This is a genomic window from Gracilibacillus pellucidus (assembly GCF_033949965.1).
Lineage (GTDB): Bacteria > Bacillota > Bacilli > Bacillales > Amphibacillaceae > Gracilibacillus > Gracilibacillus pellucidus.
On record NZ_JAWZSR010000004.1, the window covers coordinates 1 to 57671 of the forward strand.

Annotated in this window: 62 protein-coding genes, 1 pseudogene, 1 riboswitch and 1 other annotated feature (1 of these 65 running past the window's edge); of the genes and pseudogenes, 47 read left to right on the forward strand and 16 right to left on the reverse strand. The window is 35.4% G+C overall.

Going from position 1 to position 57671, the window contains the following annotated elements:
• Positions 1-282 precede the first annotated feature (282 nt).
• From SH601_RS07710 to greA, 12 genes are all read left to right on the forward strand, one after another.
• Positions 283-948, forward strand: a complete 666-nt coding sequence (locus SH601_RS07710) for a tetratricopeptide repeat protein (protein WP_319957716.1) — start codon at positions 283-285, stop codon at positions 946-948.
• An 18-nt stretch (positions 949-966) separates the two neighbouring features.
• Positions 967-3354: an SF1B family DNA helicase RecD2 gene (gene recD2 / locus SH601_RS07715; RefSeq protein WP_319957717.1), complete on the forward strand. Its 2388-nt coding sequence runs from the start codon at positions 967-969 to the stop codon at positions 3352-3354.
• A 270-nt stretch (positions 3355-3624) separates the two neighbouring features.
• Positions 3625-3813, forward strand: coding sequence for a hypothetical protein (locus SH601_RS07720; RefSeq protein ID WP_319958139.1), 189 nt, complete (start codon positions 3625-3627; stop codon positions 3811-3813).
• A 29-nt stretch (positions 3814-3842) separates the two neighbouring features.
• Positions 3843-4886 (forward strand): AI-2E family transporter, encoded by a 1044-nt coding sequence (locus SH601_RS07725; RefSeq protein ID WP_319957718.1) that lies wholly within the window; start codon positions 3843-3845, stop codon positions 4884-4886.
• Between the two features lie 36 nt (positions 4887-4922).
• Positions 4923-5131 (forward strand) — a binding site (T-box leader).
• 63 nt (positions 5132-5194) lie between these two features.
• Positions 5195-7828 (forward strand): alanine--tRNA ligase, encoded by a 2634-nt coding sequence (gene alaS / locus SH601_RS07730; RefSeq protein WP_319957719.1) that lies wholly within the window; start codon positions 5195-5197, stop codon positions 7826-7828.
• Positions 7829-7905: 77 nt separating this feature from the next.
• Entirely contained in the window at positions 7906-8172 is a 267-nt protein-coding gene (locus SH601_RS07735) for an IreB family regulatory phosphoprotein (protein WP_319957721.1), read from the forward strand.
• A complete protein-coding gene (ruvX, locus tag SH601_RS07740) occupies positions 8169-8588 on the forward strand; it encodes a Holliday junction resolvase RuvX (protein WP_319957722.1) in 420 nt (139 codons plus the stop codon). Before SH601_RS07735 ends, ruvX begins: the two co-directional genes overlap by 4 nt.
• Before the next feature lie 14 nt (positions 8589-8602).
• On the forward strand, positions 8603-8890 hold the full coding sequence (locus tag SH601_RS07745) for a DUF1292 domain-containing protein (protein ID WP_319957723.1): 288 nt from the start codon (positions 8603-8605) through the stop codon (positions 8888-8890).
• Positions 8891-9667: 777 nt separating this feature from the next.
• Positions 9668-10816: an endolytic transglycosylase MltG gene (gene mltG / locus SH601_RS07750; protein ID WP_319957724.1), complete on the forward strand. Its 1149-nt coding sequence runs from the start codon at positions 9668-9670 to the stop codon at positions 10814-10816.
• Between the two features lie 49 nt (positions 10817-10865).
• Complete coding sequence (locus SH601_RS07755; RefSeq protein ID WP_319957725.1) at positions 10866-11513, forward strand: O-methyltransferase; 648 nt, start codon at positions 10866-10868, stop codon at positions 11511-11513.
• Between the two features lie 17 nt (positions 11514-11530).
• Positions 11531-12160, forward strand: coding sequence for a uridine kinase (gene udk / locus SH601_RS07760; RefSeq protein WP_319957726.1), 630 nt, complete (start codon positions 11531-11533; stop codon positions 12158-12160).
• Between the two features lie 211 nt (positions 12161-12371).
• Positions 12372-12848 (forward strand): transcription elongation factor GreA, encoded by a 477-nt coding sequence (gene greA, locus SH601_RS07765; protein ID WP_319957727.1) that lies wholly within the window; start codon positions 12372-12374, stop codon positions 12846-12848.
• Positions 12849-12884: 36 nt separating this feature from the next.
• On the opposite strand, the gene SH601_RS07770 is transcribed toward greA, so the two are convergent.
• The gene (locus SH601_RS07770) at positions 12885-13103 is read right to left on the reverse strand and encodes a KTSC domain-containing protein (protein WP_319957728.1); all 219 of its coding nucleotides are present in this window, start codon (positions 13101-13103) and stop codon (positions 12885-12887) included.
• Positions 13104-13272: 169 nt separating this feature from the next.
• Here SH601_RS07770 and SH601_RS07775 point away from each other — a divergent pair, with 169 nt between their 5' ends.
• Positions 13273-13908, forward strand: coding sequence for a YrrS family protein (locus SH601_RS07775; RefSeq protein ID WP_319957729.1), 636 nt, complete (start codon positions 13273-13275; stop codon positions 13906-13908).
• Between the two features lie 23 nt (positions 13909-13931).
• Positions 13932-14627, forward strand: a complete 696-nt coding sequence (mtnN, locus tag SH601_RS07780; protein ID WP_319957730.1) for a 5'-methylthioadenosine/S-adenosylhomocysteine nucleosidase — start codon at positions 13932-13934, stop codon at positions 14625-14627.
• Between the two features lie 29 nt (positions 14628-14656).
• On the opposite strand, the gene sigK is transcribed toward mtnN, so the two are convergent.
• From sigK to sda, 8 genes are all read right to left on the reverse strand, one after another.
• On the reverse strand, positions 14657-15358 hold the full coding sequence (sigK, locus tag SH601_RS07785) for an RNA polymerase sporulation sigma factor SigK (protein WP_319957731.1): 702 nt from the start codon (positions 15356-15358) through the stop codon (positions 14657-14659).
• A 455-nt stretch (positions 15359-15813) separates the two neighbouring features.
• Positions 15814-16185: a monovalent cation/H(+) antiporter subunit G gene (mnhG, locus tag SH601_RS07790; protein ID WP_319957732.1), complete on the reverse strand. Its 372-nt coding sequence runs from the start codon at positions 16183-16185 to the stop codon at positions 15814-15816.
• Positions 16166-16456 carry a Na(+)/H(+) antiporter subunit F1 gene (locus SH601_RS07795; protein WP_319957733.1) on the reverse strand — a complete coding sequence of 97 codons (291 nt, stop codon included), beginning with the start codon at positions 16454-16456 and terminating at the stop codon, positions 16166-16168. The genes mnhG and SH601_RS07795 overlap by 20 nt, the downstream gene beginning before the upstream one ends.
• Complete coding sequence (locus SH601_RS07800; protein WP_319957734.1) at positions 16453-16929, reverse strand: Na+/H+ antiporter subunit E; 477 nt, start codon at positions 16927-16929, stop codon at positions 16453-16455. The genes SH601_RS07795 and SH601_RS07800 overlap by 4 nt, the downstream gene beginning before the upstream one ends.
• Positions 16930-16935: 6 nt before the next feature.
• Positions 16936-18417, reverse strand: a complete 1482-nt coding sequence (locus SH601_RS07805) for a Na+/H+ antiporter subunit D (RefSeq protein ID WP_319958124.1) — start codon at positions 18415-18417, stop codon at positions 16936-16938.
• Positions 18413-18751: a Na(+)/H(+) antiporter subunit C gene (locus tag SH601_RS07810; RefSeq protein ID WP_319957735.1), complete on the reverse strand. Its 339-nt coding sequence runs from the start codon at positions 18749-18751 to the stop codon at positions 18413-18415. The genes SH601_RS07805 and SH601_RS07810 overlap by 5 nt, the downstream gene beginning before the upstream one ends.
• Positions 18752-21088, reverse strand: a complete 2337-nt coding sequence (locus SH601_RS07815; RefSeq protein ID WP_319957736.1) for a Na+/H+ antiporter subunit A — start codon at positions 21086-21088, stop codon at positions 18752-18754. It lies immediately after the preceding gene.
• Between the two features lie 573 nt (positions 21089-21661).
• Positions 21662-21811, reverse strand: a complete 150-nt coding sequence (sda, locus tag SH601_RS07820) for a sporulation histidine kinase inhibitor Sda (RefSeq protein WP_319958125.1) — start codon at positions 21809-21811, stop codon at positions 21662-21664.
• Positions 21812-22182: 371 nt separating this feature from the next.
• Here sda and SH601_RS07825 point away from each other — a divergent pair, with 371 nt between their 5' ends.
• The 9 genes from SH601_RS07825 to SH601_RS07865 all read left to right on the forward strand — a co-directional run bounded on the left by SH601_RS07825 (position 22183) and on the right by SH601_RS07865 (position 28025).
• Positions 22183-22701: a YqeG family HAD IIIA-type phosphatase gene (locus tag SH601_RS07825; RefSeq protein ID WP_319957737.1), complete on the forward strand. Its 519-nt coding sequence runs from the start codon at positions 22183-22185 to the stop codon at positions 22699-22701.
• Entirely contained in the window at positions 22701-23801 is a 1101-nt protein-coding gene (gene yqeH / locus SH601_RS07830) for a ribosome biogenesis GTPase YqeH (RefSeq protein WP_319957738.1), read from the forward strand. The genes SH601_RS07825 and yqeH overlap by 1 nt, the downstream gene beginning before the upstream one ends.
• 37 nt (positions 23802-23838) lie before the next feature.
• Positions 23839-24678 carry a shikimate dehydrogenase gene (aroE, locus tag SH601_RS07835; protein WP_319957739.1) on the forward strand — a complete coding sequence of 280 codons (840 nt, stop codon included), beginning with the start codon at positions 23839-23841 and terminating at the stop codon, positions 24676-24678.
• 1 nt (position 24679) lies between these two features.
• Positions 24680-24973 carry a ribosome assembly RNA-binding protein YhbY gene (yhbY, locus tag SH601_RS07840; RefSeq protein WP_319957740.1) on the forward strand — a complete coding sequence of 98 codons (294 nt, stop codon included), beginning with the start codon at positions 24680-24682 and terminating at the stop codon, positions 24971-24973.
• A 17-nt stretch (positions 24974-24990) separates the two neighbouring features.
• Entirely contained in the window at positions 24991-25557 is a 567-nt protein-coding gene (locus SH601_RS07845) for a nicotinate-nucleotide adenylyltransferase (protein ID WP_319957741.1), read from the forward strand.
• 43 nt (positions 25558-25600) lie between these two features.
• On the forward strand, positions 25601-26173 hold the full coding sequence (yqeK, locus tag SH601_RS07850) for a bis(5'-nucleosyl)-tetraphosphatase (symmetrical) YqeK (RefSeq protein WP_319957742.1): 573 nt from the start codon (positions 25601-25603) through the stop codon (positions 26171-26173).
• Positions 26163-26507 carry a ribosome silencing factor gene (rsfS, locus tag SH601_RS07855; RefSeq protein WP_319957743.1) on the forward strand — a complete coding sequence of 115 codons (345 nt, stop codon included), beginning with the start codon at positions 26163-26165 and terminating at the stop codon, positions 26505-26507. Before yqeK ends, rsfS begins: the two co-directional genes overlap by 11 nt.
• Before the next feature lie 3 nt (positions 26508-26510).
• Positions 26511-27233, forward strand: coding sequence for a class I SAM-dependent DNA methyltransferase (locus SH601_RS07860; RefSeq protein WP_319957744.1), 723 nt, complete (start codon positions 26511-26513; stop codon positions 27231-27233).
• Positions 27234-27368: 135 nt separating this feature from the next.
• A complete protein-coding gene (locus tag SH601_RS07865) occupies positions 27369-28025 on the forward strand; it encodes a type 1 glutamine amidotransferase domain-containing protein (protein WP_319957745.1) in 657 nt (218 codons plus the stop codon).
• A gap of 49 nt (positions 28026-28074) precedes the next feature.
• Here the strand turns inward: SH601_RS07865 and SH601_RS07870 are convergent, their stop codons facing one another.
• Positions 28075-29166 carry a YheC/YheD family protein gene (locus SH601_RS07870; protein WP_319957746.1) on the reverse strand — a complete coding sequence of 364 codons (1092 nt, stop codon included), beginning with the start codon at positions 29164-29166 and terminating at the stop codon, positions 28075-28077.
• Between the two features lie 322 nt (positions 29167-29488).
• Between SH601_RS07870 and SH601_RS07875 the strand changes: the two genes are divergently transcribed.
• On the forward strand, positions 29489-29818 hold the full coding sequence (locus SH601_RS07875) for a hypothetical protein (protein WP_319957747.1): 330 nt from the start codon (positions 29489-29491) through the stop codon (positions 29816-29818).
• 401 nt (positions 29819-30219) lie between these two features.
• Here SH601_RS07875 and SH601_RS07880 read toward each other — a convergent pair whose 3' ends face one another.
• Both SH601_RS07880 and SH601_RS07885 read right to left on the reverse strand, forming a co-directional pair.
• A complete protein-coding gene (locus SH601_RS07880) occupies positions 30220-30312 on the reverse strand; it encodes a YjcZ family sporulation protein (protein WP_319957748.1) in 93 nt (30 codons plus the stop codon).
• A 238-nt stretch (positions 30313-30550) separates the two neighbouring features.
• Positions 30551-31708 carry an MFS transporter gene (locus tag SH601_RS07885; RefSeq protein ID WP_319957749.1) on the reverse strand — a complete coding sequence of 386 codons (1158 nt, stop codon included), beginning with the start codon at positions 31706-31708 and terminating at the stop codon, positions 30551-30553.
• A gap of 377 nt (positions 31709-32085) precedes the next feature.
• Between SH601_RS07885 and SH601_RS07890 the strand changes: the two genes are divergently transcribed.
• On the forward strand, positions 32086-32934 hold the full coding sequence (locus SH601_RS07890) for a patatin-like phospholipase family protein (RefSeq protein WP_319957750.1): 849 nt from the start codon (positions 32086-32088) through the stop codon (positions 32932-32934).
• A gap of 41 nt (positions 32935-32975) precedes the next feature.
• Here SH601_RS07890 and SH601_RS07895 read toward each other — a convergent pair whose 3' ends face one another.
• Entirely contained in the window at positions 32976-34028 is a 1053-nt protein-coding gene (locus SH601_RS07895; protein WP_319957751.1) for a DUF2515 family protein, read from the reverse strand.
• Positions 34029-34570: 542 nt separating this feature from the next.
• Here SH601_RS07895 and SH601_RS07900 point away from each other — a divergent pair.
• The 10 genes from SH601_RS07900 (at position 34571) to SH601_RS07945 (ending at position 40807) form a co-directional block, all read left to right on the forward strand.
• On the forward strand, positions 34571-35461 hold the full coding sequence (locus SH601_RS07900; RefSeq protein WP_319957752.1) for a type II toxin-antitoxin system SpoIISA family toxin: 891 nt from the start codon (positions 34571-34573) through the stop codon (positions 35459-35461).
• A gap of 100 nt (positions 35462-35561) precedes the next feature.
• Entirely contained in the window at positions 35562-35771 is a 210-nt protein-coding gene (locus tag SH601_RS07905) for a hypothetical protein (RefSeq protein ID WP_319957753.1), read from the forward strand.
• A gap of 121 nt (positions 35772-35892) precedes the next feature.
• Positions 35893-36048 (forward strand): hypothetical protein, encoded by a 156-nt coding sequence (locus tag SH601_RS07910; RefSeq protein ID WP_319957754.1) that lies wholly within the window; start codon positions 35893-35895, stop codon positions 36046-36048.
• A gap of 193 nt (positions 36049-36241) precedes the next feature.
• Positions 36242-36331, forward strand: a riboswitch (SAM riboswitch).
• A 101-nt stretch (positions 36332-36432) separates the two neighbouring features.
• A complete protein-coding gene (locus tag SH601_RS07915; RefSeq protein ID WP_319957755.1) occupies positions 36433-37539 on the forward strand; it encodes a 5-methyltetrahydropteroyltriglutamate--homocysteine S-methyltransferase in 1107 nt (368 codons plus the stop codon).
• Positions 37540-37733: 194 nt separating this feature from the next.
• A complete protein-coding gene (locus SH601_RS07920) occupies positions 37734-37946 on the forward strand; it encodes a mechanosensitive ion channel family protein (RefSeq protein ID WP_319958126.1) in 213 nt (70 codons plus the stop codon).
• Between the two features lie 16 nt (positions 37947-37962).
• A complete protein-coding gene (locus SH601_RS07925) occupies positions 37963-38502 on the forward strand; it encodes a mechanosensitive ion channel family protein (RefSeq protein ID WP_319957756.1) in 540 nt (179 codons plus the stop codon).
• A 311-nt stretch (positions 38503-38813) separates the two neighbouring features.
• Entirely contained in the window at positions 38814-39644 is an 831-nt protein-coding gene (locus tag SH601_RS07930) for a metallophosphoesterase (protein WP_319957757.1), read from the forward strand.
• Positions 39641-40300, forward strand: a complete 660-nt coding sequence (locus tag SH601_RS07935; RefSeq protein WP_319957758.1) for a CPBP family intramembrane glutamic endopeptidase — start codon at positions 39641-39643, stop codon at positions 40298-40300. Before SH601_RS07930 ends, SH601_RS07935 begins: the two co-directional genes overlap by 4 nt.
• A gap of 113 nt (positions 40301-40413) precedes the next feature.
• Entirely contained in the window at positions 40414-40572 is a 159-nt protein-coding gene (locus SH601_RS07940; protein ID WP_319957759.1) for a hypothetical protein, read from the forward strand.
• A gap of 55 nt (positions 40573-40627) precedes the next feature.
• The gene (locus SH601_RS07945) at positions 40628-40807 is read left to right on the forward strand and encodes an H-type small acid-soluble spore protein (protein WP_319957760.1); all 180 of its coding nucleotides are present in this window, start codon (positions 40628-40630) and stop codon (positions 40805-40807) included.
• A 227-nt stretch (positions 40808-41034) separates the two neighbouring features.
• Here SH601_RS07945 and comER read toward each other — a convergent pair whose 3' ends face one another.
• Entirely contained in the window at positions 41035-41856 is an 822-nt protein-coding gene (gene comER / locus SH601_RS07950) for a late competence protein ComER (protein ID WP_319957761.1), read from the reverse strand.
• 77 nt (positions 41857-41933) lie between these two features.
• Here comER and SH601_RS07955 point away from each other — a divergent pair, with 77 nt between their 5' ends.
• The 3 genes and pseudogenes from SH601_RS07955 (at position 41934) to SH601_RS07965 (ending at position 45500) form a co-directional block, all read left to right on the forward strand.
• Complete coding sequence (locus SH601_RS07955; protein WP_319957762.1) at positions 41934-42515, forward strand: helix-hairpin-helix domain-containing protein; 582 nt, start codon at positions 41934-41936, stop codon at positions 42513-42515.
• Positions 42516-42718: 203 nt separating this feature from the next.
• Positions 42719-43165, forward strand: a pseudogene (locus SH601_RS07960) (ComE operon protein 2); the annotation flags it as partial.
• A 37-nt stretch (positions 43166-43202) separates the two neighbouring features.
• Complete coding sequence (locus SH601_RS07965; RefSeq protein WP_319957764.1) at positions 43203-45500, forward strand: DNA internalization-related competence protein ComEC/Rec2; 2298 nt, start codon at positions 43203-43205, stop codon at positions 45498-45500.
• Between the two features lie 177 nt (positions 45501-45677).
• On the opposite strand, the gene SH601_RS07970 is transcribed toward SH601_RS07965, so the two are convergent.
• Positions 45678-45812, reverse strand: coding sequence for a YqzM family protein (locus SH601_RS07970; RefSeq protein WP_319957765.1), 135 nt, complete (start codon positions 45810-45812; stop codon positions 45678-45680).
• Positions 45813-46175: 363 nt separating this feature from the next.
• Between SH601_RS07970 and holA the strand changes: the two genes are divergently transcribed.
• On the forward strand, positions 46176-47213 hold the full coding sequence (gene holA, locus SH601_RS07975) for a DNA polymerase III subunit delta (RefSeq protein ID WP_319957766.1): 1038 nt from the start codon (positions 46176-46178) through the stop codon (positions 47211-47213).
• A 39-nt stretch (positions 47214-47252) separates the two neighbouring features.
• Here the strand turns inward: holA and rpsT are convergent, their stop codons facing one another.
• Positions 47253-47519 (reverse strand): 30S ribosomal protein S20, encoded by a 267-nt coding sequence (gene rpsT / locus SH601_RS07980; RefSeq protein ID WP_319957767.1) that lies wholly within the window; start codon positions 47517-47519, stop codon positions 47253-47255.
• An 816-nt stretch (positions 47520-48335) separates the two neighbouring features.
• Here rpsT and gpr point away from each other — a divergent pair.
• The 8 genes from gpr to dnaK form a co-directional block, all read left to right on the forward strand.
• Complete coding sequence (gene gpr / locus SH601_RS07985; protein ID WP_319957768.1) at positions 48336-49427, forward strand: GPR endopeptidase; 1092 nt, start codon at positions 48336-48338, stop codon at positions 49425-49427.
• A gap of 74 nt (positions 49428-49501) precedes the next feature.
• Complete coding sequence (gene spoIIP / locus SH601_RS07990; RefSeq protein WP_319957769.1) at positions 49502-50701, forward strand: stage II sporulation protein P; 1200 nt, start codon at positions 49502-49504, stop codon at positions 50699-50701.
• A 1-nt stretch (position 50702) separates the two neighbouring features.
• Positions 50703-51005: a hypothetical protein gene (locus tag SH601_RS07995; RefSeq protein WP_319957770.1), complete on the forward strand. Its 303-nt coding sequence runs from the start codon at positions 50703-50705 to the stop codon at positions 51003-51005.
• A gap of 99 nt (positions 51006-51104) precedes the next feature.
• Positions 51105-52919: a translation elongation factor 4 gene (lepA, locus tag SH601_RS08000; RefSeq protein WP_319957771.1), complete on the forward strand. Its 1815-nt coding sequence runs from the start codon at positions 51105-51107 to the stop codon at positions 52917-52919.
• 651 nt (positions 52920-53570) lie between these two features.
• Positions 53571-54713, forward strand: coding sequence for a radical SAM family heme chaperone HemW (hemW, locus tag SH601_RS08005; protein WP_319957772.1), 1143 nt, complete (start codon positions 53571-53573; stop codon positions 54711-54713).
• Between the two features lie 116 nt (positions 54714-54829).
• Positions 54830-55852 carry a heat-inducible transcriptional repressor HrcA gene (hrcA, locus tag SH601_RS08010; protein ID WP_319957773.1) on the forward strand — a complete coding sequence of 341 codons (1023 nt, stop codon included), beginning with the start codon at positions 54830-54832 and terminating at the stop codon, positions 55850-55852.
• 111 nt (positions 55853-55963) lie between these two features.
• A complete protein-coding gene (gene grpE / locus SH601_RS08015) occupies positions 55964-56521 on the forward strand; it encodes a nucleotide exchange factor GrpE (RefSeq protein WP_319957774.1) in 558 nt (185 codons plus the stop codon).
• Positions 56522-56551: 30 nt separating this feature from the next.
• Positions 56552-57671 carry the 5' portion of a molecular chaperone DnaK gene (gene dnaK, locus SH601_RS08020; RefSeq protein ID WP_319957775.1) on the forward strand. It continues 716 nt past the right edge of the window, so the window shows 1120 of its 1836 coding nt (coding positions 1-1120); the start codon lies at positions 56552-56554; its stop codon lies beyond the right edge, outside the window.

The window sequence follows — 57671 nt, forward strand, 5'->3', positions numbered from 1 at the left end:
CAAACTGCAGAACACATCATATAGCGGAGACAAAACACGAAGACTCCTTAGGGAACAGTACGAGCTGAAGATCCATTTTCATGAAGCGGTCTTCTTCATGAAAATTAGCTGAAGCCGTACCCTAGGAAAGCGAAGTGTTTTGTCGGAGCTTATGCCAGCACTCATCATCAATAGAATGGGAGAAAGTTTAGCCCACAGGAGACTCTCGCTTTTAGACAGTGACACTAGGGCTTGCAGAGTAATTCTCATTTACGCTAAAATAACCATATTGGAGGTTTTATGATGACAGAAATAGATCAAGGAATTCAGTATATGAAAGAAGGGAAGCTTGAGGAAGCGGCGAAGTATTTTACAGAAGCTATCGAGAAACACCCTCAAGATCCTGTTCACTATATTAATTTTGGTAATCTGCTTTTACATATGAAAGATGATGAGCGTGCGGAACGTTTTTATCAAAAAGCAATAGAGTTAGACGAAAAAGCAGCAACAGCTTATTATGGATTAGGTAATATCCACTTTGAACAAGAAAAATTTGATACGGCGAGACAACATTTTCAACAAGCAATAAATCTTGGTCTAGAAGAAGCAGACCCATATTTTATGTTAGGGATGACATTTTTATATGATGAAAAATTCAAACTCTCTCTCCCTTATTTACAAAGAGCAAGTGAATTAAGTCCAGATGATGTTGATGTACAGTTTCAATATGGTTTGGCATTAGCGCAGACAGAACAGTTAACGACGGCAAAATCTATCTTTGAGAACGTATTAGAGCTAGATAAAGAGCATAGTGATGCACATTACAATTTAGGTGTCATTGCCTTATTTGATGAAAATATCGATCTTGCATTACAACATTTTGATCAAGCGCTGCAAATACAGCCCGATCATTTACTAGCAGGGAATGGAAAACAGCAAATTGAAAATATGTTGGAACAGAACGAATAAAGAAAGGAGGTCTTTGTAATGGAAGATAGCCATGTAGTAGAACAGAAGAATTTTATTAAAGGTGAAATGATTCATACTATTTTTGAGAATAAAGAAGAGCATTTTTCCATTGCAAAGATCAAAATTCTTGAAACGAATCAAAAATTTGATGAAACGGAAGTAGTTGTAAAAGGGTACTTCAGACGTTTAGACCCTGGTGAAACCTATGAATTTTATGGACGTGTTGTGGATCACCAACGTTTTGGGCGCCAATTCCAAGTGGAAAGCTATCAACGTTTCTTGCCGGAGTCTAAAGAAGGAGTCATCGCCTATTTATCAAGTGATTTGTTCCCTGGTATCGGTAAAAAAACAGCAGAACGAATTGTCGATACACTTGGTGAATCCGCATTATCACAAATTTTAAATGACAAAGCAGTATTAAGTAATGTTCCCAGTTTGGCTAAGGAAAAACAAGAAAAAGTGTATCAAATACTTCAAGAAAATCAGGGGTTCGAACACATTGTCGTTGAATTATCCAGGTATGGATTTGGTTTGAAAATGGCACAAAAAATGTATACGGCATTTAAAGAAGAAACATTAGATACGTTAAAAACGAATCCATATGCGTTTGTTTTTGAGGTGGAGGGATTTGGCTTTGTTCGTGCTGACCAAATGGCACGAGAAAACAATATTTCACTAGATCATCCTACCAGATTACAAGCAGCAGCGATTTATACGCTTACCAACAGTATGCAGGACGGTCATGTGTTTTTACCAATAGAACAATTAATGTATGAGATGGATCAATTGTTAGATGGAGAAACACACCAAATTGATGTTGATAAAATGACTGCTCAAATTGTCGAGTTAAATACGGAAAAGCGAATCATCGTAAGTGAAAAAAAAGTTTATTTACCTTCCTTATATTATTCGGAAACAGGCTTTTGTGCGCAAATAGAGCGAATTGCTGATAAAAAGATAGAAAAGGTCTTCTCAGATGCAGAGTTATTAAAAATAGTAGGTTCTATTGAAGAAGAGGAAGTACTCAGCTATGGAAAAGAACAATATGAAGCGTTGGAGACTGCTTTGTCAGAGAAGATGTTTATTTTAACTGGTGGACCAGGAACAGGAAAAACAACTGTTATTAAAGGGATTCTCAATGCTTATGCAGAAATTCATGATCTTTCGTTAGATCGAGATGATTACAAAGAGGATGAGGAATACCCATTTGTCTTAACGGCTCCAACTGGTCGTGCGGCGAAGCGGATGAAGGAATCGACTGGCATTGATAGTGTAACGATTCATCGACTATTGGGGTGGGACGGAAAAGAAACCTTTGATAAAGATGAGAATAATAAACTAGAAGGAAAATTACTCATTATTGATGAGTTTTCGATGGTTGATATTTGGCTTGCTTATCAATTGTTTCGAGCGGTTCCAGATGATATGCAAGTAATCATAGTAGGTGATGAGGATCAACTGCCATCAGTGGGGCCTGGACAAGTGTTAGCAGATTTACTGAAAAGTAATGTGATTGCTTCTGTCTCATTAAAGGAAGTGTACCGACAGAAAGAAGGATCGAAAATAATTCAGCTAGCTCATGAAATAAAAAATAATGCGGTGAATGCTAATGGTTTAACGAAAGCTAGTGACTTTAATTTTCTATCGTGTCCAGATTATCAAGTCGTAGATATCGTCAAACAAGTAGTGAAAAAAGCATATGATAAAGGTGTCGATCTCAAGCAAATTCAAGTATTAGCACCAATGTATCGTTCACAAGCAGGGATTAACCGTTTAAACGAAGAATTACAGAAAGTGATTAACCCACCAGAACAAGGTCGGAGGGAAATGCGTTTTGGTGATACGGTATTTCGTAAAGGGGATAAAGTAATTCAGCTTGTTAATCAGCCAGAAGACGATGTGTTTAATGGAGATATTGGTGAAGTTGTCGCTATATTTGAAAAGGATGAAAACCTGGAACAAGAAGAGCAAGTAGTAGTTAGTTTTGATGATAGAGAAGTAGCTTACGCGAAGCCAGATTTAATGAATTTGATGCATGCCTATTGTACGTCGATTCATAAGTCACAAGGTAGTGAGTTTCAGATTGTTATATTACCGATCATCTCTGGATATAATCGCATGCTTCGAAAAAATCTTATCTATACAGCTATTACTCGTGCGAAACAGTCGTTAGTGATATGTGGTGATAAATCAGCATTTTTACGCGGGATACGAGCAGAAGATACTAATAAACGATACACATCACTTGTGCCTTATTTACAGGAGTTATTTGGTACAGAAGATGAGTCTCTGAGTGAGTCTGATGAAGAAGACGTAGATGTAGAACAAGTATTAACAGCTGATGAGCGTTTGTTAGCTGTAGAAATAAAACAAGAGTCATTTTCTCCTTATGATTTTATGGATTAAATGTTTGTTCATTAGATGTTATAAACGGAAGAATTTGGGGTTGAAAAAGAGCTAGTCACCATAGTGGAAGGGCACTACTTCATTAAGATGTCATAATAGATTCTAGATTTACTATTATATCGAGCAACTTTCTTTTTTTAGGGAGTTAGCTCGATTTTTTTATTAGGAAATGAATTCATGAAGGAATAGTAGAAGAAACAATTTAATGTGTATAATTCCGAATTAAGCGGACATACTGGAGACTAAAAGTCGAAAAGTGAGGGAAAGTTTGTGATTTGTCCGAATTGTCGCAGCAAAAATATCGGAATGATTGGTCCAGCTCAATATTATTGCTGGGATTGTTTCATTGAATTATCTGTCCAAAATAATATGTTGCATTTACATGAAGTGGAAATGGATGGTTCGTTAAGCTCATTGGATGACCTGTTTTCAGATGATGAAAGACGTGTAGAGAGGTAATGAAGTCTAATCAAAGAAGAATACGTATAATGCTCCAATTGCTTATTTTATGTCTATCTGTATTATTTCTTTACCTTATGTATATACTCTTTCCATTTTACCAGCATGTATTAATTGTTATCTTGCATGTCTTAACACCATTTATCATTGCTGGTTTTATTGCTTATTTATTGCATCCAATTGTTGAAAAATTCCACCTGCACCATATCCCCAGACCAATAGCTATTTTATGTATTTATTTACTTTTCTTTGGGCTCATTGGATTGGGGATTTATCTATCATTTCCTAAATGGATAGCACAATTACAAGAAATGGAACAAAATATTCCACAATACATTGAAGCGTATCGCACATTTATTTATGGAATTTATGACCAAACCTCTTTTTTGCCTGAGGAGTTCCATGATAAGTTAGATGACTTATTTGAACACATGGAAACGACAATTGGAGATTATATGACGAATTTGTTAATGAATATTCCGATGTTGTTTGATATGTTCGTGATGATAGCGGTAATACCTATTTTAGCTTTTTATTTTTTAAAAGATGCACAAGTATTACAGCGTGGCATACTTAAGCTGATACCGAGCAAGTATCAATCATTTACAAAGAAACTAGCAGGTGATATGGAAGATAGTTTAGGGCAATATATTCGAGGACAAATTTTAGTCTGTTTCTTCGTAGGGTTAATTAGTTTCTTCTTGTTACGTTTTATTGGGATGGACTATGCTGCTGTGCTATCTAGTATTATAGGAATTACTAATTTCATCCCGTATTTTGGACCAATTATTGGTGCGGTTCCAGCCATTTTAATAGCTTTTACTCTCTCAACGAAAATGGTCTTCTTTGTGTTTTTAGTTGTGCTAGCAGTTCAAATTATTGAAGGTAATTTACTATCTCCACTTATCGTGGGAAAAAGCATTCATATTCACCCAGTATATTTAATTCTTACATTATTCGTAGCAGCAAAGACGACCGGAATCATTGGAATGATTTTAGCTGTACCTATTCTAGCGATAGCCAGAGTTGCTGTTCCGATGATTATTAAGCAAGTAAAAGCAATTGACAGATAGCCAAAATTTATCTATAATATGCAAGCGAAGTGATATAGTAAAACGTTGAAAAACCTGAGTACTGAATTACCTTTTAAAAGAGAGGGATTTCCATGGCTGAAAGAAATTCTAATTGCTCTGATTCAGGAAGCTAGTTTGAAGTGCAGTTAAAACCTGCCGGCGACATCTCCGTTACAGATGCTAAGGTGACAGTCATTTTAGGCTGTAATTAGGGTGGTACCGCGGATATAACTCTCGTCCCTGCTTTTTTATGGCAGTGACGGGCTTTTTTTATATACAAAATGTTACATATATGGAGGCGAACAGTAATGAAACAATTAACATCTGCACAAGTGCGGCAAATGTTTTTAGACTTTTTTAAAGAAAAAGGACATGCGATTGAACCTAGTGCTTCATTAGTACCAAAGGATGATCCAACATTACTTTGGATCAACAGTGGTGTAGCGACATTGAAAAAATATTTTGATGGTCGTGTTGTTCCTGATAATCCGCGAATTGTTAACGCACAAAAATCAATTCGTACAAACGACATTACAAACGTAGGTTATACAGCAAGACACCATACATTTTTTGAAATGCTAGGGAATTTCTCTATCGGTGACTATTTTAAAGATGAGGCAATCGAATTTGCTTGGGAATTTCTAACTGGTGACAAGTGGATTGGTTTTGACCCAGAGAAATTATCTGTTACCGTTCACCCAGAAGATGAAGAGGCATATGTGTTATGGCGTGATAAAATTGGCTTGCCAGAAGAACGAATTATTCGTATTGAAGAAAATTTTTGGGATATTGGTGAAGGACCAAGTGGACCAAACACTGAGATCTTCTATGACAGAGGAGAAGAATATGGGAATGATCTAAATGATCCAGAACTGTATCCTGGCGGGGAGAACGAACGATATTTAGAGATTTGGAATTTAGTATTTTCTCAGTTTAATCATAATCCAGATGATACGTATACACCATTACCAAAGAAAAATATTGATACTGGTATGGGACTTGAGCGACTTGTTAGTGTTATTCAAAACACGAAAACAAACTTCGAGACAGATTTATTTTTACCAATTATTAAAGAAACTGAACGTCTTGCAAATACTACGTATGATCAAGCAGATGAAACAGATGTGGCATTTAAAGTTATTGCCGACCATATTCGTACAGTAGCATTTGCTGTTAGTGATGGTGCATTACCTTCTAATGAAGGAAGAGGTTATGTATTGCGGCGTCTATTGCGTCGAGCAGTTCGCTATGCGAAACAAATTGGTATCGAAAAACCGTTTATGTATGAGCTTGTTCCTGTTGTTAGTACGGTGATGGAAGAATTTTATCCAGCAGTACAAAGTAAGCAAGATTTTATTCAAAATGTGATTAAAACGGAAGAAGAACGTTTCCATGAGACATTGCAGGAAGGTTTGCAAATTTTAAACACGATTATTGAAGAAGAAAAAGCAAAAGGAAGTAAAGTATTCCCAGGTGAAGAAGTATTCCGTTTATATGACACATACGGATTCCCGAAAGAATTAACAGAGGAATATGCTGCTGAGGCTGGCTTTACTTTGGATGAAGCAGGCTTTGAAGCAGAAATGGAGAAACAACGTGATAGAGCACGTAACGCACGTCAAAAAGTTGATTCTATGCAAATTCAAGACGGTGTATTAAATCAAATTACAACAGGGAGTGCTTTCGTTGGTTATGATTCTTTACAAACAGAAACAAAAGTACTTGATATAGTTGTTAACAAAGAACGAGTAGAAACAGTCTCTGCTGGTAGTGAAGCATATATTATTTTAGCTGAAACACCGTTCTATGCGGAAAGTGGTGGACAAATAGCTGATAAAGGAACGATTTCTATTGACGGTGTACTTGCTGAAGTGCAGGACGTACAAAAAGCACCAAACGGTCAAAACTTGCATCATATTATTGTACAAGAGGGTACATTAACAACTGGGCAAACAGTACTAGCGCAAGTAGACAAGTCATCTCGCCAATATATTATTAAGAACCACACAGCGACACACCTACTGCACCAGGCATTGAAAGATGTGTTAGGAGACCATGTTAATCAAGCGGGTTCATTAGTTACTGCGGACCGCCTACGATTTGACTTCTCACATTTTAGTGCAATAACGGAAGAAGAATTAACAGAAATTGAGCAGAAAGTAAATGAGAAGATTTGGGCTTCACTTTCTGTTACAATTAGTAATAAAGCAATCAATGAAGCAAAAGAAATGGGAGCAATGGCATTATTCGGTGAAAAATATGGTGATATTGTTCGAGTAGTACAAATTGGTGATTACAGTATTGAACTATGTGGGGGATGTCACGTAAATAACTCAGCTGAAATTGGTTTATTTAAAATTGCTTCCGAATCTGGAATTGGTGCAGGAACTCGACGAATTGAGGCAGTAACAGCTAAAGGAGCTTATCAATTTGTAAATGGTAAGCATCAATTGTTACAAACGGCTGCAAGCCAATTGAAAACAAAAGAAGAACAAGTCCCAGAACGTATTGAACAACTATTTAGTGAAATGAAAGAACAGAATCGCCAAGTGGAATCATTACGAGCGAAACTTTCTCAGCTTGAAGCTTCTTCTATTTTAGATGATGTGCAAGAAGTCGATGGTGTTAAAATGTTAGCAAAACAAGTCGACGTATCTGATATGAATCAATTACGTCAAATGGTCGATGAAATGAAACAAAAATTAGAATCAGGTATTATTTTGCTTGCAGCGGTCAATAATGACAAAGTACAGCTAGCTTCAGGAGTTACAAAAGATTTAATTGAGCAAGGCTACCATGCTGGTAATCTGATTAAAGAGACTGCTAAAATCTGCGGAGGCGGTGGTGGCGGACGTCCCGATATGGCTCAAGCTGGTGGAAAAGATGCCACGAAGTTACCTGAAGCACTTGCATATGTAGAAAAATATGTACAAGCTATATGATAACTTTGGTAATTATCGAGAATTAACGGTATAATAAACAGATACAATCCGTTGTAATTATATTTGGGGGTGCTTCCATGGATGGAATGGACAAGACAATGAAATTTGATTTTTCTGAAGAGCCCATAGAGCAAGATGTTGGCGAAGTATTGCTTATCGTGTATAATGCGCTTGAGGAAAAAGGATATCATCCGATTAATCAAATCGTTGGATATTTGTTATCTGGTGACCCGGCTTATATTCCAAGACATAAGGATGCACGAAACTTAATAAGGAGAATTGAGCGCGATGAAATAATTGAGGAATTAGTGAAATATTACATCAGCGCCAATAATAAGAAATGACAAAAGTATTAGGATTAGATGTAGGATCAAAAACAATCGGTGTAGCGATTAGCGATGCACTTGGATGGACTGCGCAAGGTTTAACAACGATTCACTGGGAAGAACCAGACTATCAATCAGTAGAAGATACGTTTAAACAATTGATTGATGAACATACTATAGAAAAAATCGTGATTGGTTTACCAAAGAATATGGATGGTTCCATCGGTTTTCGAGGTGAAGCATCACAGGATTTTGCCAAATTTATCGAGGATACCTTTGCAAAAGATGTTATTCTATGGGATGAGAGACTTACGACAATGGCTGCAGAAAGAGTTTTGTTAGAAGCAGATGTAAGTCGGTCGAAGCGGAAAAAGGTAATAGATAAAATGGCTGCCGTCATGATTTTACAAGGCTATTTAGATAGCCAATCATAAAGGAGGATTTACTAATGGCATTAGAAGAAAAAGAACGTATTATTATTCCAGACGATAATGGAGAAGAACATTTATTTGAAGTGTTGTTTACGTTTGATGTAGATCAAACTGGACACTCTTACGTAGCAGTTGTACCCGCAGAGCAAAAAGAAGATGAGGAAGTAGAAGTATTTGCTTTCCGCTATGAAGAAAAGGAAAATGATGACGACCTTTCCTTATACCACATCGAGTCAGATGAAGAATGGGATATGGTCGAAGAAGTACTAAACACTGTAGCAGATAGCGAAGAATTATCTGAATAAGTAAAAAAACTGACTGGTATTAACGCCAGTCAGTTTTTTTACGCCATCAACCTTACGTTGTCTAAAAACGATAATCTGTATGAGATAAGCTCTCATCCATTCTAATGTTGATGAGTAGTAACAGACCACTCCAGCAAAACACTCCGCGTTCCTAGGGTACGGCTTCAGCTAATTTCCATGAAGAAGATCACTTCATGGAAATGGATCTTCAGCTCGTACTGTTCCCTCAGGAGTCTCCGTGTTTTGCCTCCGTTATATGTAGTGGTTTATTGCTTGTGATCGGAAATATGTTAAAACTATTCTCAAGTAGGATGTTACTATTGTCCATAGAACGGATTTCTTACTACTGTCTATACAGCATACGTGCTCTATGGACATAGAACCTTCGTTGTTTTCTCTCAAACGTCAGAACGTATAAATCCAGCGAAGGCAGAATACGGAGACTCCTACAGGAATAGCATGAGCTGAAAATCCACTTTTTCAACCACTTTTTGTTGAAAAAGTTAGTTGAAGCCATGCCTGTGGAAAGCGGAGTATTCTGACGTAGCGATAATTCAAACACTTACAAACAACAGAATGGGTGAGCGCATTTCACGGAGTAGCAAACATGGAGTAATGTCCACTCTATTTTATAGACTGCGAAAGTTGTTATAATTGTAGGGGACTACTTAGCATGAGATAGTGGATATTTTAATGATATTTATAACATGTTTAGGTGAAGTTTCTTTCTTGCGAATTTTGTAGTATAATACAATGGGTGAAAGGAGAGTCCTAAATATGAGTAAAGAGAACGATGGGAAAAACGAGACAAAAAAGAAACTTACATATAAAGAAATAGCAGAAGAACGTGGGAAAGAAGCGAGCATTGCGCGTAAAATCTTTTTAGTAATATTGCTTGTCTTAGTAGCAATTATTATTATTGGGGGATATAGTGCCTATAAATATGTTGATAAAGGAACTTCACCTGTTGATCCAGACAGTACAGAAGAGGTTGAAATTAATATACCGTTAGGATCGTCTAGTTCAGATATAGCAAACATTTTAGAAGAACAAGGTGTTATCAACAATGGTTTAATTTATCGTTTTTACGTTAAATTTAATAATGCAGCTGACTTTCAAGCTGGTGATTATACACTATCACCTTCTATGTCATTAGCTGAGATTACAAAAGAATTGGAAACAGGTTCACTCGAAGAAGAGGCGGAACTTCGTGTTACGATTCCAGAGGGTAGAAATATACAACAAATAGCATCTATTCTTGAAGACAAAGCAAATATTGATAGTGATGATTTTCTAGAACAAATGACAGATGAAGATTATATAGAGGATTTAGTGAAGGAATATCCGGATATATTAACAGATGATATTGTTGCAGACGGTATCAAATACCCATTAGAAGGATACTTATTCCCGGCAACATATGAATTTCACACTGATAGTCCGACTATCGAAGAAATCGTATCGCAAATGTTAACCAAAACAAGTACTGTTATCTCGGCTCACCAAAATGAGATTAATGATGACGACTTTTCCGTTCATGAGTTAATTACCTTTGCTTCCTTGGTAGAGGAAGAAGCACCATCAGAAGATGATCGAAAATCCATTGCTGGAGTGTTCTATAATCGATTAACTCAAGGAATGAGGCTTCAAACAGATCCAACGGTTATCTATGCATTGGGTGAACATAAATCAAGATTAACTTATGACGATTATGAGACAGACTCACCGTATAATACGTATCAAGTAGATGGATTACCGATTGGACCGATTGCTAACTTTGGTGAGAGCTCTTTAACAGCTGTGCTTGATCCGAGTGATAATGATTATTTATTCTTCTTGGCCGATAGTGATGGTAATGTTCACTATTCAACTTCATATGCGGAGCATCAACAATTAGAAGAAAAATATATTCATAATCAAGACTAGAAGCAGGGGGAATGAGCTAACCCTGCTTTTCCCCTGTATAAAGAAGGGAATGATAGGTGTGCATAATCAAGATATAATCGATTATTTGAATAAATTAGGACAAGAAGAGGCAGATTGGATAAAGCAATTACAACAAGAAGCTGAAGAACACCATGTACCAATAATGGATAAACAAGGTATAGCTTTACTTCAACAATTGATTCGACTTCATAAACCAACTAAAATACTTGAAATCGGAACAGCAATCGGGTATTCTGCATTAAGGATGTTAGAAGCTTATCCTGATAGTTCGGTTGTTACGGTTGAAAGAGATCAATCTATGTATGAGCGAGCGACTGCCAATATAGAATTAAACAATCAGCAGGATAACATTAACATTATTTTTGGTGATGCCTTAGAGGTTGAGGGAGATATTCAACAACAAGGACCGTATGATATGATCTTCATTGATGCAGCAAAAGGTCAGTATCGCCATTTCTTTGATAAATATGCGCCATTACTAACGGATAAAGGTTTAATCATAACAGATAATGTTCTATTCAGAGGATTAGTCACAAATGCAGAAGAAGCACCAAAAAGATTACAAAAATTAGTAGAGAAAATTAAATTATATAATCAGTGGCTAATGGAAAACCCATTGTATGATACAACCATTTTACCTGTTGGTGATGGAGTAGCGATTAGCGTGAAAAAGTAAAAGTAGAGGTGCACAACATGAGTAAGAAAAAACCAGTAATTATCGGAGTAGCAGGTGGATCAGGTTCAGGTAAAACATCTGTAACAAAAGCTATTCAAAATCGCTTTCAAGACCAATCTGTACTTGTTATCGAACAAGATTATTATTATAAAGATCAATCAGATGTTCCAATGGAAGAGCGACTGCAAACGAATTATGATCACCCGTTAGCATTCGATAATGATCTGTTGATCGAGCATATTAAACAACTAACCAATCAAGAATCAGTCAATAAACCTGTTTATGATTATGCGTTGCATACCAGATCAACGGACAGTATTCCGATGGAACCAAAAGATGTTATTATTATAGAAGGAATTTTAATTCTAGATGATGCGCGATTAATGGAACTAATGGATATTAAAGTTTTTGTTGATACGGATCCGGATTTGCGCATTATTCGTCGTTTATTGCGAGATATTAATGAACGAGGACGTTCGATTGATTCTGTCATTAATCAATATATTCAAACAGTTCGTCCAGCACATCTACAATTTATTGAACCAACTAAAAGATATGCAGATGTAATCATTCCAGAAGGTGGACAAAATGTAGTGGCGATTGATCTATTAGCAACAAAAATCGAAAAAATATTGGAGTTATCATAAAGTGAATGGACAGATTAACAGAGGATCTGTCCATTCAAAAAATACCCCAGATAAAACTATTGAAAAAAACGTAAAAATTTGAGATAGTAGTGGTTAGTAAATAAAGCATTTACATAGTTGATGTTCTATAGTAAGTGTTATTTTTAATCTGATGGCATACAATGATTTGTATGTTGCGATTAACAGTAGAGGATAGAAGGAGTGTAGGATTATGCCAGAAGAAAAAGAGTTTTACATGACGGAAGATGGCTTGAAAAAACTAGAGGAAGAACTGGAATACCTAAAAACGGAAAGAAGACAAGAAGTTGTTGAGCGTATCAAAATAGCTAGAGACTTTGGTGATTTATCTGAAAACTCAGAGTATGATGCAGCTAAAGATGAACAAGCCTTTGTTGAATCAAGAATTGCAACAGTAGAAAATATGATTCGAAATGCAGTTATTATAAAAGATGAGGATGAGAATCCTGATGTCGTATCATTAGGAAGAACTATTACATTTCTTGAATTACCAGATGGTGAAGAGGAAAGTTATACAATTGTAGGTAGTGCAGAAGCAGATCCTTTTGAAGGAAAAATTTCTAACGATTCACCAATCGCAAAAAGTTTATTAGGTCGTTCGATCGGTGAAGAGGTGGTAGTACCAACTCCAGCTGGTGATATGAACGTAAAAATTGTTAGTGTACAATAAGATAAAAATGGATGTCTTACAGGAAGACATCCATTTTTATGTGTTAGTGAGTGGCTTAAGTTCATGCTCTAAGAAATACTCTTTGTTTTTTTCGAGTATTAATTGAAAGACCAGTTTTTCTGGAACTGAACGAATTTGCAATGTCGTATCATCGAGAAAATGAATAAATAAGATCTGGTTTTCCTTGTCATAGCTAATAGATTCAAAGCTACTAAGTTCCCATAAATTGCGATCAAACGTAGTCGTTCTCAACATTACACACGCTCCTTACATTTTCTTTCAATATTGTTATATTCCATATATATGGATAAACTCCTGCAAGTATGACAAAAAAAGCGAGAAATCGTTCGAATTTCCTAAAAATCAGCTTGTCGTGGTGAATTATTTATCTTTTTAGTATAATATTGTTTGGGAGGGTGGAATAATGGCAGATGATAATGTGCAAAAAACAAGAAGAGACAGATTTGAGAAAAAAAGAACGAACACAAAGGCAATAACATGGTTAAGCATTGCTGGAGGAATTTTAGTCATACTAATTATCTCACTTATCGTTTTTGGTGGGAAGGGTAATGATGAGCCAAAGCTAGCAGAGGATGCAGATGAATATGCATTAGGTGAACAACAAAATGATTCTTCCTCTCCTGGTGAAGAAGAAAATGACGAATTAGAGGTTCGAGAGGTCGAACCAGATAGCGATGATGCGAACCAATCAGGTGTGCAATTAAGTGAAGTTGATCCAACAGATTCCAATGTTCGTTCTGCATATGAAGGAAATTGGCAGCCGATTGGAACGGAGCAATCTGAGCCACATACAACTGTGTATGACAATGATTCTGTGGACAGACAAGAGATGGCACGAGCGGTTGAACTAGTTACGGAAATTCCTGTAGAACAACAAGTAACATGGAGAGCGGAACGTGCAGGTGAGCAAAGTGTGCATGTTGTTGTTTCACATAAAGAGAATCAAGATGACACGTATAGAGTGACACTTAATTGGATGGAAAATCAAGGGTGGCAACCTGTACTTTTAGAAGAATTAATAGAAAATACTTATAGATAATTGTGGCAACTGGAGGCTTAAAAATGATAGGTATAATCGGTGCAATGGATGAAGAAGTTGAATTATTAAAAGAAAAAATGGAAATTAGTGAAACAAAAACAATTGCCAATAGTCATTTCTTTGCAGGAACGTTAGAAGGGAAGGAAGTCGTTGTATTAAAATCCGGGATTGGCAAAGTAAATGCTGCAATGGCTACAACGATACTATTTGAACAATATCAACCAGACTTTGTCATTAACACAGGATCTGCTGGTGGATTTCATCAAGACTTAGAAGTAGGTGACATTGTGATTTCAACAGAAGTAGTACATCATGATGTAGATGTAACAGCTTTTGATTATGAGTATGGTCAAGTACCTCAATTACCACCAAGATATGTAGCTGATGCTGTATTAATTGAACAAGCAGTAGAAGCTGTAAAACAATTAGAAGGTACGACTGCTATGAAAGGCTTAATTAGTACAAGTGATTCCTTCATGCAGGATAAAGACAAAGTGGCCTTTGTACGTGGGAAATTCCCAGAGATGATCGCTGCTGAAATGGAGGCTGCTGCGATTGCTCAAGTATGTCATCAGTACAGCAAGCCATTTGTGATCATCCGTGCGCTTTCGGATATAGCGGGCAAAGAATCATCTGTATCATTTGATACATTCTTAGAAAAAGCAGCAACAAATGCAGCAACGCTTATTATGGAAGTTGTTAAGAATTCTACTAACTGATGAAAAAATAGCTGTCGGAATGCCGACAGCTATTTTAATTCATTACGATAATATTCATGAAAAACTTTCATTAGTGCTCTTTTTTCTATTCTTGAAACATAACTACGAGAAATCTTTAACTTTTTTGCAATCTCACGTTGGGTTAATTCATCGTTATTGCCTAAACCAAAGCGATCAATAATCACTTCTTTTTCTCGTTTATCAAGTACACGTAAGTATTTTTGAATCTTTTCCAATTCCATATGCAACTGAATAGCTTCTGTAATATCTTCATTTTCTGCTTCTAATATATCAATAAGACTGATTTCGTTACCTTCTTTATCTTGCCCGATAGGATCTTGTAAAGAAATATCTTTTTTTGTTTTTTTTGTAGCCCGTAGATGCATCAGAATTTCGTTTTCGATACATCTAGCAGCATATGTGGCTAGTTTGGTGCCTTTGCCACTAGCATAGCTCTCTATGCCTTTAATTAGCCCTATAGTTCCGATTGAGATTAAGTCTTCCGCATCTTCACCAGTGTTTTCGAACTTTTTGACAATGTGAGCTACTAATCTTAAATTGTGTTCAATCAACTTATTCCGTGCATTATCATCTCCTTCTTGCATCTTTTTAATCATTTCTGCTTCTTCTTTTTGTGGAAGGGGTTGAGGGAAGGTATTGTTCTTTACATAAGCTACAAAAAATAACGCTTCTTTAATAATCGCAAAAATACTGAACAATATTGACAACATAACACCTCCTAGACAGTAGGTATTCGCCTATATTTCATCATATGCCGAACGTTTGTCCATTGTGTCAAACGTCAAGCATATTCATAACACTATACAAATTTCGATGTCTAAGAGCGGTAGCCTCACACGGAGATAGGCGTTCTTCCATTCTATATTAATAATGGGTGCTGGCATAAAGCTCCGACAAATCACTACGCTTTCCGCGGGTACGGCTTCAGCTAACTTTGGGAAGAAGACCACTTTCCAAAGTTAGTTGAAGACAAGCCCGTGGCATAGAAAACACTATGAAAGCGGTCTGTGCTTGAATAGATGTTGCACTTGTGCTCCGAGGGTGAACGCATTTCATGAAGTATTAAACATGGAGTTAACGTTTGCTACCGCTCTTAGACATCGAAAGTCTTTATTTATAAGAAAAGCTTTGTGACCGATTCTTGATCACAAAGCTTTTGGTTATTTTATCTTCTTTTTTCTAATGAGTCTGCGTATTCGTCTCTTGTTTGACCGTCATGTGACCATGGTTTTACACCTGTTGCGTGTGCGGCACGGCCGATCATATGTGCAGAAACAGGGGCGGTTATAAGGATAAAGATAATTCCAAGAATTAACTTACCACTTATTAAGCCGTGCTCCACATATAAGAAGATAAACGCACCGATCATAATCCCTGCAATTCCAAGCGTTGCTGCTTTAGTAGAAGCATGCAAACGAGTGTATACATCCGGGAAGCGAATGACACCAATAGAAGCAGATAATACAAAGAATGTTCCTACAATAAGAAACAATATGACAATGATATCAATAATGAGCTCAGTCGTCGTCCCTGTCAATGATAACACCCTTTTCTAAATATTTTGCTAATGCAATCGTACCGATAAATAACAGAATACCGATTAATAGTATTACATCATTTAAACGTGTGGTAGCAAGTAATACTGCTACTAGTCCTGCCATCCCCATTAAATTAATACCCATTGCATCAAGTGCAACTGCTCTGTCAGGGTTAGTAGGGCCTTTAATAACTCGATATAAAAGTAATGCAATAGATATGGTGATGACTATCATACATACGATAGTAACTATTCCGATGATTTCTTTCATCGTGTCACCTCCATAATTGCTTTTTCAAAAGTTGTTTTAATTGCTTCAATCGCTGTGTCATTATCATCTAAGTCCATAGCATGTATATAAATCGTGTTGTTATCATCTGAAACAGCTACAGAAAGTGTTCCTGGCGTAAGCGAGATTAAAGAGGTTAACATTGTAATTTCCCAGTTGCTTTTGAGTTCAGTAGGTAAAGCAAATATACCTGGCTTATAGTCTTTTCGTGGCTTATATACCCATCTTACGATATCCAAATTTGAAATGAGTAGCTCCTTTATAAAAAGGAACACAAGCTTGATGATTTTCCAGACACGTCCAAGGTAGAACGCATCTGGAATAAATCTTCTTAACATAAACAGTAACAATGCCCCAATTATATACCCGCTCAGGAAGGATACAAATGTATATGTCTCGCTTAAAAACATCCACATGATCGCGATAACTAAATTTAAGATTATTTGCAGAGGCATAATGATTTACTCCTTTAATATAGATTCAATATAATTTTGCGGATTCATTAAATAGTCTCCGATTCCTTCGATTGTCGGATAGAACCATTCAGCTCCTACTCCAAGTAACACAGAGAAGAAGAGTAAGAAAGCGATCGGGAAGACGAATCCTCTAGCTGCTTTTTTATTAGGCGTAAATGATTCATCTTTTTCGCCCCAGAAGCCACGAATAAAGATTCTCATAACGGATAATAAGATAAGTAAACTTGAAGCTAGAGCGATAATCGCTACAACGATTTGATCAGCTTCCATCGCACCTTGTAGCAATAAAAGTTTACCTATAAACCCACTAAACGGTGGAATACCAGCTAATACGAAAGCGGCAATAAAGAACATCCAACCTAGAAGAGGATAGTGATGAATCAATCCACGCATTTTACGTAAATCACTAGTACCAGCAAGATAAGCAATAGCTCCAACTAGTAAAAATAGAGCCGCTTTAATAATCATGTCATTAATTAAATAATAAACTGAACCAGCAAATCCTGTACTATTATAAACACCGATTCCTAGTAACATAAAACCAACTGCAGGAATAATGTTATAAGCAACAACTAGTTTAATGTTATTCGTTGACAATGCACCGATTGCTCCAAAAACTAAAGTTAGCGCAGCAATCCAAATAAAGAATTCATGCGTAAGATTACGCTCATGAATAAAGATCAATGAAAAGACTCGTAATAAGGAATAGATCCCTACTTTCGTTAATAAAGCACCGAATAATGCTGATATAACAGGATTAGGCGCGATATAAGGTTTTGGTAACCAATAATAAAGTGGGAATAGAGCTGCTTTTGTACCGAATACAAAGAATAGGAGAATCCCAATCGTTGTCAGTACACCGGTTTGCTCTACTTCACCTACACGCTCTGCAATTTGTGCCATATTTACTGTTCCTACAACAGAATACAAGAACGCGATCGTCGTGACGAAAAGCATAGATGAGAATAAATTAATTAACACATATTTTAATGATTCTCGTAGTTGTACTTTTTCGCCACCTAATACAATTAAACCATAGGAAGCCATTAATAATACTTCGAAGAATACAAATAAGTTAAATAAGTCGCCTGTTATAAACGCGCCAGATACACCAGCAATTAGTAAAAAGTAGAATGTATAGAAATAGAATTCTTCCTGTTTTTGACTAAGTGATTTTGGTGCGTAAAAAACACAGGCAATTGCCACGATATTCGTCGTTAGTGCTAGCGACAACGACAGCATATCTGCAACTAACACAATTCCAAAAGGCGCTGCCCAATCACCTGATTCTAGAATGACTGTACCATTTTGGTGTACATAGAATAAAATATACGCGACTACACCAGTATTAATCACTGTAAGCACTTGGGCAAAAACACGCACTACTTTTAATTTCTTATGAAACAGTGCGGCAAGTACACCAGCGATAAGTGGTATGATTATCGGTAATGCTGCTAAGTTACTAATCATTTTCGCTACCCCTTAATTTTTCCATATTATCTGTACCATTTTCCTTAGACGCTCGGTAAGCAAGAACTAATAAAAGACTTGTTACACCAAAACTGATTACGATGGAAGTCAGAATTAGCGCTTGAGGTAATGGGTCTGCATAATTTTCAATTGCATCTTCGAGGATAGGGGGAGCTCCTGCCTTTAATTCCCCCATTGTTAAGATAAATAAGTGTGCACCATGTGATATCAGTGCCGTACCAATAATTATTCGTAGCATTTGTTTCTGCAACAAGTTATAAACTCCTGTTGTAAACAATACGCCCGCAAGAATCGACATTATTATTTCCATTTATTCTGCCTCCTTCTTGTTGCGTAATTTAATCAATCCATAGATGGCAAACGCGGCGATACCAAGTACAACAATTTCAAATAACGTATCAATACCACGCATATCGACTAAAATAACGTTCACGACATTATGTCCGCCACCAATCTTATATGCTGTTTCTAGGAAATAATCAGATATCTTATCAAATAATTTTGTACTATGAGCAGAAATGGCAACAGTAGTCATTAATGCACCAAAGGCAACAGAAATAATGATGTTAATAAGCTTCTGCGATACGTTCTCCGTACGTTCACGTAAGTTAGGTAAGTGGTAGAAACATAATAAGAATAACGCTACTGTAATGGTTTCTACTACTAATTGTGTCAATGCTAAGTCTGGTGCACGGTAGATAACAAATAGTAAAGCTAATCCATATCCAACTACACCAAGAATTAAAATAGAAGCAATCTTGTTTCTTGTGAAAATTGTACAAATTGCTGCAATAGCCATTGTAATGGCAATTAACACTTCAGGTACAGTGATTTCGGCAAGATTAGTGGTATCTAATGCAAATCCATCTGTTAACCATAACGCGCCAAAACTACATACTAATATGGCAACGAGAATGAGTGCCATATACAAACGAAGAGAACCCGTCATATAGAAGTTCGTTAATTTAGCTGAAGCTTTTTCTGATTGATCTAATAAGAAGTCATACGCCTTATTAAAGCTTAATTTACCAGGGAATAAGTTGTAAATACTACTCCAACCTTTTCTGGTAATGGCTAATACTATACCGACACCTACAACGATTAGAGACATATAAAGTGCTGGAACCCAACCGTGCCAGAAATGGATATGAACTTCTTCCATAGGTTGGCCATAGATAGCTTCAGCAGTATGTTGTAAGAAAGTACTATTTACAATATTCGGGAACAACCCGATAACGATAACACCTAATACTAAGATGATCGGTGATACGAGCATACCAATTGGTGCTTCGTGTGGTTTCTTTTCAAGTTTATCTAAGTGTTTTTCACCAGTAAATGTACCGAAGACAAGGTACATAGAGTATACAAAGGTAAAGATACTTCCAAATACAGCTAAGTATGGTATAGCTTGCGCCAATACATTAGCGAATCCAATCGAAGATTCATTTAAATGAAGTGTTGATTCAAAGAACATTTCTTTACTATAGAATCCGTTTAAGAACGGTAACGGCAAGCCTGCCATTGAAAATGTACCAAAGAATGCTAATGTTGCAGAAATAGGCATTAACGTAAATAGGCCACCTAAACGACGAATATCACGTGTACCAGTCTCATGATCAACGATACCAGCAATCATAAACAAACTACCTTTAAATGTAGCGTGATTCAAAATATGGAATACAGCAGCAAAGATAGCAGCACTTGTACCGAAGCCAAGCATCGCCATAATCATTCCTAGTTGACTAATAGTAGAGAATGCTAATATTCCTTTTAAATCTGTTTGTCTCACTGCCATATATGATCCCCAGATAAGTGTTAGGATACCAATTCCGCTGACAAAGACGAAAAACCAGTCGTTTCCTGAGAAGATAGGTAAGAACCTAGCAACTAGGAAAATCCCTGCTTTAACCATTGTCGCAGAGTGTAAATAAGCACTTACTGGAGTTGGTGCTTCCATTGCATCTGGTAACCAGATATGAAAAGGGAATTGAGCAGATTTTGTAAATGCACCTAATAAAATAAAGGCTAAAATTAATCCAAAATAATCACTCGATAGAATGACATCTGCCTGACTAATCATTGCTTGGATACTAGTTGTTTCGGTAATGATGGATAATAAAATAAATCCACCAAGCATACTAAGGCCACCGAATACAGTAATGAGCATAGATTTTAAAGCTCCATATCTAGAACGCTCTTTGTAGTTCCAATAACCAATTAACAGGAATGATGAAATCGAGGTAAGTTCCCAAAATGCATAGAGAACAAATACGTTATCAGAAAGGACAACACCAAACATAGCTGTCATGAAAATTAGTAGATAGACGTAAAATTGATCTAATCTTTCCGAGGTGTGTAAATAAAAGATGGAATAAAGTGTAACAAGTGTACCTATCCCACTAATCAATAATACGAATAATAAGCTTAATCCATCTAAATAAAAGTCGAAGCCGATATTTAATGATGGAATCCAGTTGTACGATTGATTAATAGGTGAAAAATCATTCCCAACGCTTGGAATAAAATAAATAAATATGGCGAGTGGAGCTAAAAGTACAAAATAGCCAGTATGAATTTTTTCCTTCCATTTGCTTAAGAATGGGATGAATATTGCCAGTAAGACCGGCAAAAACACAGCAAATAACATCTAATGATGATCCCCCTTATGTAACTTTTATAATTGTGTTTTGTTAACCATGCTGCAAGTAGTCCATATAACTAACGCATTAACTAGAAATATAGGATATGGACATGAACAACTTGATAAAATTTGTTCTTTTTAATTAGCAGAGTTTCACCTAACGGCATACTCTTTTATTTTAATCTAAAAATAATAAAAATTACAAGAGTAGAGTTCTTTGTTCCGTGAGTTTAACAATATTTAAACGAGAACTTTCCTATTTATATTATGCGGAAAAATTTTTTTCTTATGAATCATACATTTCTTAAACTAGGGATGGATTTCTTCCTAATTTTTTGAAAAGTTATCGATATATAAATGAGCGAGGAAAAGGGGGAGTCTTATTATATAGTAAATGTTTTTCATGGTGCATGATTACGTAATACCTCCACTATAAGTTCGAGTTAAAATGAAGAAGCTAAGTGGAGGGTAACATGGTGCAAGCTTACCAGAAATGGAATCGATGTATAGCTAAGCTAGCTATGTTAGTCAAAATAAAAACACTTAGACTACTGATCAGTCTAAGTGTGAATCCATTGTTTATTTAAGTTGTGTTGAAAATTCGAGATAATCCATCAATGAACGACGCTTTATCTCTTCTTCCATTAATTGTATAAATTCATAACTAAGTCTTAGTTCTGTGGCTTTTTTGTAGGATTCAATTAATAATTCATCAGATAAGTTTTCCAAGACTTGTCCCTCCAATAGATATGCTCTCCTACACGCTATAGATAATGTAGCATGAAAATATAAAACGGACAACTACCCACTTATCTACATTAACTTGTAGATAAGTTGTGCATAATTAGGTTGATGACAGAGCAAAGCTTGTTAAAATGAGTGTGGATGGTGTGAATAAAGTTATCCACAATGCGTTAGGGTGTAGCAATTTGTCGAACGATTTTACGTATACTAAGGGAAAATCATGTTAAATTAAGACTTTTTGTCGCAATCTATGGTATAATTTCTTTTTTCTACTTAATAGTCTTTGAACAAAATAAGAAAATTGTTTATGATAAGGAAAGAATATCTATATTAAAAAATGGTAGAGGTGGACTTAATTGCTGAAAAAATTTATGCCAAATGAACATGTGAAACGTGTTTTGGATATAAATCCTCAAAAATTACGTGAGATGGGAATTAAAGGTGTCATTACAGATCTTGATAATACGTTAGTCGCTTGGGACGTAAAAGATGCTACTCCAGAAATAATGGAATGGTTTAAAAAAATGCAAGAACATGATATAAAAGTGACGATTATTTCAAATAATGAAGAGAAACGAGTAAGTACGTTTTCTGAACCGTTAGAAGTGCCGTTTGTGTCTAGTGCTAGAAAGCCACTTGGGCATGCATTTAAACGAGCAGCTAAACAAATGGGATTAAAGAAAGAAGAAATCGTAGTAGTTGGCGATCAATTGCTTACTGATGTTCTTGGTGGAAATTTTGCAGGATTTCATACCATTTTAGTCGTACCTATTGTTGAGACGGACGGTAAAATTACGAGGATGAATCGAATGATTGAAAGACGTATATTAAATCAGATGCGGAAAAAAGGCATGATCACTTGGGAGGAAAAGTAATGGATAAGATTTATTGTGAAGGTTGTGGAGTAGAAATCCAAACCGAAGATAAGACAAAGGCAGGATATGTACCAGCAAGTGCATTAAAAAATGATCCTATTATATGTCAGCGTTGTTTTAGGTTAAAGCATTATAATGAAGTGCAAGATGTTGAATATACAGATGACGATTATTTACGAATGATTCATCAAATAAGCGATACTAATAGTTTGGTCGTAAAAGTAGTCGATATTTTTGACTTCAACGGTAGCTTTATCAATGGTTTACAACGATTAACGGGGAATAACTCTATTATTTTAATAGGAAACAAAGTGGACCTCTTACCAAAATCTACTAATCAAAATAAGCTTATTCAATGGATGAAGAAGACAGCTAGTGAATATGGATTAAAAGTACAAGAAGTATTTTTAGTGTCAGCAGCAAAAGGACAAGGCTTTGATAAGGTAGAGGCTGAAATAGAAGTAAGAAGAAATGGTAAAGATGTCTATGTTGTCGGATGTACAAACGTTGGAAAATCAACCTTTATTAATCAATTGATCAACCGATCAAGCGGTGTGAAGGATGCAATTACAACATCTTATTTCCCTGGTACTACATTAGGGTTTATTCAAATTCCGTTAGATGAAACAACAGCTATGTATGACACACCTGGAGTGGTGAATCGCAGGCAGCTTGTTCATTATGTTACGGATAAAGATTTGAAAGTAATCACACCAAAGAAAGAAATTAAACCGAAAATTTATCAATTACAAAATAAACAAACACTCTTTTTCGGCGGTTTTGCTCGTTTAGATTTCGAAAAAGGACTCAAACAATCATTTGTATGCTATTTCTCTAATTTATTATTGATTCATCGTACGAAACTAGAGAATGCCGATGAGTTTTATGAAAAACATGTAGGTGATCTTTTACAGCCTCCAAGTCCTGCAACACTTGAGCAAATGCCAGCTTTAGTTAAGCAGACTGTAAAAATACCGAATGAAAAGACGGATATCGTTATACCTGGTCTAGGCTGGATTACTGTAGCAGAAGGTGGAATAACCGTTTCTATTCATGTGCCAAAAGGTGTGCAAATTTCATTACGACCTGCTTTAATTTAAATAAAGATGTGAAAGTAGTACAGGGAAGGGGATAAAAATGGGATACCAATTAGGATTAATCGGACATCCAATTAGTCATTCGCTATCACCTTGGATTCATCAACAATTTTTGGATTTAGCTGAGCTTGATGGGGAATATAAATTATATGAGGGATCTCCTGATAGATTACCTCAATTGTTAGAGGAATTAAAAGCGAAAAAGATTAACGGCTTTAATGTTACTGTTCCATACAAGCAAGTAATTGTAGATTATTTAGATGAGATTGATCCAGATGCAGAACTTTTAGGCGCTGTTAACACAGTCGTTTATTCAAATGGCAAGTGGAAAGGGTATAGTACAGATGGTGAAGGGTATGTCCGTTCATTGATAGAAACATTCCCTAATCTTTTAACTAATCAAACATCTGTGTTATTATTAGGTGCTGGTGGTGCTGCACGTGGCATTTATCGGGCATTGAACGGACAAGGGGTTGCAAAAGTTGATATTGCTAACCGTTCAAAAGACAAAGCTGAACAACTTTTATCTTTACGTATAGATGAAGTCGATTCTAATGTAATAAGTTACCAACAAGCAGAGGAACAGCTTGCTGAATATGACTTGATTATTCAAACAACTTCGGTTGGGATGAAACCAAATGTAGAAGAACAAGTGATTCAGTTGGATAATATTCGTCAGGATGCGGTAGTAAGTGATATTGTCTATCAACCGATAATGACGCAATTTTTGCGTGACGCAAGTATGCGTGGTGCTAACATTCATCATGGTCATGCAATGTTGTTATATCAAGGAGAATTAGCATTTGAAAAATGGACAAATAAAAAACTTGATGTTACGCATTTAGTACAAAAATTAGAAAATAAATTAAGAGGTGAATGAATTGACTTTAACTGGAAAACAAAAGCGTTTTTTACGCGCACAAGCACATCATTTGAATCCCATCTTCCAAGTTGGAAAAGATGGTGTGAATGACAATATGATTAAACAAATTGCAGAAGCATTAGAGAAAAGAGAATTATTGAAAGTTTCTGTCCTACAAAATTGCATGGAAGATAAAGATGATGTAGCAGCGGCTATCGCAGACGGTGCGGAGGCACATATTGTACAAGTTATCGGAAATACAATTGTATTATATAAAGAATCAGAAGAAAACAAAACCATAACGTTACCATAGAAATGGTGGTGGAAAGTGTGAAGCGAGTTGGTTTGTTCGGAGGAACGTTTGATCCACCACATTATGGTCATTTATTGATGGCTGAACAAGCTCATCAACAACTAAACTTGGATGAAGTATGGTTTATACCATCTTATCTGCCTCCACATAAGAGTGAAGCAAAAACAACGGCAGAAGATAGGGTAGAGATGACTAAAGCTGCGATTGAAGATAATCCTGCTTTTAAAGTGAACACGATTGAAGTGGAACGAGAAGGAAAATCTTATACATTAAAGACGATTCAAGCGTTAAAGGCACAATATCCAGACTATCAATTTTACTTTATTATTGGTGGAGATATGGTGGAATATTTGCCGAAATGGCATCAAATTGATCAGCTTATTCAATTAATCACTTTTATTGGTGTGGATCGTCCTGGATCATCGACGAAGCATGTCGTATATCCGGTGGAAATGATAGAAATGCCATCTTTAGACATCTCCTCCACGATGATTCGCGAACGAATTAGTGCAGGACAATCCATTAAGTATTTAACACCAAAAGAAGTAATTACCATTATTAATAAAAATTCGTTATATTCATAAGATGTAATAGTCCTTCTTTTCTCATTTAGGGAGCGTGGAATGAGTGGAGCAAAAAAAAGCATTAAAGATAGTAGAGAAACAACTTACGAAAAAAAGATACGATCATACTGTACGTGTAATGGAAACAGCATTAGACTTGGCAGCACACTACGAACTTGATACAAAAAAAGTGGAGCTTGCTGCCATTTTCCATGATTATGCGAAATATCGCAATCCAGAGGAAATGAAGCGTTGGATTATCGAGGAGAAATTACCACAAGATTTATTGGATTATCATCCTGAATTATGGCATGGGCCAGTTGGTTCGAAAATGATCGAAAGAGAAATCGGTATTGGTGATCCTGAAATACAAAGTGCTATCTATTGGCATACTACAGGTAAAAGGAATATGAGCCTTTTTGAACAAGTTATTTTTATTGCGGATTACATTGAGCCTGGTCGTGACTTTCCAGGAGTAGATGAAGTAAGAGAGGTTGTTTACAAGGACATTGATCAGGCATGCTGGACGGCAGCACGAAATACGATTCAATTTTTAATGAGTAAAAACCAGCCGATTTATCCTGACACATTTCAGTTATATAATGAAAAATTAGGGAGGAACATGAATGGAAGATAAACAATTATTAGATTTAGTAACAAAAGCGTGTGATGATAAGAGAGCAGAGGATATTGTTCTATTAGATATGCAGAATGTATCAGTAATTTCTGATTATTTCTTAATCTGCGAAGGTTCGAATGAGCGACAAGTCCAAGCAATCGCACGTGAAGTGAAAGATGTTGCAGAAGAAGCAGATCTTCATGTAAAACGAATGGAAGGCTTTGACCAAGCAAGATGGGTATTAGTTGATCTTGGCGATGTTGTTTGCCATATTTTCCATCGTGATGAACGCAGCTATTATAATTTAGAAAAACTGTGGGGAGATGCTCCTCAGCTAGAAGTGAACTTATAAAAAATGGCATACTCTAAATTAGCCTATGTATATGATATATTGATGGATGACGCTCCATATAATGAATGGCAAGGCTTTGTCGAACATTTTAGTGAGCAGCGAACGAAGATGCTTGACCTTGGATGTGGTACAGGCAGACTAAGTCATCAGTTTGCTGAAGCAGGTTTTTCGGTGACTGGCGTGGACTACTCTGAAGACATGCTAGCTTATGCAGAATCCAATACGACCAACGTACAATATATTAAGCAAGACGTACGCTATCTAGAAGGCATGAGTGATTTTGATATAGTTGTTAGCCTTTGTGATGTGATTAATTATATTACGACACCAGAAGACTTAATGAAGGTATTTACAGGTGTTAGAGAAGCTTTAGTTGATGATGGATTATTCATCTTTGATGTTCACAGTCTGAAGCATTTTGAAAAAGATATGGTCGGACAAACATTCGCTGAAATTTATGATGATATTTCTTATGTTTGGTTTTGCGAACAAGGAGAAGAAGCGGGTAGTGTTGAGCATGATCTTACTTTCTTTTTATTAAATGAAGAGACAGGCCAATATGAACGATTTGATGAACAGCATAGTCAACGAACCTTTGCTGTAAAGACGTATGAGAAGCTGCTTAAACAGGCTGGATTTAATTCTGTTCGAGTTTATGGAGATTTTTCAGTAGATGAATCAATGGACCTGGAAGATAATCAGCGTATATTTTTTGTATGTAAGTAGGGATAGACCATATTTGGTTTATCCTTTTTTAGTATGGTGAAGGTTTAATTATTTGACCTTGATTCTGCTATCCTTTATTTTAACACTGTACATAATAATTCTTCATGTCGATGATAATTAAAGGAGGAAAGCAAAATGTCAAAACGTGTACTAATGGTTGTCACAAATCACACAACAATTACGGATGATCATAAAACAGGATTATGGTTAGAGGAGTTTGCGGTTCCGTATTTAGTATTCAAGGAAAAAGGCTATAAGGTTACCGTAACAAGTATTGAAGGTGGAGAAGTAGCGTTAGATCCTAATAGTATAGAAGATCATGCAGAATGGAAAGCAGCAGAAGAAGAATTGACATCAACCGTAAAATTAACGAAAGAACATGCTAATGGTTATGATGCAATCTTCTTACCAGGTGGTCACGGAACGATGTTCGACTTTCCTGATAACGAAACATTACAATACGTATTACAGCAATTTGCTGAGGATGAACGTGTAATTGGATCTGTTTGTCATGGCCCTGCAGGAATTGTTAATGTAACATATAAAGATGGATCACCATTAGTGAAAGGGAGAAAGGTTACAGCATTTACGGATAGTGAAGAACTAGAAATGCAATTAGATCAACATATGCCTTTCTTATTAGAAACTAAAATTCGTGAAAAAGGTGCTGACTTCCAAAAGGTTGAAAACTGGACCGATTTCTCTATTAGAGATGGTAATTTGATAACTGGACAGAATCCACAATCTAGTCGTAGTACAGCTGAAAAGGTTGTCGAAGCATTAGAAGCATAACTAAGAAAAGAGAGGGACACGCTTTTTTAGCATGTCCCTCATTTTTTTCTTATTTTGATATACGTGATAATCCGGCTGTTTTGAGCCTTTGATTAGAAAGTTCCTTCATTTTATGGTGAAAATACCCAGATTTAATTAGAGCGATCTCACCAATAGCAAACTCTGTACCAGGAGACGTATTAATCTCGAATAAATAGATACTTCCATGTGGATCAATACCGACATCTATCCCTAAGGAACTTAAATTTTTGCCTGTAGTTTCTTCTATATGAAGCGGGAGGTTTTCACCAATTTGTATGATTTTCTTATTTATTTTCTCCAAGTTGTCAGGATAATTCACTTGAAGGAATGAAGATAACTCCGCTACATAACCGCCTTGAGCTACATTTGATACGACTTTTTGTTTGCCAGCAATACGAACCAAATTAACAACTGTTTCCCACTCTCCATCAACATTTTTCTCTAAACGAATACGCACATCAAATGGTTTCCCGTTTTCATCAATTGTTTCAATATACTTTTGACAAATATATTTCTTCTTAGAAATGAGGCTATAAAGGAATTGATAGAATTCATCATATGTGATTCTCTTTTCCTCTGTTTGATAAACGCAAAGAAATTCTCCATTTTCTAATTTAGTTACTTTATAAATGTTTTCGCCTTTCATTCCACGACTAGGCTTTAAAATGATGGTTGAGTGTTTTGCTAAGAAGTTCATAATATTTTCAGGTTGATTCGTCGTAATGTATGGTATCACAATATCTTTAAACATATCACTGGATTTAATTAATCTGTATTGTTTTGTTTTCGTACCAATCAAATCATTAGAGAGTGTACTCATTTGTCGTAAATAGTTCGTAACTTCTTTATGCCTAAAACAAAGTGTTGCTACATCATTAAAAACTGGGATATTGACGACTTTTGAATGCCATTTATCATTAATCAGTATTTTTCCTGTTACTAGATGATTCTCCATATCTACTTGTTTCGGTGTGTAATAGATCATGGTTAAACCGTAATGGGCACAAGCCTTCGCTAATAATTTATGAAATTCATTTGGTTTTTTAGGGTTCCTGACACAACCTACATATTGTTTTGGTTTATCTTTTTTGAAATTAAATAGCGAATTAATTGGAAACATGTTTTGGGACCTCCTAAAGTCTAAAATATGTAAAACTCTAGATGTTCGTTTGGATGTCGAAATAATTAGTAGCTCGGATACCCATATTATAACTCTTGAAGTAAAAATTAAACCTATTTAATCACTTTTTAATCGAAATGAAATTAGTGTGTAAAGTTAGTAAAAATATTTCGAAAATTTAGTGCCAGACTTTGTGCACGCTACTGTATCTATATGTTGAAATGCAGTAATTTAATTTAGGTCGTTCTAAATTAAAAAGCTGTAACATTAGTTAATGAGCTGAATAAACTGACTATGTATAAACACCCAGGGAGTGATTTGTATGTATTATCAACAATCTTCACATATTAATGAACATCATCACCATAATCATATAAAGAATATGTGTAAGGAATATCAACTATATTTTATGGAGATTCAAACGATGGACGGAGCGACATTAGAAGGAATAATAACAGATATAGAAGAAAATGCGGTAATCTTGCTTATACCAGTTGGTGAAATGGAGAGGTTTGACCAAGAAGATCGCCAATATGGTTATGGCTATGGCTATGGTTATGGTTACCCTAGAAGGTTTAGACGCTTTAGACGATACCGACTACCATTCAGTTTTATTCGTAGTCTGTTTTTCCCTTATTATTACTTCTATTAACAACGTCCATAGTGAAATAAGTATATAAAACAGTGACAGATTTCGTGATGATAAGAGAAAATACTGATCTTGACGAACAGAAGTAGTAGATCCTGCTTTATGGAAGTTGCTTAATGAAGGGGAATAACTAATAGTATTTCTGATAAGTGGATAACTATAATTGAAAGTCAGCCGCTGGATATAACAAGTGTACCATCTACTCAAGCATTGGCCATTTTGTGATATTTTCCATAGTGACATTTACGCACTCATTATCAAAGAGATTGAGAAAATGGCATTGTTTTCAACTTCTTTTCAGATTCTTTAAGTTTAACTATTATAAAAAAACTGCACCTCCAATTGTTAGATTGTGTCTACAATTGGGGTGCAGTTCAATTAGAGGCTTTTTCGTGTAAAGTGACTTAATAGTTAGTGAAGCTAGTTCCTACAATAATTAAAAGAATAAACAAAACGACGATTAATGCAAAACCACCGCCATAACCGTAGCTGGACATTTTCATCCTCCTCTCATGAAACTGAGAAAAAGTATTGCTTACGTTTTATCAGGGTGTAAACGTCTGTAATACCTTCACTGTAAGTTTCCTGATAAGTTTCGCTAACAATAAGTGGGAGTGTAAAACTCCCGCTGATTGAAGTCTCACTTTATTGTATACAAGTTCCTAAAAAATGATTGGGTTTATTCAGCGGGAAACTAACACAATTTGAGGATTGTAAAAGAGGAGGAAAGGAAAATTACGCCTCGACTTTTTTCCCGTTTCCAACCAAGATAATAAAAATAATTAAGAATATAGCACTTATAAAATAGAAAAAGCTAATTGATGACATAAATTCAATAAATAAGCCACCGAAGGATGGGCCAATCAAACTTCCAAAGCTGAAAAACACACCACATAATAAATTTCCTGTTGGTAATAGCTCTTGAGGGGTTAAGTCTGTCATATATGTAATGCCTAAAGAGAACATGGAACCAACAAACATACCTACTAACAGTAAGCAGATAAATAAACCATAAAAAGAATGTTCCACGATGCCTGCTACTGAAAAACAGATAAAGCCTAGCAGAAGTACAATACTTAATATTTGTTTTCTACCAAACCTATCACTTAGCATACCAAGGGGCAGTTGAAAGATAATAGCGCCAATTGCAAAGGCGAACAAGAATGCAGATACATTTTCAACGGGTATTCCAATTCGTAGTGCATAAACAGGAAAATTCCCGTTTAGTGATGTTTCTAAAAAACCATATGTAAATGGTGGTAGAAATGCTACCCAAGCATATTTTGCCGCTTGCTTAAAGCGTTTAAACGTATTTCTAAATGAACTAACTTGTACATCTTGTTCTGGTAGTTCATTTTTCAATGCAAATAAAAATAACCAACCAATAAGACTTAAGCAAGAAGCAAGAATGAATGGTAAGCTTTCACTAATGTTTACCAGTGAAACCATTAATGGGCCTACAGCAAATCCTATTCCGAAAAACAGTCCGTAAATAGCAATATTTCTTCCTCTTTTTTTCTTCGGTGAAAAGGAGGAAATCCATGTTTGTGCACCAAAATTAAGTGCATGGTCACCAATCCCTATGAATAAACGTAAAATAAACCAAAACCAGAATGATTGCCATAATGGAAACAATGCTAATGAAACAAGTACAAGTAATCCACCGAATATTAATAATGGTTTATAGCCAAACCTTCTTAGTGGCTGCTCCATAAAAGGAGAAACTAATAGAACACCAATATATAAACCTGTAGCATTTAATCCATTTAGAAAGGAAGAAACACCACTACTTTCAAAGATGACTGCAATTAATGGTAATAGCATCCCTTGGCTAAAACCAGAAACAGCAACAATACAGACTAAAATCCAAAACCTAAATCGATTTTTCTCCATGTAATCCCTTCACTTCCTATGTACAAAATTGTTCCTCTCACAACAAAAGCAATCCTAACAATTGATAGCAGATTGATTATTTGTTGCGGAAGATAGTCTCCAACATTTGCTATTATATACATTTTCCATAATGAAATAAACTATCTACTTTCCTTTTTCTAATAAAAAATTGGTTGTGTACGGAAATATTCATCACGGTGTAAACGTCCGTAAAACTTCTACTGATGGAACTCTCATTTTATTTTGGATTCGTTCGAGTTAATGGATAAGTTGATCAACTAGATTTGTGTGAAAAGCTGTTGTATCATAACTATATTGTATTTTACATACTGTTAGATTCTTTTCTGAATAATTAATTAAAAATAAGAGGCGATATAATGGATAATATAGGATTAGTATTAGAAGGTGGAGGAAGTAGAGGTGTATATACTGGTGGTGTCTTGCAATATTTAATGGAGCAAGAACTTTATTTACCATATGTAATAGGAGTTTCAGCGGGAGCGTGTAACGGTTCTTCATACGTAGCAAGGCAAATAGAGCGGAATAAGAAAGTAACCATCGATTATGTTAGTCACCCGAATTATTTATCATTTCGTAATTGGGTAAAAAAACGCGAATTATTTGGGATGGATTTTATATTTGATACATTACCCAATGAATTAGTGCCATTTGACTTTGAAACATTTAAAGACACAACGCAAGAATTTGTCGTCGGTGTAACCGATTGTGTGACAGGTGAACCATTGTTTTATCCTAAATCAACCCACGCAGATGACATGCTTACACTACTTCGTGCATCAAGCTCATTACCAATGGTTGCGCCTGTAGTAGAATTTGATCATTTATCCTTAATGGACGGTGGTATTGCAGCTCCTATTCCGATTCAACAATCAATTAAAGATGGTAACAAGAAAAATGTTGTTGTATTAACAAGAAATAGAGGTTACTATAAGAAGCCTCAATCGGTTAATTGGTATATAAAGAGGAAATATCGAGAATACCCTGGCTTGTTACGGGCAATGGAAAAAAGACATACTGATTATAATGACACATTAACGTACTTGTTTGAGGAAGAAAAGAAAGGAAATGTGTTTATTATTGCGCCAGCAGAAAAATTAACGGTCGGTAGAATTGAAAAAAATCAAGCTAAATTAACAGACCTTTATCAAAAAGGGTATCAAGATGTGAAAAAAGTTGGAGAACAGTTAAAAGAATTTTTACAGTAATAGATAAACCTCTCTTGGCCTAACTAACAAGGAGAGGTTTATTATTTGATTAGTGCATTTTTGACATCTATAGCGAGCTCCATTTTCTTTAATGTGTGATAATATTCATCCGTAATATCTGCTTTAATTGGATGTTCTGCCTCTTTTAAATAGTGGATAATTTTCCAATCGTTATACCAATCATTCATTTCCGCAGGCTTTTGTTCGAGCGTACTCCATGCATTCTCTAATAGCGGGCTATAATACTGACTGGGATGCTTTTTTTGTTGATAATCATAGTAGAACATGTCTGGCATAAAGTCATGGCGTGAGCCTGTATGTGGAACCTCAAGTGCTAGTTGATAAATGGATAGAAAATATTCTTCATCAAATAACAAGTGGTATAATCGTTTACCGAGTAATATGCGTTCCTCTAGAGAGCTAAAGTGATGCACGGTTTGACCGATGAAATATCCTGGTTTATACGGGAACAGAATATGACTTAACTCTAATAAATCTTGGGTTTTTTCTTCTACAGTTTCTAAGATGGTTGCTTTGTTATTTTTATTTTGAATTATTCTTTTCTCAATATAACTTTGTTCATTAATAATAAGTGCAATCGTAAGAAGACGGGGATTCTTATAGTTGACGTACTGTTCCCAGATAACCTTCATAAAACGAGAAACGCCAAAATGAGGAAACAAATGAAATAAATTTGTCCCTGACTGAATAGATTTTTCGAATAAAAGTAATTGTGGATAAGCATCTTGAAAGATTAGCCAGTTTGCTCGTTCTAAAACGGAAAAGAAGTATTGTTTTTGTTCTTCTGTGAGTAAGTTTCCAAGTAGAGATCCTTGTAAATCAGTCATATTCCAACCGGCATTACGTGATACCATATGTGCAAGAAAGGACCATTCTATAGCTCTGTTACGATTGAAAAAGTCTAAATAAGAAGCCGTTCTAGTTAAGTTGTTACGATTATTCTTACTTGTTTGTCGCTTTATTTCATGGACCAATTTCACTTCTTTATCGGTTAGAGTAGCTAGAGAAGAAGTGGAATTTTCTTCGTGTTGTAGTGCTTTTTTTATTCGTTTTAGTTCTTCGGCTAACATCATCTAATTAAGTCCTCTCATTAATATACATACCTCTAAGTTACCTTATTAATTGAATTTTATGCGAAAGAGGATGTGGTGGACTGATGAGTTGATTTAACAAGGTGTAAACATCCGTATTTAAATGAAGTTGCAACTAAAAGAGGGAATATTGATAATATGATTGATTATAGTCTATTAAAATTCCCAGTATAGTTATAGTATGAATGAAAGAAATAAAGCATAGGCTATAATAAGTTAATTTTGGAAAATCATCACAGGTATTTTTGTTTGTGCAAATGAAAGCACTTACTCTTTTGAATGGTATTTTTCATCACGGTGCATGAGTCCGTAAAACCCCCACTTCAAGATTCGATTGAAAACGAGGAAGCGAAGATGGGGGATAAACGGACGCTAACTCCCACTGATTGAAGTCTCACTTTATAACTATGAATTTGTAGGGATAATGGGAAGAACAATACGCTAGACATAAAGAGAGCGAATAATTTGTTATGACTCACTAACTTTTTCAAAACAAATAGATATGGAGAGGAGTGTGAGAAAGGGTGGGGAAAACGACGTTTGTTATCTTTGTATTAGCTGGAATTCTATTATCATTTATCTTATTTGTTTATATTCAAAGCTGGCGAGGTTTTTACAATAAAGAGGGTAATCATTTCCGTGAAAACTTGTATCAATATCGTAAAACATTATACGTTTTATTTATAACGAGTTTATTTATTTTATGGGCAATGGAAGTAGTTACTATTGATGATTGGCAACGTTTAGCTGTATTAGCTGTTATTATAATATTTATCGATATTTTTGTATTTTCGACACCAACAATTAAAAGCATCTGGAAAACGGAGTTTCAATCCTACGATCCGTTAAAAACTTATATACGAGAAAATACTTATATGGAAGAAAGACAACAAAATAAATTAAATTATTTCTCTCAACTATTACAAATTACTCCTTTAATTAAGGCAGATATTGATCAAAAACAACTTTCTTTTCCATATGCACTCGATTTATTTCTTAGTTATTACGCAAATACGTTTGGTTTACGTGTTCATCTTTACGAAGCAAAACAAAAAGAGAATGAATTGAATGCTGAACCTATGGATGAATTTTTTAAAACTATCCAGGTGATAAAGCAAACACATACATTAGATTGGGAAAGTATGCCGGATAATTTAACGATGGATGATTCACCTAATGCGGAAGAGAAAATCGTCGAAACGTTGTGGAATGGAGATATCGTTGCGTTAGATCGTGAAGAGAAACATGGTAAAGGTATGGCACATTTATGCCCGATTTTTGCAGCGGAAAATCACTTGTTTATTTTGTTTATTGAAGAGACAAATCAACGCGTATATGAAATGGATGCATTGTTTCTCTCTAATCTTGCTTGTCTTTTCTGTTTTCTTGAAGAGGAAAACTTTGTGAAAGATTAATGAATAAGTAATAAATGAAGTGTCATCCCCGTAAAATGGTGTAGAGTGTGAAAAATCAACGGACGAAAAAGAAGGGCATGAATGGGTGAGGAGGAATTGTGTGAAGACAGTATTAGCTTTTAAGTCAAATATAAACAAAAGGGAGGAACTTAATGATGAAAATGCGAATATACTAAATCAAGAAATGACTCCCTTAAGTGATATTCTGCGGCGGAAAAAATCACCGATTACACAATTAGCAGAAGTATCTAAAACACGCTATACAAAAGATTTGGAGAAGCTAAGACAAAAAGCACTAAAAATGTTATAAGCAGTTGGTGTTCCTTTACTTTCTATTTAGTGTGATAAGGGAGAAGGATTGTATTGTTGTTTATTATGGAAAAAATACAATCTGATAAGAGTGGAAGTGGATGAGGGAGAGATGGTAATACATGGCTAACACGAATAATAGAAGCACCAATCTCATCAATAAAAAAATATCCCCAAAAATTACGCAATGGAAAGGAAAGACTAGAGAAGAGAAACGTCATCAGGCTATGTTAAAAAATATAAAAAAATGGCAAAAGAAACATAGTACTTATCTATAATACATTTTTTCTTTAAATACTTGGTGCTTGAATATATTAATTACTCATTTGTTTTCTTTTTATAAAAAACTTAAGATAGCACAACAGCAGCAATTTTTCGTTTGATTTTTATAAAAAACAAAAAATTCTGAATTCTATCTTGTTTTTTAAAAACAGATAGTGTATGATTACGTTATGGTGATAACTGCATACTTTCTTATCCAGAGAGGCGGAGGGATTTGGCCTAATGATGTCTCAGCAACCAGTCATACGATGACATGGTGCTAATTCCAATAGATAAGAGGATTGACTTTCGTTTGTGATAAAGGCCTTCTTCTTGTAGAAGGTCTTTTTTTTACTGGATAAGATATGCTAACCAAATATCTTTTTATAAGGAGAGGTCTTATGACTACGAAAACAGTAACAGCACCATTTAGAGCAGATCATGTAGGAAGTTTATTACGCCCGAACAATTTACTTGAGGCGAGAAAGGATTTTCAAGAAGGAACGATCACCCAGAAGCAATTACGTGAAATCGAGAATACGGAAATTGCTCGGATTATTGATAAGCAAATTGAAGTAGGATTGGAATTAGTCTCTGATGGGGAGTTTCGTCGTCGCTTTTGGCACACAGACTTTTTAGAGCATTTAAATGGTATGGAGGGATACATTCCTGAGGTTGGATATATTTTTAATGGAGAGGAAGAGACAGAAAGATACAATATTCGTAATATCGGTAAGATATCTTTTAATCCGGAGCATCCATTTATTCAAGACTTCAAAGAATTTAATGCATTAGTCGATGGACGTGCGGTTGCAAAACAAACGATTCCAAGCCCTAACCAATTATTTAATATAGGTATTCGTGATACTAGTATTTATCCAGACATTGAAGACTTTGCAAATGATGTTATCCAAGTGTATCGAGACGCTTTAAAAGCTTTTTATGATGCAGGTGCACGCTATGTACAATTTGATGATGTGTATATTGCTGGTTTGTCATCACCTGATATTCCGTTTAATGATGGAGAATTTACTCGAGAGTATCTGATTGACCTTGCATTACGTGTAGTAAATGGCGTATTGGAAGATAAACCGAGTGATTTAGTAGTTACAACGCATTTGTGTAGAGGAAATTATCGTTCAAATTGGGCATTTGAGGGGAGTTATGATTTAATTGCTCCTACTTTATTCGCAAAAGAAAAAGTAGATGGCTTTTTCTTGGAATATGATGATGATAGATCAGGAGGCTTTAAACCACTTAGCCATATTCCGGAGGGCGGTGCACGAGTAGTACTTGGGCTTGTTACTTCAAAAACTGGTAAGCTAGAAGACAAAGAACAAATAAAAGCAAGAATAGAAGAAGTAACGAAATATGTCCCATTGGAACAACTATGCTTAAGTCCACAATGCGGTTTTGCTTCAACACATCATGGAAACAAACTAACGGAAGAAGACCAATGGAATAAGTTGCGTTTTATCGTAGAGCTTACAAAAGATATTTGGAAGTAAATAATTTGTCAAGCACCCTTCATTTTGAAATGGAGGGTGCTTTTCTTTCTCTATTTCCTCTAATTTTGCGTATACTTCTCTATACTATTCAAATAAATAAAAAAAGATTACAAAAATAGTTTAACGATTCCTTAATAGGTTATAAGAATTGTGAAAGAAAAACATCGTGAAGAGGAAGTGGCAAAATATTAGATATTTTAAATCAAATGGTAAGTGCAATCCCAAATGTTGTTGCTGCACTTTTACTTCTTATTTTAGCTTGGAGCATCGCAGCAGTAGCTAAAGGAATCGATGAAAAAGTTTTTGTGAAAATGGGAGTTCACAAGGGGCTAACAAAAACTAAAATTGCGAAAGATGAGGATCATGGCAAGGATTTATTGACATCCGTTGGTAAAGTAATTAGTTAGTGTAAGTGTCGATAAATTGTTTGAGAAAGTGAAGCCAGCCGGAACCAAAACGGATGAAGAAATCGTTAAGTTATCCACTGTTTTAGCAAATGTTGTATTTGTTCTTATTTTAATACCGATTATCACGATTGCACTTGATGCACTAGGAATGCAAGTGATTGCAAATCCGATTAAATTTGTGTTAAATCAAGTTCTAGCAATAGTTCCAAATATTTTTGTAGCAATCATTTTAGTGTTAGTCGGATACTATTTAGCCAAATTATTAGGCAATCTGTTAATAAATTTATTAAAAGGAACAGGGATTAATAATATATACGGATTGTTAAACTTGAAACAAGAAGGTCAAGCAGTACCTTTTGATCTCGCTAAAATTTTTGGAACTGCTGTAAAAGTATTGGTGCTGTTATTTTTCACAGTAGAAGCTCTGCACTTATTGCATTTAAATGTTCTCAATACAATTGGAGCAGCAATTATTTCTTATTTACCATTCCTAGTAAGTGGTTTGCTTATTTTAATCGGTGGATTGATGGTGGATTTGCACTTTCCTTTGGTATAGGTGGTCGTGAATTTGCGAAAAATCAACTTGCTAAAATAGATAAAAAAATTAATAAAGAAGAATAATGAAATCAAAAGATAAGGTGTGTTTTAGTAAAGTAGGACATCATTAAATAGCGGGAAGGAAAATCCGAACATCAAAGTAATAGTCATGCTTTGATGTTTGGATTTTCCCTGTTCCATTACTTTTTTGTAAGAAAGGATAAAATTAGAGTATTTGTTTAGCGGTGAGCGAGTTTCTTAATCTCCTATTACATAAATTAATATCTGTGGTAAAATGATGGAATAAAAACAATAAATAGAGGTTGAACAATGAAGAGGAGACGTATGTGTATATTACTCGGTTTCTTACTTATTCTATCAATACTAGTGAGGGCGTATTACGATACTAATTATTTTAAAGTAGCAGAACTTCAATTAACAACAACTAAATTAGACAATGGGCAATCTTTTCAAATATTACAAATAACAGATTTACATAATAAGCAATTTGGCACTAATAATGAAAAGCTGATTCATAAGGTGAAAGACATAGATGCAGATGCTATCGTTATAACAGGTGATCTTATTGATCGAAAAACAAGCGATCTGCAGCCAGTATTCACATTAATTGAGCGTTTAAAAGAGATTACTTCACCTATTTATTTCGTATCTGGGAATCACGAATGGGAAAATGAAGAAAAAGCGGCGTTTTTTGCTGGTCTAACTGAAAGAGGTATTCAGATTTTAGATAACCAAAATCAAACCCTAGAAATAGATGGTATAACAGTCAATTTAACTGGTGTAGCTGACCTATCAACAAACCATGATAATATTGTGAAAGCTATGAAAGGAATACATATACAAGATTTTACTGTGTTATTGTCACATACACCGCCAATTAATTCTTACGACGAGTATAGTGATATGATTGATATTGTGTTAAGTGGACATACACATGGCGGACAAATAAGGGTACCATTTATTGGAGCAATTGTCGCTCCTGAGCAGGGATTATTCCCTAAACATCCGGGAGGTTTAGTCTCATTATATGAAAATAAGCAGATATATATAGATAGTGGTCTAGGAACAAGTAATGTACCTATTCGGCTATTTAATCAAAGTCAGATGACATTGATTACAGTGGTGGGGGAGAATAAATGAAACGATTTATCGCTTCTGTTGTAATAGCGTGTATAGTAATGGCGATAGTAGAATTGTATCTTGCGCCGAATTATCTGGTAAAGTCAATTTGTAAGGGGGTGATCTTTTTAGTCATACCTTTTTTCTATATGCGTTTTGTTGGGCATCTATCAGTTAAAACGTTATTTACTGTCAAGTGGAGGAATATGAAGGTACCAATAATATTTGCTGTCGGAGTATCAAGCATTATTTTGTTGTCGTATTGGATTGTCGGGAGATATTTAGATTTTTCGAATGTAACTATTATGCTTGAGGAGAATATGGCTATTGAAAAGAGTAATTTTCTTTTTGTAGCAATATATATTGCAATTATTAATTCGTTATTAGAGGAATTTTTCTTTAGAGGTTTTGCTTTTTTAGCATTAATGGAATATACAACGAAGCAAATTGCATCGTTATTTAGTGCTAGTATGTTTTCGCTTTACCATATAGCAATGATGACAAATTGGTTCTCAATCCCCTTATTTATGTTAATATTGTTCTGCTTGTTTATTGCGGGTTTATTTTTTAATAAATTAGATGAAAAAGTAGGGAGTATATTACCGTCGTGGTTAGTACATTTGAGCGCCAATGTTGCGATTAATATGATTGGTGTGATGCTGTTTGAGATTATTTAGGTGCCATTTGCTTTTTCGTTGCTAATAATTAAGGTTACAATACATATTAGTTGGAAACAAAAAAGGGAGAAATATGCAATGAATATGAAAAGAATATGAAAAGAATGATCATCATGGAAAGTATCTACGCGGTAATAATAGCTATCGTTATTTCTATTATCATGAAAAATGTTCTAATAGGTGTTCTTGGTGGTATAACGATAGGAGCAATCATGATTATTATAATGAGCCTGATTATAAAAAGAGAGAACCGTAAACGTGAGAATGTATAATTTAGTGGGCATCAAGAAATACTATCTGTAACCACAAGGTAAAGGAGATAGATTAATGGATGCACAACGAGCTCAAGAGATTTTAGAAGCTAATGAAATGAAAAATGTGATGTATAATGGTGAGCAAGTATACATTGAACATGTTGATCAAGGAACAGGAAATGTTACTGTCCACCCACTAGATAACCCAGGTGAGAAAATGATGGTTACGGTTGATCAACTTCAGGAACATTAAAGGTGAATAAAGATATTCCCATAAGAAGTAGGAAATATCTCTTCTTATGGGAATGAAAATAATGTCTTAAATAAATTAAAAAAATGCAGGAATTAAATGATTTATATCGAATAATATATATTGAGGTTCTTTTTTAATTAAGAAAGTATGAAAATAAGTCGTATTTTGCGGTTTCCCGGGCAATACTAATGTGAATTAACAAGATTATTTCCACTCAACTAATCGTTTTATTCCTCTAGTCTTTTTGCGATCATTTGTTTATCTTCATGAAATTTATGATGTGTTTGTGTAATCAGATCTTCAAAAAGTCCATTCAAATTCTTCTCTAATGATGCGATGCCGACACCTGTTACGCCACCTGTTACGCACACTTTTTCTATTAATTCATCTAAAGTGAAATGTTTATCTTCTAACAACTTACCAAAACCAATAAACATTTTTTCCAGCAACACGGTTGCATCGTTTGTTGAAATATTTGTTTGTGCAACTGCATCCTTAATGTACCTCTCTGCTAAAAATGCAAAAAAGGCTGGACCACAAGATACCATATCTGAAGTTATTCTCATAACGTTCTCTTCGATTTCTACTGGTTCGGAAAATTGACTGCACTTTTTGAGCAAGATCTCCTTTCTAGCTGGTTCTACTCTATTTCCACATGTTAATAATGTGACACCGCTTAATGAATAGTTCGTAATACTAGGAACCATTCGTGCTACCTGACAATCAATTAATGATTCTATTTCTTCAATGGACATGACGCTCGTTATAGATACTAACAATTGCTTATCAGATAACAGCGGCTTCATTTCTCTTAGTATGTCTACCATATCTATAGGCTTTACACATAAAAAAATCGTATCTACGTGGTTAATTAACGTAGAACTATTTTCTACAACATGTATTTTTGGATATTTTTTTTGAAGCGTATAGGCTTTTTCAATTGTTCGATTCGTAATATAAAGACTCTCTTCGTCTACAACACGTGATTCAAGAAAGGCAGTTACTAATACAGCTCCCATGTTACCAGTCCCGATAATACCCCATTTCATTTTCGCTCGCCTCCTGGATAGTTTCTTACACTATCCTATGAACTACTTTACTATTCTATGATAAAGGAATGATGAACATGACCTGGTTAATAAAAAATTGGTATGTAGTTGTAATTGTAGGAGCAATCATTATTTGGTTAGTTGTGGATCCATCTGTAGAGAAATCTGATCAAACAAGTGTAGAGTTAGATAGGATGGAAGAAGTGGAACAAGAGACAGAGGAGGAAATAGTAATCGATGCAACTTATAAAATTGATGTGAAGGGTGAGGTAAAACAGCCAGGTGTTTATCAAGTATCAGAGAATGATAGAGTGGAAGATGTGATTGATTTAGCTGGTGGTTTTAATGAAGACGCAGATGTCGAGCAAATCAATTTGGCAGAGCGCGTATATGATGAAATGGTTATTTTTATACCTGGAATAGGTGAAGAAGTAGAAGCTAATTTATTTGAAAATCAAGATAATCAAAAAGTGAAAGTTAATACAGCAACAGTTGAAGAAATTCAAACAATTCCCGGGATTGGTGAGGTGAAAGCAAATGCGATTATTGAATATCGAGAGACAAATGGACGATTTAAACAAATGGAAGATTTGACGCAAGTATCAGGAATAGGCGAGAAAACAGTAGAGAAGATGGAAGAATATATACAAATACCATAATGTTATTGACGCTATCTATTAGGAAGAGTAAACTCTTTTATAGAAGTTGAGCAAAACTTATCAGGAAGTGAACGTTCGTTTATCCTCCGCTTCATTTCGTTATTAGAACTCAGAGCTTGAAGTGGAAGTGTTACGGAGTCGTGTCTTGTATTAAAATGGAGTAACTTTAGATTTTGTATAGAATCGAGAAAGGAAGTAATAAAATGGAAAGAATTTCGTGGCATCAATATTTCATGGCACAAAGCCATTTGCTTGCTTTACGAAGCACATGTGAAAGATTAATGGTTGGTGCAACCATCGTAAGGGACAAACGTATTATTGCAGGTGGGTATAATGGTAGTGTATCAGGTAGTGTGCATTGTATTGATGAAGGTTGTTATGTAATTGATGGTCATTGTGTGCGTACAATACATGCTGAGATGAACGCTATTTTACAATGTGCAAAATTCGGTGCTTCTACCGAAAATGCAGAAATTTATGTTACACATTTTCCTTGTTTAAATTGTTGTAAAGCAATTATTCAAAGTGGGATTAAAACCGTTTATTATGCAGAAGATTATAAAAACCATCCATATGCTATCGAATTGTTTGAACAGTCTGGTGTCCATGTGGAGAAAGTAGCGTTAGATCAACATTATATATCACTAAAACCATAATAAAATATGGGGTGAGGGAGGTGATGACCGTTTGTATCAACGATTGCACTGGTTTGTTATCATATATGTTCTCTGTTTTTTGATGAAGGACATTGACGTAAAAGCCTTTATCGTCTTAGGTGTCGTTATTAGTATGTATTTCATTGCTTCGCATCGTTTTCCAAAATGGTTAATCGCCTCACTCATTCTTTTTATGGTAGTATCCTATTATCAGCTCCCTTCATTACCTACCTATTCTCATGCAGATGAAACCAATGCGTCTGATTCCCTTCAAGGAACGATTACTTCACAAGTTGAACATAACGAAAACTATATTCGTTTTGTTTTTCGCACTCTAAATGACAAACGAGTACAAGTCTATTATTTTGTTAATAAGGAAGATATATCACTTAACCACTCTGTTTTCAAGACAGGTGCCACCTGTGCATTAACTGGTACATTTCAATCCATCCCTTCAAAACGTAATCCGGGACAATTTGATTATCAGCATTATTTAGCAACACAGGGAATAGAACAACAATTTGTTATAGATCCGACTCTCTCCAATGATTGTCAAGGGAGTTCAGCTTGGCAAAAAATTGTTGATCTACGCAATCAAATTCTTACACATATCGAAAATCATGTCAGTTCATTTACCTATAGTTGGTTTGCGGCACTCTTGTTCGGTCAACGCGATTATGTAGAGGACGAAACGATTGATTTATTCCAAAATTGGAATTTAACTCATTTGCTAGCTATTTCCGGTTTGCATGTTGGCTTGATTTTGGCCATTGTTTACATGCTTTTCTTATTTATGTTTCGGATAACCGTAGAAAAAGCACAAATATTAATTGCTTGTTTACTGTTTTTGTACCCACTTATGGCTGGGGGAGCACCTTCTGTTTGGCGAGCAAGCTTATTAGCAATTGTTGTTATTGTTTTTTCTAAACTTCCATTGCGTCTTAGTACAACTGATTTGCTTAGTATAGTATTTTTATTAATGGTTATGTTCAATCCATTTATTATATACTCTTTAGCATTTCAGTTTAGTTTTATTGTTACATTCTCCATTATTTTATCAGCTAGGTTATTAAATGAACCAGTATCTTATATGTGGATTGCTCTCAGAGTTTCTCTTATTAGTATGCTCGTTATTCTGCCCATTCAATTACATAATTTTTATCACATTCAACCGTTATCTGTTCTTCTTAATATATTGATTATACCATACTTTACCATTATTGTATTACCACTGTTATTTATAATGTTATTGCTATCACCTATCTCCAATATATTACCAATTTTTGATCATATATTTAGTAAAATTCATTCATCTGTACTTACGTTGTTAAATCAGTTAGATAGCCATATTTCAGCCACATGGGTGATAGGTGAATTTCCATTTGTGCTTTATTTCCCTTATTATTTATTATTATGGATGTTTCTTATTAATTTTGAACGGAAAAAGTGGGTAGAAGCTATGCAATATAGTGTATTGCTGGTTTTGTTATTAGTATTTTGTTCTGTGAAACCATATTTAGATTCTAACGGCTATATTACGATGCTCGATATCGGACAAGGAGATGCGATGGTGATTGAATTACCATATAGGCAAGCAGTAATACTAATGGATGCAGGTGGCAAATTAGAAGCTGATTTTTCACAAGCTTCTTCAGAAATTTTTGACCAAATAATCGATCCATTTTTAAAGTCGAAAGGGATCAGTAAGCTTGATGCAATCATACTATCCCACGCCGATCATGATCATGTTGGTAGTGTACCTGATCTTTTAAATCATTATGAGGTAGAAGCGGTAATTACTAGTCCGTTTTTCGATGAAGAGATAAAGCAACAGTATCAACAAATAGATGATGCTGTTGAGTATTATGCGGTAAAAGGTGGAGATTCATTTCAAGTGAAAAAGCAAGCATTTGAAGTATTTTACCCTGTCCAAAATAATACAGATAAAAATGAAAATTCACTTGTGCTAAGTAGCAAGTTTGGACCTAACAGATGGTTATTTACAGGAGATTTGGGCAAAACTGGCGAAAAAGAAATTATTAATCAGTATTCAAATCTACAAGCGGATATATTAAAAGTAGGGCATCATGGCAGTAAATCATCTAGTTCTACTTCCTTTTTGTCAACATTAGGTGCAAAGATCGGCTTAATTTCTGTTGGCCAGCATAATCGCTATAATCATCCGCATCATGAAGTTTTAAATCATTTGAGCGATCATCATATGAGTGTTATGCGTACAGATGAGCAAGGTGCTATAATTTATAAATATAGTAAAGAAAGTGGAACTTTTTATCCTTTTATTCCATACAATACTGTAGATAAACAATAGGAAAAACATCTTCGGCTCATCTTTGAGCGACTGCTGTAGCTTTATCACGGTGCAAATGTCCGTAAACACTTACTGGTTGAAGTCATCTTTTATATACGCGAGTAATTTCATTATTGATTTTTTCTTATCCTAACGTAAAAGAAAAAGCGAGACTAAAGACTAGCCTCGCCCTCTTCGTTATGAAACAATGGCATCAAAGAAAACACCGATAAAGAAGATGATCATAAAAAATAAAAACGAAAAAACAAAACCAAAACCAGCGTCAAAAATATCGTGTCGTCTTGACTGAACTTCTTTTTCAAATTCATTCATTGCTAGTTCCTCCTTAACATATGAAATCAAAGTAATATGAATTACTTCTATTAACAGGTGAAGCGCTTTAATGACTAATCCAAAACATCAGATTCCCTTACTTAGCAAGAGTTAACACCTATATATTTTAGGTATCAGGTCAATCTATATATAAGGAAATACCCGTAAGCTCGATTAGATTCCTAGGGCTAAATGAGCTTACGTTCATATAGATTGCAGAGGGAAGGTTGTGTTGCTTCCCTCTTTTATTCATTTTGTGTACTTTAATTTAGTTTAATCTTATTATACAATAAAACATATTCAATTTTATTTCAACTGTTTATCATGCAAGATTAAATCAGTTACATATTTGGGGATGAGTAAATGAGTTATTTAGCTAGTATTAAAGAAATGAAGAAGGGTAAGTTTGATCCTATTTATTATTTTCAAGGAACAGAGACATATATGATAGAAGCGTTAAAACAAGCCCTTGTTACTAATGGAATTGGTCAAGATGAACATGACACCAATCTGTCGATATATGATTTAGAGGAAACGTCGATTCAAGAGGTTGTTACGGATGCAGAGACTTTTCCCTTTTTAGGAGAAAGAAAAATCATTATTGCGAATAATGCAGATTTCTTAAAAGCAAAGCCATCCAAAAATGACATAGAACATCAACCAGAAGTGCTTATTGATTATTTGCAAAATCCTGCACCATACTCCATTTTAGTCATTATTGCACCGTACGAAAAAGTTGATGAACGTAAGAAAATAGTAAAGCAATTAAAAAAAGGAGCAAAAACGGTTGCTTGTGAGCCGTTGAAGGAATGGAATATTCAAGAGGTTATTCAATCCATTGCACAGGAACATAGAGTAACATTACCTGACCAAGTAGTGACGTACTTCATCAATGAGATCGGTACTAATTTGATGATTATTCACTCAGAAATGGAAAAGCTCGCTTTATATGTAGGAGAAGGTAATGAAATAAGAATGGAAGATGCCGAATTATTGTTATCCAATCCAGAAAATAGCTCTGCATTAAAACTTGTTGATGCTATTGTGACGAATGATTTAGCTAAAGCGATTGATATCACGAAGGATCTAGAAAAGGTGGGGGAGGATCCGATCGCGCTAATAGCTTTAGTTTCATCACAATTTAGAACATTACTTCATGCTAAGATTTTAAAGCAAAAAGGATATACGGAAAAGCAGTTAGCTAGTCAGTTAAAGATTCATCCATATGTAGCAAAACTATCGCTTAAGCGTCAAGCTAATTTTCAAATGAAAGAACTGAAAGAAGCGATTGATCTATTAGCGAATACAGATGCTCAAATAAAGTCGGGGAGAATGGACAAATCATTAGCTTTTGAATTGTTATTATATCAACTCATTACGAATAGAAAAAACATATCATAATAAAAAACCACAACAGTTCATGTCTGTTGTGGTTTTTTATTATGCGCTTAGTCCGTTAATCTTTTGTGCTAAGCGAGATTTTTGGCGGTTACCTTTGTTTTTGTGAACAAGCCCTTTTTGTACAGCTTTGTCAATTTTCTTCACTGCAGTAGCGAATGCAGTTTTTGCATTTTCAATATCTTTGCTTTCAACTAATGCTTCCACTTTCTTAATATGTGAACGCATATCTGCTTTTACTGATTGGTTTTGTAGACGGTGATCTTCATTCACACGTACACGTTTGATAGCTGATTTAATATTTGCCAATGTTTTCACCTCCATCTTACTTCATGCCAACCTTAAGTTAGGTCAAATGACATTGTACCAAAGCTTAGCAGAGTTTTCAATAAAAATTATTGTTTAAAAGCAAAATAATGCCGATGTATCTTTTTTTACTTATCGGAAAAGCTACAAAAAAGGACCTATTAAGCAATCGCTGTCTAAAAGCGAGAGTATCCTGTTGTGTTGGCTAGGCTTTCTTCCATTCTAGATGATGACGAGTGTTGGCAAACCACTCCGACAAAACACTTTGCTTTCCTAGGGTACGGCGGTCTGCTAACTTTGTGAAGAAGAGCACTTCACAAAGTGGATCTTCAGCTCGTACTGTTCCCTAGGAGTCTTCGTGTTTTGTCTCCGCTATATGATGCATTCTACTGTTTGTAAGTGGAAATATGATGATTCATTTCCAAAAGGAATGCGCTTAGTCAAAGGACATGAAATGTAAGTATTCCTCTCTCTTTCAATAGAGAATATAACCAAAGCGAAGGCAGAATACGGAGACTCCTACAGGAATAGCATGAGCTGAAAATCCACTTTTTCAACCGCTTTTGTTGAAAAAGTTAGTTGAAGCCATGCCTGTGGCATAGAAAACACTATGAAAGCGATCTGTGCTTGAATAGATGTTGCACTTGTGCCCCGAGGGTGAAAGCAGAGTATTCTGACGTAGCGATAATTCTAGCACTTACAAACAACAGAATGGGTGAGCGCATTTCGCGGAGTATCAAACATGGAGTAACGTTTACCTCTCACTTTTAGACAGTGAAAGTGAATTTGGAAACTTATATGTACTGGAGGATGATTATTGTGGAAGAGAATCAGTTTGAAGTGAGAACCGATTTGGCGGTTGAAGCAAAGGATATGTATGTAGAAAAAGATGAAAGTAAGGAAGAACAGATTGAAGGTGTAGTGGTTAGCGAAAAGGAAATAGGTAGAGTTAAAGTAACTAATGTGGAGGTCGATGAGGTAGGGGCAAAGCATATTGGTAAAAATGCTGGTTCATATCATACGGTCTATTCTGATGCGATTAAGAAGCAAGATACAAGCTTTCAGGAAGAAACAGCTAAAGTAGTAACTAGTCAGTTGCTAGATTTAATGAGTAAAAACAATGTAGCACAAGATGCTTCGGGATTGATTGTCGGTTTAGGTAATCGCAATGTGACACCTGATGCTTTAGGTCCGCTAGTGGTAGATAAAGTACTAGTAACGAATCACTTATTTATTCATGAGCCACAGTATGTACAGGAAGGTTATCGTAAGGTAGCGACATTTACACCTGGAGTCATGGGCGTAACAGGTATTGAAACAAGTGACATTATTCAAGGTGTAATGGATAAGTACCAGCCAGGATTTGTCATAGCTATTGATGCACTTGCATCGCGATCGATTGAAAGGGTCAATGCGACTATTCAATTATCTGATTCTGGTATTCATCCAGGGTCAGGTGTTGGAAATAAACGAAAAGAGTTAAGTAAAGAAACATTAGGAGTTCCTGTTTTTGCGATTGGAGTTCCAACTGTAGTCGATGCTGTTACCATTACGAGTGATGCCATCGATTACGTGTTTAAACATATTGGCAAAGAATGGCGAGAAAAGGATAAACCATCCAAAGCATTAGCGCCTGCTGGGCTCCAATTAGGCGATCAGTCTTTATCTGAAGAAGATTTGCCATCTTTAGAAAAAAGACAAAAAATATTTGGGATGATTGGTGCTTTAGATGAACAAGAAAAACGTGCACTGATGCAAGAGGTGTTGACGCCACTAGGGCATAATTTGATGGTAACACCTAAAGAAGTGGATGGTTACATTAGTGATATGGCACATTTACTTGCTCAATCAATCAACGCTGCTATGCATGAAAATATAAATATAGATAATTTTGCACAATATACACGATAAAAATGGTTCTACTTTCTATTACCTCATCATAGACATTTACTAGACATGATAGAGGAGATAGAAAGGAGATCATTATGCGTCAACCTAATCGGTTTCGTAAACGAGTGTTTTTATTTTCTAAACATAAATTATTAATGATAGCTTCAGGTTTTATAACAGCATTTTTTTTAATGTTTATTATAGTGGGGATGCTAACAAGTATTGACCCGAATTATCGTGTAGCATCTAATACGGTGAAACAGTGGACTACTAATGTTACACAGGAGCATTTTTTATCTTTAATGATTATGGAAAATCGACTATTTGAAGAGGCTTTGCCAGACGATACTCCCCCAATAGATATGTGGAAGGTGGCATTTGAGCTAGGAACGAACGTGAGAATGCATGATGTAAGAAGTTTATTGGGAAGAGAAATTCCTGGATTCGAAATGTATGACCAACAAATATTAATTGCTGGTGAAGGAACAGATTATACTAATTTAACGGTCGAATCTACCCCGCCACTTGATATTGTTTTAGAAGAAAGAGAAGCAACACCAGTTGATGATGAACAAAAAGAAAAGCCTGAGGAAGAGGACACAGAAGAACAAGAAAAAACTACAGAAGATAAAAATGTTGTTTATATTTATAACACGCATAACAGAGAATCATTTTTACCTCATTTACCTGACACAGATGATCCTAATGATGCGTTTCATCATGAAGTAAATATTATGAATATAAGCAATCAACTAGCGAAGGATTTAGCGCATTATGGAATTGGTTCGGAAGTAGATGATACAGATATCGGTGAAATATTGAATGAGCGTGGCTGGAATTATTCATCTGATTCCTATACAGCTTCTAAAGAAGTAGTCGAAGCAGCACTTACGAATAATAATGATGTACGTTACGTGTTTGATCTTCATCGTGATAGTGTACGTGAAGACGTAACAACAACCGAAATCGATGGAGAAAAATATGCTAGGATTATGTTTGTTATCGGTGGTGATAATCCAGAACATGAAAAAAATTATGCTTTAGCGAATGAATTGCACAACCTATTGGAAGAAAAGTACCATGGCTTAAGTCGTGGAGTGATTATGTATGAAGGTGCTGGCAGAAATGGTGTTTACAATCAAGATGTATCAGAAAATGCGTTAACAATTGAAATGGGTGGCGTTGATAACACGATGGAAGAGTTATATAACACCTCAGAAGTTTTTGCAGAAATATTTAGTGAATACTATTGGGATGCAGAGGCTGTATCTGCGAATGATGAGGAGGAAAAATGAGGTGAAATACTTTTTTTATCTGTTGCTCTTAAGTCTAGTGTTTTCACTAGGGATGTATATTGGTGTTGACCGAACCGAGCATCAACAAGTGATGACTCCTACTCAAACCGCAGAACAAGTTGATGAGATAGATATAGTGAACCAAGAAGCCGTTATAGAAGAAGTGGAGCAGGATGGTATCGTAGTTAATGAAGTGGAATCATCTTTTTTACACATAGCTGCAAGTAAAGGAGAAGAAGTTGTAAAGGTCTTGTTTGATCAAATTGTCGATGTTACGTATGCGATAGTTGATGGTGTTTTTTGATGGTTAGAAGTTGCTGGACGTATATTTATGTTGAACATCCGCGTTTTCACTGCTATAATCAATGCTAGTATTGTGGTCGAATATAGGAGTTGAAGGACATTGACGAATATTAAAAATCAGAGTAAAGTACGTAATTTTTCGATCATTGCTCATATTGATCATGGAAAATCTACGTTAGCTGATCGAATTTTAGAAAAAACAAAAGCATTAACATCACGTGAAATGAAAGAGCAATTCTTGGATGCGATGGATTTAGAGCGTGAGCGAGGTATTACGATTAAATTAAATGCGGTTCAATTAAAATATGATCGTGGTGATGGAGATGAATACTTATTCCATTTAATTGATACACCAGGACATGTCGATTTTACATACGAAGTATCGCGAAGCCTTGCAGCCTGTGAAGGAGCGATATTAGTTGTCGATGCAGCACAAGGGATTGAAGCACAGACGTTAGCGAATGTGTATTTAGCATTAGATAATGATCTGGAAATTATTCCGGTTATCAACAAAGTCGATTTACCGAGTGCAGACCCAGAACGTGTTAAACAAGAAATCACAGATGTCATCGGTATAGACGGTGACGAAGCAATTTTAGCAAGTGCGAAATCTGGTATTGGAATTGAAGAAATATTAGAACAAATTGTCGAAAGAATTCCAGAACCAGCAGGAAACCCTAATGATCCATTAAAGGCATTAATTTTTGACTCCTTATATGATCCGTATCGTGGAGTTATCGCATATATTTGTGTTAAAGAAGGTTCTGTTAAAGTCGGCGATAAGATTAAAATGATGGCGACAGGAAAAGAATTTGAAGTGAATGAGGTAGGAGTGTTTAATCCGAAACCTGTAGCACAGGATTCATTAACTGTTGGTGATGTAGGTTACTTAACTGCTTCCATTAAAAATGTAGGAGATAGTCGTGTTGGGGATACTATCACGTTAGTAGATAATCCCGCTCCTGAACCATTGCCGGGTTATCGTAAAATGAATCCAATGGTATTCTGTGGACTATATCCAGTTGATGCAGATAAATACAATGATTTGCGTGAAGCATTAGAGCGTTTAGAGTTAAATGATTCTTCTTTACAATATGAGGCAGAAACATCTCAAGCATTAGGCTTCGGTTTCCGATGTGGCTTTTTAGGATTGTTGCATATGGAAATTATTCAAGAGCGTATTGAACGTGAGTTTGGTATCGATCTAATTACAACAGCGCCAAGTGTTATTTATAAAGTAGTGAAAACAGATGGAGAAGAGCTAGATATTGATAATCCATCATTCATGCCTGAAAATCAATCAGTTCAAGAGGTACAAGAACCGTTTGTCCGCGCTACAATCATGGTGCCGAATGATTTCGTTGGGCCTGTTATGGAAATTTGTCAGAAGAAACGTGGCGAATTTCAAGATATGCAATATTTAGATGATAATCGTGTAAACGTCATTTATGAAATTCCTTTATCTGAGATTGTTTATGATTTCTTTGATCAATTGAAATCTCAAACAAAAGGTTATGCGTCATTTGATTATGAAATGGTTGGGTATAAACCATCTAATCTTGTGAAAATGGATATTTTACTTAATGGTGATACGATTGATGCGTTATCATTTATTGTACACCGAGATTTTGCTTTTGAACGTGGTAAGCAAATTGCGGATAAATTAAAAGCATTAATTCCAAGACAACAATTTGAAGTGCCAATTCAAGCGGCGATTGGTAACAAAATTGTCGCAAGAACTAATATTAAAGCAATGCGTAAAAACGTATTAAGTAAATGTTATGGGGGAGATATTTCCCGTAAACGTAAATTGTTAGAGAAACAAAAAGAAGGTAAAAAACGTATGAAGATGGTGGGTTCAGTGGAAGTGCCACAAGAAGCATTTATGGCAGTTCTGAAGATGGATGATGAATAAATCAATGTTTGTGAAGAGTGGAGTGTAAAAACGCTTTTATTGCCACCTATTAGCCACCATGCTCAAATATATTGATAAGCTTATCCTAAGTCGTATGTCGTTCGAACAATGAATGACATACGACTTAATTTTGTATCACGGTACATGAGTCCGTGATACATCCATGTAAAGGACTCAATAAATACCGATAATCCCAATCATTGATAAATAGAGATAAATATAATAAAATACGTATGGTTATTATTATCTAAGAAACACGTTTAATTAAAGGGTAGAACGAATGTTTACATATAAAGTGAGACTTCAATCAGTGGAAGTTTTTGACTTCCACGATTGTTAGCGAAACTTATCAGGGAGTTAGCGTCCGTTTATCCCCTACTTAGCTTCTTCGTTTTCACTCGAACCTTGAAGTGGGGGGGTTACGGACGTTTGCACCGTGATAAAGTGTGAAATCCGAACAATGAATGGAGACTTGGCATTGTCAACAATATTACTTCTAAATTAAATGAGCATGGGCGGAATGAATGCACATAGTGAGAGAAGTGTTTTGGTGATGAAAAGTGACTTATCCATTCTTTTATGTTCGGATTTCTCTTTAGTTATCAATTGGTAGCTGAATAAAGACCACCAAACATCGAAGGAGGAAGAGACATGGTTTCGTCTGTTTATATACACATACCTTTTTGTGAAAAGATTTGCCATTACTGTGATTTCACTAAATTCTTTTATGAAGAAAAAATGGCAGATGATTATCTAGTTGCCTTAGAAAACGAGATTAAAACAAATATACAAGTACCCAAAACGAAAATGAAGACCATTTTTGTTGGTGGTGGTACACCGACAGCTTTAACGAATAAACAATTAACAAAATTAGTAGAGATGGTCGATTATTATTTTGATGTGGAAAGCGCTGAGGAATATACATTTGAAGCAAACCCTGGTGATTTAACAGAAGAGAAAATCCGTATTTTATACGAGTATGGAGTCAATCGTATTTCTATGGGTGTTCAAGACTTTAATGATGAGATGTTAGAAAAGTTGGGTAGGCTGCATCGCGTGAAGGATGTTCATCAGAATATAAATGACTTAATTCGAATAGGGATTAACAATATTAGTATTGATTTGATGTATAGTTTGCCAAACCAAACAATCGAGCATTTTGAAAAAACATTAGATGAAGCGTTGCAATTTGATTTACCGCATTATTCTGCTTATTCATTACAAATAGAGCCGAAAACTATCTTCTATCAACGTTATAAAAAAGGAAAGCTATCAAAGCCACCTGAAGAGATAGAAGCGGATATGTATGAATTATTGCGTCGAGAAATGAGAAGTAGAGGAATCCAACAATACGAAATAAGTAATTTTGCAAAATCGGGATTTGAAAGTCAACATAATTTAACCTATTGGAATAATGATTATTATTATGGTTTTGGAGCAGGGTCTCACGGCTATTTGCCCGGAGAGCGGATCGTCAACATTCGTCCTTTTCCTAAATATGTAGAAGCAGCAAATGAAACGGGTAAACCAATTCTCTATGTCGAGAAAATTGGACGTAAGGAACGCGTTGAAGAGGAAATGTTTCTAGGCTTAAGAAAAAGTGAAGGCGTATCGATTCCAACTTTCGAAGCAAAATATCAAATGAAGTTAAATGATGTATACGGAGAGGAGTTAACAGCACTTGAACAACGCGGTTGGATTGAACGTGACCAACATTTTGTGAAATTGACCGAAGAAGGTAAACCATTTGGTAATGAAGTATTTCAATATTTCTTATTGGATAAGGATATTTAAATTTGCATTTTAGTGAGAAAATCGGTGTTTCTTCGTTGACAATTGCAAGCGTATTTGATAATTTATTATTAGATTTAGCACTCGATGTTTTAGAGTGCTAACAGAGGTGATCATCGATGCTTACAGAGAGACAAATTCAAGTATTACAAGTTATTATTGATGAGTTCATCCATACGGCACAACCGATTGGCTCACGAGCTATTGCAAAAAAAGAAAAAATAAGCTATAGCCCTGCGACAATTCGGAATGAAATGGCCGATTTGGAGGAATTGGGTTATATCGAAAAGACGCACACTTCATCTGGGCGTATACCTTCAGAAAAGGGGTATCGTTTTTATGTAGACAATTTAATGTCGCCACTTCGACTGTCCAAACATGATATGACGATTATTCAAAAAACATTCAAACGAGAAATGATTGAATTTGAAAAAGTAGTGCAACAATCAGCTCGAGTATTGTCAGAGTTGACGAACTATACGTCTATTATTTTAGGGCCAGAAGTGTTCGAAACAACCTTAAAACAAATCCAATTAATCAGTTTATCTGATCAAGCAGCTGTAGCTATACTTGTGACCAACACTGGTCATGTTGAGCATCGCTACTTCACGATACCGAGGACAATGCAAGCGGCAGACTTGGAAAAATTGGTGAATATTTTGAATGACCGTCTAATCGGTGTACCAATCATTCAATTACAACAAAAAATTTATGGTGAGGTTTCACAACTTCTGCAACGATATAGTGCAGATTTTGAAACAACATATACTTATTTGAAAGAAGCACTATTAGAGAAACAACCGGCAAAACTTTATATGGATGGCAAAACAAATATCATGTTACAACCAGAATTTAATGACATTCATAAGATACAATCATTATATTCTGTCATGGAACAAGAAGAGGAATTAGCCCATTTACTCAGAGCTTCGGGTAAAGGAATTAAGGTTTCTATTGGACAGGAAAATGAACTAGATGAGATGCAAGATTGTAGTCTCATTACAGCGACCTATTCATTAGGAGATGAACAAATTGGTACTATTGCTTTGCTCGGACCAACGAGAATGGAATATTCAAGAGTTGTTTCTATTCTAAACGTATTATCTAATGGGTTGTCGAAAAAGTTTCACTCATGGTACTAGTACGGGAGATGAGGGGGAGAGATATCTCATCCTCTTTTCTCGTGTTATTATAAAATTTGATTATTTTATTAAATTATGTTTAGCTATACATTGGTTTAGGAGGTGACTGGAATGGAAGAGAAAAATACACAACAAGATCAAGAAGAAGTAGTAGAAGATGCTGAACAAGAATTAGTTACTGAAGAGCCCTCAACTGAAACAGAAGAAGGGACAGTGGCTAATGAAGAGGTAGAACAGCTTCAGAAAGAAAAAAATGATTTACAAGATCGACTTCTTCGTGTGCAAGCTGAGTATGATAACTTCAGAAAACGAACACAGAAAGAAAAGGAAGCAAACCTAAAATATAAATCACAATCGATAGTAACAGAACTTTTACCGGTTTTAGATAACTTTGAACGCGCCCTTCAAGTAGAAATTGAAGATAAAGCGGCTAAAGGTGTTGTAGAAGGTCTTGAGATGGTTTATCGCCAATTGAAGACTGTATTAAATAATGAAGGTGTAACAGAAATTGAAACTGAAAATCAAATGTTTGATCCAAACTTACACCAAGCTGTGATGCAAGTAGAGGAAGAAGGGTATGACTCTAATCAAATTGTGGAAACCTTACAAAAAGGTTATCAATTAAAAGATCGAGTTGTTCGCCCGGCTATGGTAAAAGTAAATCAGTAACTACATACGTTGTGAAGGAGGACTATGAAAATGGGAAAAATTATTGGTATTGATTTAGGTACAACTAACTCATGTGTAGCAGTAATGGAAGGTGGAGAATCTAAGGTTATTCCAAACCCAGAAGGTAACCGTACAACACCATCTGTTGTTGCATTCAAAAGTGGAGAACGTCAAATTGGGGAGGTAGCAAAACGTCAAGCTATCACAAACCCTAATACAATCCAATCCATTAAACGTCATATGGGTACGGATTACAAAGTAGAAATTGAAGGAAAAGAATATACACCACAAGAAATTTCTGCGATTATTTTACAACATTTAAAATCTTATGCAGAAGAATACTTAGGTGATACAGTTGATCAAGCTGTTATTACAGTACCTGCATATTTCAATGATGCAGAGCGTCAAGCGACAAAAGATGCTGGTAAAATTGCTGGCCTAGAAGTAGAACGTATTATTAATGAGCCTACTGCAGCAGCACTTGCATATGGTATCGATAAAGCGGATCAAGATCAAACAGTACTTGTTTATGACCTTGGTGGTGGTACATTCGACGTTTCTATCCTTGATATTGGGGAAGGTACATTCGAAGTAGTATCTACAGCAGGTGATAATCGCCTTGGTGGAGATGACTTTGACCAAGTATTAATCGACTATATGGTAGAAGAGTTCAAGAAAGAAAACGGTATTGACCTTGGTCAAGATAAAATGGCACTTCAACGTTTGAAAGATGCTGCTGAAAAAGCGAAAAAAGATCTTTCAGGTGTAGCTCAAACACAAGTGTCACTACCATTTATTACTGCTGGTGATGCTGGTCCGTTACACTTAGAAATGAATATTACTAGAGCGAAGTTTGATGAATTATCTGCTGGTTTAGTAGAAAGAACAATGGGACCTACTCGTCAAGCTTTAAAAGATGCAGATTTATCTGCAAGTGAAATTGATAAAGTAATTCTAGTTGGTGGATCTACTCGTATTCCTGCCGTACAAGAAGCGATTAAGAAAGAAATCGGTAGTGAACCATCTAAAGGAGTTAACCCTGATGAAGTAGTAGCGCTTGGTGCTGCAATTCAAGGTGGGGTTCTTCAAGGTGATGTGAAGGATGTCGTATTACTTGACGTTACACCATTATCATTAGGTATTGAAACAA

Bases quoted from the DNA above. Each gene is read 5' to 3' on its own strand.
- SH601_RS07940 (WP_319957759.1), top strand. From the start codon at position 40,414: ATGGAAAGTATCTACGCGGTAATAATAGCTATCGTTATTTCTATTATC.
- rsfS (WP_319957743.1), top strand. From the start codon at position 26,163: ATGGAAGATAAACAATTATTAGATTTAGTAACAAAAGCGTGTGATGAT.
- hrcA (WP_319957773.1), top strand. From the start codon at position 54,830: ATGCTTACAGAGAGACAAATTCAAGTATTACAAGTTATTATTGATGAG.
- alaS (WP_319957719.1), top strand. From the start codon at position 5,195: ATGAAACAATTAACATCTGCACAAGTGCGGCAAATGTTTTTAGACTTT.
- SH601_RS07970 (WP_319957765.1), bottom strand. From the start codon at position 45,812: ATGAATGAATTTGAAAAAGAAGTTCAGTCAAGACGACACGATATTTTT.
- SH601_RS07870 (WP_319957746.1), bottom strand. From the start codon at position 29,166: ATGTTTCCAATTAATTCGCTATTTAATTTCAAAAAAGATAAACCAAAA.
- aroE (WP_319957739.1), top strand. From the start codon at position 23,839: ATGGGATACCAATTAGGATTAATCGGACATCCAATTAGTCATTCGCTA.
- SH601_RS07885 (WP_319957749.1), bottom strand. From the start codon at position 31,708: ATGGAGAAAAATCGATTTAGGTTTTGGATTTTAGTCTGTATTGTTGCT.
- SH601_RS07815 (WP_319957736.1), bottom strand. From the start codon at position 21,088: ATGTTATTTGCTGTGTTTTTGCCGGTCTTACTGGCAATATTCATCCCA.
- SH601_RS07795 (WP_319957733.1), bottom strand. From the start codon at position 16,456: ATGAAAGAAATCATCGGAATAGTTACTATCGTATGTATGATAGTCATC.
- SH601_RS07895 (WP_319957751.1), bottom strand. From the start codon at position 34,028: ATGATGTTAGCCGAAGAACTAAAACGAATAAAAAAAGCACTACAACAC.
- SH601_RS07875 (WP_319957747.1), top strand. From the start codon at position 29,489: ATGTATTATCAACAATCTTCACATATTAATGAACATCATCACCATAAT.
- SH601_RS07755 (WP_319957725.1), top strand. From the start codon at position 10,866: ATGATAGGTGTGCATAATCAAGATATAATCGATTATTTGAATAAATTA.
- holA (WP_319957766.1), top strand. From the start codon at position 46,176: ATGAGTTATTTAGCTAGTATTAAAGAAATGAAGAAGGGTAAGTTTGAT.
- spoIIP (WP_319957769.1), top strand. From the start codon at position 49,502: ATGCGTCAACCTAATCGGTTTCGTAAACGAGTGTTTTTATTTTCTAAA.
- SH601_RS07865 (WP_319957745.1), top strand. From the start codon at position 27,369: ATGTCAAAACGTGTACTAATGGTTGTCACAAATCACACAACAATTACG.
- SH601_RS07945 (WP_319957760.1), top strand. From the start codon at position 40,628: ATGGATGCACAACGAGCTCAAGAGATTTTAGAAGCTAATGAAATGAAA.
- SH601_RS07910 (WP_319957754.1), top strand. From the start codon at position 35,893: ATGGCTAACACGAATAATAGAAGCACCAATCTCATCAATAAAAAAATA.
- mtnN (WP_319957730.1), top strand. From the start codon at position 13,932: ATGATAGGTATAATCGGTGCAATGGATGAAGAAGTTGAATTATTAAAA.
- SH601_RS07930 (WP_319957757.1), top strand. From the start codon at position 38,814: ATGAAGAGGAGACGTATGTGTATATTACTCGGTTTCTTACTTATTCTA.
- SH601_RS07725 (WP_319957718.1), top strand. From the start codon at position 3,843: ATGCTCCAATTGCTTATTTTATGTCTATCTGTATTATTTCTTTACCTT.
- SH601_RS07955 (WP_319957762.1), top strand. From the start codon at position 41,934: ATGACCTGGTTAATAAAAAATTGGTATGTAGTTGTAATTGTAGGAGCA.
- SH601_RS07810 (WP_319957735.1), bottom strand. From the start codon at position 18,751: ATGGAAATAATAATGTCGATTCTTGCGGGCGTATTGTTTACAACAGGA.
- sigK (WP_319957731.1), bottom strand. From the start codon at position 15,358: ATGTTGTCAATATTGTTCAGTATTTTTGCGATTATTAAAGAAGCGTTA.
- udk (WP_319957726.1), top strand. From the start codon at position 11,531: ATGAGTAAGAAAAAACCAGTAATTATCGGAGTAGCAGGTGGATCAGGT.
- ruvX (WP_319957722.1), top strand. From the start codon at position 8,169: ATGACAAAAGTATTAGGATTAGATGTAGGATCAAAAACAATCGGTGTA.
- SH601_RS07770 (WP_319957728.1), bottom strand. From the start codon at position 13,103: ATGTTGAGAACGACTACGTTTGATCGCAATTTATGGGAACTTAGTAGC.
- recD2 (WP_319957717.1), top strand. From the start codon at position 967: ATGGAAGATAGCCATGTAGTAGAACAGAAGAATTTTATTAAAGGTGAA.
- SH601_RS07735 (WP_319957721.1), top strand. From the start codon at position 7,906: ATGGATGGAATGGACAAGACAATGAAATTTGATTTTTCTGAAGAGCCC.
- SH601_RS07860 (WP_319957744.1), top strand. From the start codon at position 26,511: ATGGCATACTCTAAATTAGCCTATGTATATGATATATTGATGGATGAC.
- mltG (WP_319957724.1), top strand. From the start codon at position 9,668: ATGAGTAAAGAGAACGATGGGAAAAACGAGACAAAAAAGAAACTTACA.
- yqeH (WP_319957738.1), top strand. From the start codon at position 22,701: ATGGATAAGATTTATTGTGAAGGTTGTGGAGTAGAAATCCAAACCGAA.
- hemW (WP_319957772.1), top strand. From the start codon at position 53,571: ATGGTTTCGTCTGTTTATATACACATACCTTTTTGTGAAAAGATTTGC.
- SH601_RS07800 (WP_319957734.1), bottom strand. From the start codon at position 16,929: ATGCCTCTGCAAATAATCTTAAATTTAGTTATCGCGATCATGTGGATG.
- SH601_RS07915 (WP_319957755.1), top strand. From the start codon at position 36,433: ATGACTACGAAAACAGTAACAGCACCATTTAGAGCAGATCATGTAGGA.
- SH601_RS07935 (WP_319957758.1), top strand. From the start codon at position 39,641: ATGAAACGATTTATCGCTTCTGTTGTAATAGCGTGTATAGTAATGGCG.
- greA (WP_319957727.1), top strand. From the start codon at position 12,372: ATGCCAGAAGAAAAAGAGTTTTACATGACGGAAGATGGCTTGAAAAAA.
- SH601_RS07890 (WP_319957750.1), top strand. From the start codon at position 32,086: ATGGATAATATAGGATTAGTATTAGAAGGTGGAGGAAGTAGAGGTGTA.
- grpE (WP_319957774.1), top strand. From the start codon at position 55,964: ATGGAAGAGAAAAATACACAACAAGATCAAGAAGAAGTAGTAGAAGAT.
- SH601_RS07745 (WP_319957723.1), top strand. From the start codon at position 8,603: ATGGCATTAGAAGAAAAAGAACGTATTATTATTCCAGACGATAATGGA.
- SH601_RS07880 (WP_319957748.1), bottom strand. From the start codon at position 30,312: ATGTCCAGCTACGGTTATGGCGGTGGTTTTGCATTAATCGTCGTTTTG.
- SH601_RS07775 (WP_319957729.1), top strand. From the start codon at position 13,273: ATGGCAGATGATAATGTGCAAAAAACAAGAAGAGACAGATTTGAGAAA.
- SH601_RS07710 (WP_319957716.1), top strand. From the start codon at position 283: ATGACAGAAATAGATCAAGGAATTCAGTATATGAAAGAAGGGAAGCTT.
- comER (WP_319957761.1), bottom strand. From the start codon at position 41,856: ATGAAATGGGGTATTATCGGGACTGGTAACATGGGAGCTGTATTAGTA.